This window comes from Lottiidibacillus patelloidae (genome assembly GCF_002262935.1).
Lineage (GTDB): Bacteria > Bacillota > Bacilli > Bacillales > SA5d-4 > Lottiidibacillus > Lottiidibacillus patelloidae.
The window spans coordinates 1-57,671 of the sequence record NZ_NPIA01000005.1 but is presented as its reverse complement, the minus strand read 5'-3'; the positions used below and the strand labels follow the sequence as shown (position 1 = coordinate 57,671).

53 protein-coding genes, 3 tRNA genes and 1 rRNA gene are annotated in these 57,671 nt (G+C 34.3%); 12 read left to right on the top strand and 45 right to left on the bottom strand.

What is annotated here, in order from left to right:
• Positions 1-65 precede the first annotated feature (65 nt).
• From CIB95_RS10300 to CIB95_RS10280, 5 genes are all read right to left on the bottom strand, one after another.
• Positions 66-947 (bottom strand): DegV family protein, encoded by an 882-nt coding sequence (locus CIB95_RS10300; protein WP_094924867.1) that lies wholly within the window; start codon positions 945-947, stop codon positions 66-68.
• 290 nt (positions 948-1,237) lie between these two features.
• A complete protein-coding gene (locus tag CIB95_RS10295) occupies positions 1,238-2,800 on the bottom strand; it encodes a malate:quinone oxidoreductase (protein WP_094924865.1) in 1,563 nt (520 codons plus the stop codon).
• Positions 2,801-3,330: 530 nt separating this feature from the next.
• Complete coding sequence (locus CIB95_RS10290) at positions 3,331-5,271, bottom strand: cell wall-binding repeat-containing protein (protein ID WP_094924863.1); 1,941 nt, start codon at positions 5,269-5,271, stop codon at positions 3,331-3,333.
• A gap of 138 nt (positions 5,272-5,409) precedes the next feature.
• On the bottom strand, positions 5,410-6,171 hold the full coding sequence (locus CIB95_RS10285; RefSeq protein ID WP_094924861.1) for an NAD-dependent epimerase/dehydratase family protein: 762 nt from the start codon (positions 6,169-6,171) through the stop codon (positions 5,410-5,412).
• 90 nt (positions 6,172-6,261) lie between these two features.
• Positions 6,262-7,197 (bottom strand): aldo/keto reductase, encoded by a 936-nt coding sequence (locus tag CIB95_RS10280; protein ID WP_094924859.1) that lies wholly within the window; start codon positions 7,195-7,197, stop codon positions 6,262-6,264.
• Positions 7,198-7,396: 199 nt separating this feature from the next.
• Between CIB95_RS10280 and CIB95_RS10275 the strand changes: the two genes are divergently transcribed.
• A complete protein-coding gene (locus tag CIB95_RS10275) occupies positions 7,397-8,341 on the top strand; it encodes a DMT family transporter (RefSeq protein ID WP_094924857.1) in 945 nt (314 codons plus the stop codon).
• Positions 8,342-8,500: 159 nt separating this feature from the next.
• A complete protein-coding gene (locus CIB95_RS10270; protein WP_094924855.1) occupies positions 8,501-10,639 on the top strand; it encodes a sensor domain-containing protein in 2,139 nt (712 codons plus the stop codon).
• Between the two features lie 122 nt (positions 10,640-10,761).
• Here the strand turns inward: CIB95_RS10270 and CIB95_RS10265 are convergent, their stop codons facing one another.
• Positions 10,762-11,550 carry a GNAT family N-acetyltransferase gene (locus tag CIB95_RS10265; protein WP_094924853.1) on the bottom strand — a complete coding sequence of 263 codons (789 nt, stop codon included), beginning with the start codon at positions 11,548-11,550 and terminating at the stop codon, positions 10,762-10,764.
• Between the two features lie 116 nt (positions 11,551-11,666).
• Between CIB95_RS10265 and CIB95_RS10260 the strand changes: the two genes are divergently transcribed.
• Entirely contained in the window at positions 11,667-12,971 is a 1,305-nt protein-coding gene (locus CIB95_RS10260) for a chloride channel protein (RefSeq protein ID WP_094925233.1), read from the top strand.
• A 177-nt stretch (positions 12,972-13,148) separates the two neighbouring features.
• Here CIB95_RS10260 and CIB95_RS10255 read toward each other — a convergent pair whose 3' ends face one another.
• The 26 genes from CIB95_RS10255 to CIB95_RS10125 form a co-directional block, all read right to left on the bottom strand.
• Complete coding sequence (locus CIB95_RS10255) at positions 13,149-14,036, bottom strand: EamA family transporter (RefSeq protein ID WP_094924851.1); 888 nt, start codon at positions 14,034-14,036, stop codon at positions 13,149-13,151.
• Between the two features lie 208 nt (positions 14,037-14,244).
• Positions 14,245-14,724 (bottom strand): 23S rRNA (pseudouridine(1915)-N(3))-methyltransferase RlmH, encoded by a 480-nt coding sequence (gene rlmH / locus CIB95_RS10245; RefSeq protein ID WP_094924849.1) that lies wholly within the window; start codon positions 14,722-14,724, stop codon positions 14,245-14,247.
• Between the two features lie 72 nt (positions 14,725-14,796).
• On the bottom strand, positions 14,797-14,964 hold the full coding sequence (locus CIB95_RS10240) for a CxxH/CxxC protein (RefSeq protein WP_094924847.1): 168 nt from the start codon (positions 14,962-14,964) through the stop codon (positions 14,797-14,799).
• 45 nt (positions 14,965-15,009) lie between these two features.
• The gene (locus CIB95_RS10235) at positions 15,010-16,218 is read right to left on the bottom strand and encodes a S1C family serine protease (protein WP_094924846.1); all 1,209 of its coding nucleotides are present in this window, start codon (positions 16,216-16,218) and stop codon (positions 15,010-15,012) included.
• Positions 16,219-16,278: 60 nt separating this feature from the next.
• Positions 16,279-17,073 carry an MBL fold metallo-hydrolase gene (locus tag CIB95_RS10230; protein ID WP_094924845.1) on the bottom strand — a complete coding sequence of 265 codons (795 nt, stop codon included), beginning with the start codon at positions 17,071-17,073 and terminating at the stop codon, positions 16,279-16,281.
• Positions 17,057-17,860 carry a two-component system regulatory protein YycI gene (locus CIB95_RS10225; protein WP_094924844.1) on the bottom strand — a complete coding sequence of 268 codons (804 nt, stop codon included), beginning with the start codon at positions 17,858-17,860 and terminating at the stop codon, positions 17,057-17,059. Before CIB95_RS10225 ends, CIB95_RS10230 begins: the two co-directional genes overlap by 17 nt.
• A complete protein-coding gene (locus CIB95_RS10220) occupies positions 17,847-19,217 on the bottom strand; it encodes a YycH family regulatory protein (RefSeq protein WP_094924842.1) in 1,371 nt (456 codons plus the stop codon). Before CIB95_RS10220 ends, CIB95_RS10225 begins: the two co-directional genes overlap by 14 nt.
• Positions 19,214-21,046 carry a cell wall metabolism sensor histidine kinase WalK gene (gene walK, locus CIB95_RS10215; protein WP_094924840.1) on the bottom strand — a complete coding sequence of 611 codons (1,833 nt, stop codon included), beginning with the start codon at positions 21,044-21,046 and terminating at the stop codon, positions 19,214-19,216. The genes CIB95_RS10220 and walK overlap by 4 nt, the downstream gene beginning before the upstream one ends.
• 11 nt (positions 21,047-21,057) lie before the next feature.
• On the bottom strand, positions 21,058-21,762 hold the full coding sequence (gene yycF / locus CIB95_RS10210; RefSeq protein ID WP_094924838.1) for a response regulator YycF: 705 nt from the start codon (positions 21,760-21,762) through the stop codon (positions 21,058-21,060).
• A gap of 185 nt (positions 21,763-21,947) precedes the next feature.
• The gene (locus CIB95_RS10205; RefSeq protein ID WP_094924836.1) at positions 21,948-23,387 is read right to left on the bottom strand and encodes a peptidoglycan DD-metalloendopeptidase family protein; all 1,440 of its coding nucleotides are present in this window, start codon (positions 23,385-23,387) and stop codon (positions 21,948-21,950) included.
• A 272-nt stretch (positions 23,388-23,659) separates the two neighbouring features.
• Positions 23,660-23,732 (bottom strand) — tRNA-Phe (locus CIB95_RS10200).
• A gap of 13 nt (positions 23,733-23,745) precedes the next feature.
• Positions 23,746-23,821, bottom strand: a tRNA-Asp gene (locus tag CIB95_RS10195).
• 28 nt (positions 23,822-23,849) lie between these two features.
• Positions 23,850-23,924 (bottom strand) — tRNA-Glu (locus tag CIB95_RS10190).
• Between the two features lie 134 nt (positions 23,925-24,058).
• Positions 24,059-25,339 (bottom strand): adenylosuccinate synthase, encoded by a 1,281-nt coding sequence (locus CIB95_RS10185; RefSeq protein ID WP_094924834.1) that lies wholly within the window; start codon positions 25,337-25,339, stop codon positions 24,059-24,061.
• 173 nt (positions 25,340-25,512) lie between these two features.
• Complete coding sequence (gene dnaB, locus CIB95_RS10180; RefSeq protein ID WP_094924832.1) at positions 25,513-26,871, bottom strand: replicative DNA helicase; 1,359 nt, start codon at positions 26,869-26,871, stop codon at positions 25,513-25,515.
• A 33-nt stretch (positions 26,872-26,904) separates the two neighbouring features.
• Positions 26,905-27,348 (bottom strand): 50S ribosomal protein L9, encoded by a 444-nt coding sequence (gene rplI, locus CIB95_RS10175; RefSeq protein WP_094924830.1) that lies wholly within the window; start codon positions 27,346-27,348, stop codon positions 26,905-26,907.
• Positions 27,345-29,318: a DHH family phosphoesterase gene (locus tag CIB95_RS10170; RefSeq protein WP_094924828.1), complete on the bottom strand. Its 1,974-nt coding sequence runs from the start codon at positions 29,316-29,318 to the stop codon at positions 27,345-27,347. Before CIB95_RS10170 ends, rplI begins: the two co-directional genes overlap by 4 nt.
• Before the next feature lie 16 nt (positions 29,319-29,334).
• Complete coding sequence (locus tag CIB95_RS10165; protein ID WP_094924826.1) at positions 29,335-30,279, bottom strand: YybS family protein; 945 nt, start codon at positions 30,277-30,279, stop codon at positions 29,335-29,337.
• Positions 30,280-30,745: 466 nt separating this feature from the next.
• Positions 30,746-30,982 carry a 30S ribosomal protein S18 gene (rpsR, locus tag CIB95_RS10160; protein WP_094924824.1) on the bottom strand — a complete coding sequence of 79 codons (237 nt, stop codon included), beginning with the start codon at positions 30,980-30,982 and terminating at the stop codon, positions 30,746-30,748.
• A 43-nt stretch (positions 30,983-31,025) separates the two neighbouring features.
• A complete protein-coding gene (gene ssb, locus CIB95_RS10155; RefSeq protein ID WP_094924822.1) occupies positions 31,026-31,508 on the bottom strand; it encodes a single-stranded DNA-binding protein in 483 nt (160 codons plus the stop codon).
• Between the two features lie 21 nt (positions 31,509-31,529).
• Positions 31,530-31,817 carry a 30S ribosomal protein S6 gene (gene rpsF / locus CIB95_RS10150; protein ID WP_094924820.1) on the bottom strand — a complete coding sequence of 96 codons (288 nt, stop codon included), beginning with the start codon at positions 31,815-31,817 and terminating at the stop codon, positions 31,530-31,532.
• A gap of 120 nt (positions 31,818-31,937) precedes the next feature.
• Positions 31,938-33,038, bottom strand: a complete 1,101-nt coding sequence (gene ychF / locus CIB95_RS10145) for a redox-regulated ATPase YchF (RefSeq protein WP_094924818.1) — start codon at positions 33,036-33,038, stop codon at positions 31,938-31,940.
• A 32-nt stretch (positions 33,039-33,070) separates the two neighbouring features.
• Positions 33,071-33,670, bottom strand: coding sequence for a DedA family protein (locus CIB95_RS10140; RefSeq protein ID WP_094924816.1), 600 nt, complete (start codon positions 33,668-33,670; stop codon positions 33,071-33,073).
• A gap of 84 nt (positions 33,671-33,754) precedes the next feature.
• The gene (locus CIB95_RS10135; RefSeq protein WP_094924814.1) at positions 33,755-33,958 is read right to left on the bottom strand and encodes a DUF951 domain-containing protein; all 204 of its coding nucleotides are present in this window, start codon (positions 33,956-33,958) and stop codon (positions 33,755-33,757) included.
• Positions 33,959-33,963: 5 nt separating this feature from the next.
• Entirely contained in the window at positions 33,964-34,854 is an 891-nt protein-coding gene (locus CIB95_RS10130; RefSeq protein ID WP_233144112.1) for a mechanosensitive ion channel family protein, read from the bottom strand.
• 11 nt (positions 34,855-34,865) lie between these two features.
• Positions 34,866-35,846: a YkvI family membrane protein gene (locus CIB95_RS10125; protein WP_332893232.1), complete on the bottom strand. Its 981-nt coding sequence runs from the start codon at positions 35,844-35,846 to the stop codon at positions 34,866-34,868.
• A gap of 123 nt (positions 35,847-35,969) precedes the next feature.
• On the opposite strand from CIB95_RS10125, the gene yyaC reads away from it, so the two are divergent.
• A complete protein-coding gene (yyaC, locus tag CIB95_RS10120; protein WP_094924810.1) occupies positions 35,970-36,599 on the top strand; it encodes a spore protease YyaC in 630 nt (209 codons plus the stop codon).
• Here the strand turns inward: yyaC and CIB95_RS10115 are convergent.
• From CIB95_RS10115 to rpmH, 13 genes are all read right to left on the bottom strand, one after another.
• Positions 36,588-37,304: a DUF554 domain-containing protein gene (locus CIB95_RS10115; RefSeq protein ID WP_094924808.1), complete on the bottom strand. Its 717-nt coding sequence runs from the start codon at positions 37,302-37,304 to the stop codon at positions 36,588-36,590. The genes yyaC and CIB95_RS10115 overlap by 12 nt on opposite strands.
• A gap of 15 nt (positions 37,305-37,319) precedes the next feature.
• Positions 37,320-38,474 (bottom strand): aminotransferase class V-fold PLP-dependent enzyme, encoded by a 1,155-nt coding sequence (locus CIB95_RS10110; protein ID WP_094924806.1) that lies wholly within the window; start codon positions 38,472-38,474, stop codon positions 37,320-37,322.
• A 57-nt stretch (positions 38,475-38,531) separates the two neighbouring features.
• A complete protein-coding gene (locus CIB95_RS10105; RefSeq protein WP_094924804.1) occupies positions 38,532-39,380 on the bottom strand; it encodes a ParB/RepB/Spo0J family partition protein in 849 nt (282 codons plus the stop codon).
• Positions 39,373-40,134 carry a ParA family protein gene (locus tag CIB95_RS10100; RefSeq protein ID WP_094924802.1) on the bottom strand — a complete coding sequence of 254 codons (762 nt, stop codon included), beginning with the start codon at positions 40,132-40,134 and terminating at the stop codon, positions 39,373-39,375. The genes CIB95_RS10105 and CIB95_RS10100 overlap by 8 nt, the downstream gene beginning before the upstream one ends.
• Before the next feature lie 144 nt (positions 40,135-40,278).
• Positions 40,279-41,115 carry a nucleoid occlusion protein gene (gene noc, locus CIB95_RS10095; protein ID WP_094924800.1) on the bottom strand — a complete coding sequence of 279 codons (837 nt, stop codon included), beginning with the start codon at positions 41,113-41,115 and terminating at the stop codon, positions 40,279-40,281.
• 126 nt (positions 41,116-41,241) lie between these two features.
• A complete protein-coding gene (rsmG, locus tag CIB95_RS10090) occupies positions 41,242-41,958 on the bottom strand; it encodes a 16S rRNA (guanine(527)-N(7))-methyltransferase RsmG (protein ID WP_094924798.1) in 717 nt (238 codons plus the stop codon).
• A gap of 14 nt (positions 41,959-41,972) precedes the next feature.
• On the bottom strand, positions 41,973-43,862 hold the full coding sequence (gene mnmG, locus CIB95_RS10085) for a tRNA uridine-5-carboxymethylaminomethyl(34) synthesis enzyme MnmG (protein WP_094924796.1): 1,890 nt from the start codon (positions 43,860-43,862) through the stop codon (positions 41,973-41,975).
• A gap of 15 nt (positions 43,863-43,877) precedes the next feature.
• The gene (gene mnmE / locus CIB95_RS10080; protein WP_094924794.1) at positions 43,878-45,257 is read right to left on the bottom strand and encodes a tRNA uridine-5-carboxymethylaminomethyl(34) synthesis GTPase MnmE; all 1,380 of its coding nucleotides are present in this window, start codon (positions 45,255-45,257) and stop codon (positions 43,878-43,880) included.
• 318 nt (positions 45,258-45,575) lie between these two features.
• Positions 45,576-46,193 carry an RNA-binding cell elongation regulator Jag/EloR gene (gene jag / locus CIB95_RS10075; protein ID WP_094924792.1) on the bottom strand — a complete coding sequence of 206 codons (618 nt, stop codon included), beginning with the start codon at positions 46,191-46,193 and terminating at the stop codon, positions 45,576-45,578.
• Entirely contained in the window at positions 46,190-46,954 is a 765-nt protein-coding gene (gene spoIIIJ, locus CIB95_RS10070; protein WP_094924790.1) for a YidC family membrane integrase SpoIIIJ, read from the bottom strand. Before spoIIIJ ends, jag begins: the two co-directional genes overlap by 4 nt.
• A gap of 32 nt (positions 46,955-46,986) precedes the next feature.
• Positions 46,987-47,211, bottom strand: coding sequence for a membrane protein insertion efficiency factor YidD (gene yidD / locus CIB95_RS10065; protein ID WP_094924788.1), 225 nt, complete (start codon positions 47,209-47,211; stop codon positions 46,987-46,989).
• 2 nt (positions 47,212-47,213) lie between these two features.
• Entirely contained in the window at positions 47,214-47,567 is a 354-nt protein-coding gene (gene rnpA, locus CIB95_RS10060) for a ribonuclease P protein component (protein ID WP_094924786.1), read from the bottom strand.
• Between the two features lie 91 nt (positions 47,568-47,658).
• On the bottom strand, positions 47,659-47,793 hold the full coding sequence (gene rpmH / locus CIB95_RS10055) for a 50S ribosomal protein L34 (RefSeq protein ID WP_094924784.1): 135 nt from the start codon (positions 47,791-47,793) through the stop codon (positions 47,659-47,661).
• Between the two features lie 510 nt (positions 47,794-48,303).
• On the opposite strand from rpmH, the gene dnaA reads away from it, so the two are divergent.
• The 8 genes from dnaA to CIB95_RS10015 form a co-directional block, all read left to right on the top strand.
• Positions 48,304-49,662: a chromosomal replication initiator protein DnaA gene (gene dnaA, locus CIB95_RS10050; RefSeq protein ID WP_094924782.1), complete on the top strand. Its 1,359-nt coding sequence runs from the start codon at positions 48,304-48,306 to the stop codon at positions 49,660-49,662.
• 158 nt (positions 49,663-49,820) lie between these two features.
• A complete protein-coding gene (gene dnaN, locus CIB95_RS10045) occupies positions 49,821-50,963 on the top strand; it encodes a DNA polymerase III subunit beta (RefSeq protein ID WP_094924780.1) in 1,143 nt (380 codons plus the stop codon).
• 107 nt (positions 50,964-51,070) lie between these two features.
• Complete coding sequence (gene yaaA, locus CIB95_RS10040; protein WP_094924778.1) at positions 51,071-51,286, top strand: S4 domain-containing protein YaaA; 216 nt, start codon at positions 51,071-51,073, stop codon at positions 51,284-51,286.
• A 16-nt stretch (positions 51,287-51,302) separates the two neighbouring features.
• Positions 51,303-52,421, top strand: coding sequence for a DNA replication/repair protein RecF (recF, locus tag CIB95_RS10035; protein WP_094924776.1), 1,119 nt, complete (start codon positions 51,303-51,305; stop codon positions 52,419-52,421).
• A gap of 1 nt (position 52,422) precedes the next feature.
• Positions 52,423-52,695 (top strand): extracellular matrix regulator RemB, encoded by a 273-nt coding sequence (remB, locus tag CIB95_RS10030; protein ID WP_332893227.1) that lies wholly within the window; start codon positions 52,423-52,425, stop codon positions 52,693-52,695.
• Positions 52,696-52,729: 34 nt separating this feature from the next.
• Positions 52,730-54,643: a DNA topoisomerase (ATP-hydrolyzing) subunit B gene (gyrB, locus tag CIB95_RS10025; RefSeq protein WP_094924774.1), complete on the top strand. Its 1,914-nt coding sequence runs from the start codon at positions 52,730-52,732 to the stop codon at positions 54,641-54,643.
• Positions 54,644-54,706: 63 nt separating this feature from the next.
• On the top strand, positions 54,707-57,277 hold the full coding sequence (gene gyrA / locus CIB95_RS10020; RefSeq protein WP_094924772.1) for a DNA gyrase subunit A: 2,571 nt from the start codon (positions 54,707-54,709) through the stop codon (positions 57,275-57,277).
• A gap of 328 nt (positions 57,278-57,605) precedes the next feature.
• Positions 57,606-57,671: ribosomal RNA gene (locus CIB95_RS10015) — 16S ribosomal RNA — on the top strand; the annotation flags it as partial.

Here is a 57,671-nt window from a genome sequence, read left to right as displayed (position 1 = left end):
CTAGTAATTTCAAAAGGATTTAGTTCATTTATCATTATTCCAAAAACACCTTTTAAATCTCTAAATTATTTGCGATTGGTATCTTCCTTTTCTATAAAAAACATAGAAATAGCACCTAATCCAACATGGGTCCCAACCGAAACGCCCATCTGCATAATATATATGTCCCCAACAAAATCTGTTTCTAATTGAAGTTTTTCTTTTAGGCTTTCCGCGACTTTTTTATCTGAAGTATATCCGATAATTATAAAATCTGTTATTTCTTTGTCATTTCTGCTAATAAACTCTTGAACGTAATAGTTAAGTACTTTTTTACGTCCTCTCTCCTTTGCTACTATTGCTCCTTTTCCGTTCTTCATAGTCATTATTGGTTTAAGTAATAAAATTTTACCAATGAATGCACTTGTATTTGATATTCTTCCACTTTTTATTAAATGATTTAAGTCATCAACAGAAAGAAAATGCTTTACATTAACCTTATATTTTTCAACGAATTGGATTATTTCTTCAAATGATGCACCTTTTTCTCTCATTAAAGCGCTTTTTAATAATAACCAACCGCTTCCATGGCTCATACACTTTGAATCTACTACATGTATTTTAACAGTTGAATCAGGCACTTCCTCAAAGAAATAATCTTTAGCTATTACGGCAGATTGATACGACCCACTTGTGCCACTAGACATACAGATACATACTACTTCCTTGTACCCATCCTTTACTGCTTTTTTTATAATTTCTAAATATTCTGTTGGACTAGGCATCCCTGTTGAGGGAAACTCTGATAAATCTTCCATCATTTCATAAAAATCATCAGGTTTAATATCTATCCTATCCTTATAGATCTTTCCTTCAATATTAATTGTAAGTGGTGCTAAACTTATATCGTATAATTCAAGTATTTCTTTAGATAAATCACAAGTTGAATCGGCCATTATTTTTATCATTGAATACGTCCTCCCAAGTAACAATACTACTTATCTTAACCACAATATACCCATATAAATATTATCTCATGTTATAAACTGAATATATGATGTTATTTTTATTATCTCCATCTTTTAAAAACTTCAATGTAATATAAACTATAAAATAGTGATAAGAGCATATTTTACTCTCATTAACTGCAAATAAAAAAACCTTCAATCCAAATATAGATCAAAGGTTTTAGATTTAATTTATATAATATTCTTTTATCCACTAAACTTTTAAGTGAATTTTTGGTGATAAATATTTCTTATACTTTTTCTAATTCTATTGGTTCTTCAGGAGAAGGATCAACTTCTTCTTCAACTTCTTCTACCTCTACTTCAGGCATTTGTTCAGTTAGTCTTAGTGCTTGTGCTGTAGACATGTGAATCTCTTCAAAGAATTCTGGATTTTCCACTAAGGATACCCCATATGAAGGGACCATTTCAATTATTTTTTCTTCCCATTCTTTCATTCTTTCTGGGAAGCATTTATTTAACACTTCAAGCATGACATGAACAGCTGTCGAAGCACCAGGTGACGCGCCAAGTAATGCAGCAATTGAACCATCAGCGCTACTTACAACTTCCGTACCGAATTGAAGTGTTCCTCTACCACTTGGTGTATCTTTAATAACTTGCACACGTTGACCTGCTACCACTAAATCCCAATCTTCTAATTTAGCATTAGGAACAAACTCTCGTAGTTCTTCCATACGCTCTTCTTTTGATAACATAAGTTGTTCAATCAAGTATTTAGTCAGTGGAATGTTCTTAGCCCCTGACGCTAACATAGTAACGAGGTTATCCGGTTTTACCGACGTTACTAAATCAAACATTGAACCATTCTTTAAAAACTTTGGTGAGAAACCAGCAAATGGTCCAAATAATAAAGATTTTTTGTTATTAATATATCTTGTATCAAGGTGCGGCACAGACATTGGTGGAGCACCTACAGAAGCTTTTCCGTAAACTTTCGCATGATGCTGTTCAACTATTTCTGGATTTTTACACTCTAGGAATAGCCCACTTACAGGGAATCCTCCGATATTTTTTCCTTCAGGTATTCCGGACTTTTGTAATAAATGCAAGCTTCCTCCACCTGCGCCAATAAAGACGAATTTTGCAGTGTGCTTTTCCGTAACACCGCTTTCGAGGTTCTTAACTTTTAGTTCCCATAAGCCGTCGCTAGTTCGTTTCAAATTATTGACACTATGATTATAGTTGATTTGAACATTTTTAGTTTTAAGGTGGTCAAATAACATACGTGTTAACGCACCAAAGTTAACATCTGTTCCAGAGTCTATTTTCGTTGCTGCGATTGGTTCATCAAAAGAACGACCGTTAAACATAAGCGGTAGCCATTCCATTAATTGTTCTGGATCATCAGAAAATTCCATTCCTGCGAACAATGGGTTATTTGATAGAGCTTCAAAACGCTTCTTCAAAAATTCCACGTTTTGTTCTCCTCTAACATAGCTCATATGCGGCAATGGTTTAATGAAGTCTTCAGGGTTTCGCAGTAGATTGCTTTTTACAAGATAAGACCAGAACTGTCTAGAAAGTTGAAACTGTTCGTTAATTCTTACAGCTTTAGTAATATCTACTGACCCATCAGGCTGCTCAACGGTATAGTTAAGTTCACACAATGCAGCATGCCCTGTTCCAGCATTATTCCACTCGTTAGAGCTTTCCGCTCCTGCTTCTGCTAGTTTTTCAAACACTTTAATTTCCCATTCAGGTGCTAGCTCTTTCAATATTGTTCCTAGAGTCGCACTCATGACTCCCGCACCGATTAAAATAACGTCTGTTTTGTTTTCTCTGTTACTCATATTAATCAATCCTTATGCCTTAATATTTGTAAAAAGTTATAGGCGCACCTAATCAAGCGCCAATAATAACTACGACGCAACTTAGGAAAACACCATTTCTGAATCTTTTATATTATAAGTTTAGTATATCACTATGATTATTTTAGTATATCACTTTTATTTACATATTAAAATATGTTCATTTAAAGATTAAATTATGTTCATTATCTGATAATTGTAATATTTAAACTTGTGTAAAAGAGTTAACTATTAACAAGATTAAAGACGACATTTAAGCTTAATTAAAAAAGTGGAATTGATTACTTAGCTCATGAGGAAGGACATAGCCTTTAACTTATTATATGAAAAATTTATTTAGTGGTGAAAATCATAAGTAACATGCAATATTACACAATGAATGAAAATGGTTAAGGGATAGTCACCCTACATGGACGAAACGTAGTTTTTCTTAATAAACCCCATAAGTATTAACGATATAGAAAAGGAAACTACATAAATAAAAGTAGTTTCCTTTCAGCAATCCTATATTATTACTCATACCCCTCTAACTCAAATAACTCAAATAACTCAATTGTGTATGTTATTGTAGCAGGCGAGCCATCTTTATACTTGATTCCTGTAATTTCTACTTCAAATTTTTCATTATTACTAATATCATTCTGCGTTCCTGGGCGGAATATAATACAGTTCGGTAAGCCATAGCCTTGATTATTAACGTTAAAGTATTCCCCACCTTCATTTATTGTATTATCAGCTGCATCTAAAAACCATTTTTGATTATCTGATAAACGTGTCACAGTTACAGTTACAGATTGAAGATCCGGTGTACTATATTTACTGCCATTTAATGTTACTGACCAAGGTTCACCATATGTGAAAAGCTGTGTCGGAAAAGCTCCTTGGTTTGGCCATGCAGTATAGTCAAAATTGAACTGCCTTGATCTGCTTCTGTCAATAATTTTCATAGCAGAGAAATGTCCACTTATTCCAAATCCTATTTTTTGCATAGGTGGATTTAAAATCCAACGACGATGCCCAACTGCCTCTACGTTATTTAAACCAAAGTCATCCATGTATGCAATAACTGTTGGAGAAATATCATTAAATCCTTGTGCTATATTGCTTGAAGTAGTTGCACTATAACCAATGTCATAAAATTCTTGGCTCATATCAGCCGGTTTTTGTGGATAATGAGTTAATTTATTAATTGCATCTAATAGAACTGCACCGTGTTGTGCCTCTTCACTCATAGCAGCATCGTGATAAACATCATCTGGTAAATCTGCTAAGAAGCGAATAAAGTTAGTTAATTTTACTGCATCTGTTAAGTATTTTTCATGAAGTTTCCCAGCTTTATATGGTGCTGAAACTTGTGGTAACTCAACATATTTATTTCCTGAAAATGTTGGTTTAAATTTTGCCCAGCGCGCTTCAATTTCTTCTATTGTTTTATAGTCGGATACATAAAAACCTGCATCTCTTAAAACTTGATTAGCAATAGCAACTTTACCACCAAGTACAAAGGTAGATTGGCCTTGCCAATAATATTCATTAATAAAATCTTTTGTTACACCTGGAGTGTAGTTCGGGTGTGTTAAGATAACCATTGCATTCTTTTTATTCGCTAGTCCCGATGCTGCTACTGCGTCAGGGTAATCTTCTTTTTCTGTATTTACAGAAGTACCACGTACAATAATCATGTTATCAATCGTTACTTTATTTAACTTGTTTAGAGCTGCGATATTTGTCTCATACCGGCTTTTTCCAGAAACACGATTTACTGAAATGCCCTCTGCCTCTAACTGCTTTACTACCTCTTCAGAAATAACGCCTGTTCCACCATAAATATCTACTGATCGAATATTTACAGGTAGTTTAATAGGTAAATTATTTTTCCTTGTTAAGTAGATAGGAATTTCATTTATAGCAGCATCAGTTGAAGCTGAAATAGCATCTGCAACAGTAAACCCATTTGCAATAATCGCTCGCGTTTTTAACGAAGAGCCTGCCGCTTCATTTATTAATGCAGCAGTTTCAAAACGATTTGCTCCATTTATTCTTACAACATTAAGCCCTTCATTAATTAGCGCAGTTTCAACAGCTTCTTTAATTGCTCCTGTACCACCTAATAGGTAAACTTTATCAGCTTTTAATCTCTTAATTTCTGCTAGAACTTCTGGACTTAAATAGTTAGGGTAGGTTAATAGAATAGGTGCATCTTTAGCACCAGCTAAACTTGCTGAGGATAATGCATCAGCTGGGTTATCGGCTCGAGCTAATATTACAGCCCTTTCTGCAGTTATAAGACCATCCGGCCATCCATACTGTGATATTTGAATTGCTGTATCTAATCGATTATTACCTGCTAATCTCGTATAATCATCAGAAGCTGATATATCTAAAGTAAAAACAAAGAAAGCTGTTAATAGCGTTACAATAGATAATATGTTTTTTATTATATTCTTAGCCATCTATATTCCTCCTACTATATTATACTTAATTTCAATTATACTACCTTTTTCATGAACCTTTTATTAAAATACTCTTTCATTTATTCAGTAAATAAAAAAAGACACTTACAAAGTGTCTAAATGTCCAATATTATCATTTTAATAATTTTCAAAAGTATTATCGAACTTCATATCTAGTACTTCTTCAGTTCTACTAATATCAAATTGTTTTTTTGCTTGATAAGAACCTATCAAATGGAATGTATTATATGTAGTCGGGCTTTCCATTTTTAAAGCACTTATACAAGCCTTTGCTATATCATACCTACACACCCATCCTCCTTTACAATACTTTAAGTCTTCTAGACTATTACCAAGCGGATCTATGTGTTCTTTTCCATCAACAATATGTCCTGGTCGCAAAACAATTATATTCATACCAAAAGTTTCACTAAAATCTTTAGCAATACTTTCTTGTAATCGCTTCGTTAAGTCATATAAATGATCTTCTCCAGAAGAGCTCTGCCAATCTGTTTGTGAGAAAATTTTATCTTCTTTAAAGTTAATGTGGACTGGTGCTTCGCTCATAATTATTGTCTTTTTTACATTTAGTTCTCTAGCAATCTCTAAAATATTGTACGTTCCCTTTACATTTACATCGAAAGGAACGTCAGGTTGCTTATAGTCATTCTCCCCAATTGCAACAGCTAAATGAATAACATAATCACAACCTGTCATTGCCCTTTTTACATCTTCTAAAGTAGAAATATTTCCAGTAATAATGTTACTTGTTATTTCATTTAAATAGGATGGAATTTTTGATGAAATATCAAATACTACAATTTCAAAATTATTTATATGTAAGGCTTCAATAATTGATCTTGCCGTCCAGCCGAATCCACCAGTTACTAATACCTTCACTTGGCACCAACCTTTCTAGGGAATAAATATGAATTAATAACGGATTTGATTTAGGCTTTTTTTATGTATTAGTAATAAAGTTTCAACATATTACCACGATAGTTTGCTATTTTTAATTTCTTTATCCCAAAGTTCTTTTAACTCTTTTAAAACTTCTTTTGACAAACAAAACTCTGATGCAGATATATTCTCGGCTAATTGTTTAACATTTCTTGCTCCAGGAATTACTGTGGATACTTCTTTATAAGAAAGAATAAAATGCAGAGCTGCTTTAACCATAGACGTTTTTCTCCCTACAATTTGGCGAACTTGATCAACTAGTTCTCCTCTTTTTTTAATTTCTTCTTCACTCCATCTACTTCTAATTCCCGAAAATGTACTGTTTGCACTATACTTACCTGTTAGCCATCCAGAGTCTAATGGTATTTTAGCAATAATTCCAACACCTTGATTTTGAGCTGTTTGAATTGCAGATACTGGCTCTTGATATAAGATATTAAACATTACTTCAATAATTTGACTATCAGTATTCGCTACTAATTGGTTTATCTCACTACTATTATCTACTGAAGCGCCGTACAGTCTAATTTTCCCTTGCTTTTTAAGCTTTTCTAACACTTCAAATTGTTGAGAATTACTGTCTAAGGTTGAAAATGGTGGATTGTGTAACAGGAGACTATCAAGATATTCTGTCTTTAATCTACGCAAACTATTTTCTACTGATAAAATCAGTTTGTCAGGGGCGAAATTCTCCTCACCATTTGAATGATGTCCACATTTACTGCTGATAACCACTTGATTCCGTTTTCCTTTAAAAGCTTTTCCAAGTAGTTCTTCACTTTTACCAGCCCCATAGTTAGGTGCTGTATCAAAGAAATTACAGCCAAGGTCTATAGCTTTATCCACCAAATAAACCGCTTCACTTTCTGTCATTTTTCCCCAATCTTTTTCGTTACCTAATTGCCATGCGCCAAAACCGATCTCAGACACTTCAATTCCTGTGTTTCCTAATAATCGTTTCTTCAATTTTTCTCACCTTCCATATTGATTCCTAAAAATATGCTGTTGCTTTTTCTCTCTGTATATTTTTAAAAACAAAACTTTGTATAGTAGTATTTCCATATTTTTCTTTTAACTTTACTGAGATAAAAATGTAGTAAAACCAAAATATGTATAATAAAATGAATTTTACATTAAATACATTATACATTCAGGTGGCGATCTAATGAAGGATATTGTTATCGGTATTTTAGCTTCGATGTTTTTTGCTGTAACTTTTATATTAAACCGCTCTATGGACCTTGCAGGAGGTAGCTGGATTTGGAGTTCTTCTTTACGCTTTTTCTTTATGTTACCTTTTTTATTTCTTATTGTTTTATATAGAAAAAATGTAAAACAGTTATTTACCGAAATGCGAAGTAATCCTTACCAGTGGATTTTGTGGAGTTTAATTGGCTTTGTGCTCTTCTATGCTCCTTTAACTTTTGCAGCAGCTTATGGACCTGGATGGCTAGTAGCTGGTTCATGGCAGTTTACTATAGTAGCTGGAATTTTATTATCCCCACTCTTTTTCCAGACACAACAATCTGATGCTGGACCGCTTAGAACAAGAAATAAAGTTCAAATAAAAGCTTTGGCTATTTCATTATTAATCTTCCTCGGTGTTGTAATCATTCAAATTCAACAAGTTAGTCAAGTTTCATTGGCAAGTGTTGCATTTGGTACATTCCCTGTCATTATTGCTGCATTTGCTTACCCTCTAGGAAATCGTAAAATGATGGAGATTTGTAAAGGAAATTTAGATACCTTTCAACGAGTCTTAGGTATGACAATTGCAAGTATGCCATTTTGGTTTCTTCTTAGCATATATGGAATTGTTACTGTCGGCCCACCTTCTTCTGACCAAATTACCCAAACATTTATCGTAGCGGTAAGCTCGGGAGTTATAGCAACGACGTTATTTTTTATTGCAACTGATAATGTAAATGGAGATCAACAAAAGTTAGCTGCTGTTGAAGCTACCCAATCAACACAAGTTTTATTTGTCATTATTGGCGAAGTAATCTTTCTTTCTGCTGCATATCCGAATGGGACTTCTATCATTGGCCTTTGTATTATCGTTATAGGAATGATTTTATATAGTTTTTCCACTTCCAGACGCAGCAATTAGACTATTAATGCAAAATCATTCGCTAAATTATAATATTATTCAGATAAATTTGTTTTCAAAACTTTTATATTATAATATGAAAATAACTAAGTTCAAAAAATTGGTATTTTTAATAAATCTTTACTGTTATTTATGTTTTGGAGAGGGATAGAGAATATAATGTGTAAATCTAAAATTAATAAGATTGCTAGTCTTGATTTAAAGGTTGAACCAATAGAAGATAACTATGATAATTTTACTGACGATAATATAGGTGAACAAGAAAACTTAGTCTTTTATAAAATGATGTTTGAAACTATGGTACAACATGCACCTGTAAGTATGTATATACTTCAAGAGGGGACGTACTCATATGTAAACAAACACTTCTGTGATATGGTAGGTTATACCCAAGAGGAGTTGCATTCTGGTACGGTAACATTTGAACAACTTGTTCACCCTGAAGATTTACATTTAGTACAAAAAAGTATTACTAGTAGAATGGAAAATAAAGAAACTACTGCACGGTATCGGATTAGAGCGTTTAAAAAAGAAGGTAGTCTCATTTATGTCGAGATTCATGCTACTAAAACTTTCATTAATGATAAATATGCTTCGGTCGGTACAGTTTTTGATGTAACAGAAGAAGTAACTACACAAATGAGACTTAAGGAGAACAGAGAACGCTTTAATTCTCTCTTTTATAATAATCCTGATGCAATTTTCACATTTGATTTAGAAGGTAATTTCACAGATGCAAATCCTAGTTGTGAAGATGTTTCTGGATATTCTCTTAATGAATTGCTTGAAATGTCGTTTACTCCACTTATACTCTCTGAAGATTTACCTAGCGCAATTAAATATTTTGAGGAAGCGACAAAAGGAATTACTAACACCTATGACCTTTCTATTACAAGAAAAGACGGTATTCTAGCACGCCTAAACGTTACTAGTTTTCCTATGAGGATAGATGGGAAAATTGTGGGGGCGTATGGTATTGCAAAAGACATTACAAAAAAATTTGAATTTGAAAAAACTATGAATGAGCTTGCTTTCTATGACCAATTGACCAAATTACCAAATCGAAAATTATTTGAAGATCGATTACAGCAGTTGATTGAGCAATCTAGAGAGAAAGAATCCTGCTATGCTGTTCTATTTTTGGACTTAGATCGTTTCAAATTTATAAATGATTCTTTAGGACACCAACTTGGAGATGAATTCTTAAAAATTGTCTCTGATCGAATTAGTAATACTCTACGCCAAAAGGATACGGTAGGAAGATTTGCAGGAGATGAATTTTGTATATTAATACCAGATACAAATGAAAAAGAAGTTGTCTTACTAGCAGAACGTATTAATCAACTACTTGCAGAACCATTTACTATTATGGGAAATTCTATATCTGTTTCAGCAAGTATTGGAATAGCATTTAACAATAAACATAATGACAATAATGCTGATGAACTAATTAGAAACGCTGATACTGCCATGTACTACACCAAGAAATATGGAAAAAATAATTATACGGTCTATTCAAGAGAACTAGACACTAATACTGCCTATAAGCTTTCTATTGAAAGAGATTTGAAAACGGCTATTCACCAGGAGCAATTCACATTACATTATCAGCCAATAAAAAGTATTAAAACTGGTGAGTTAAGTGCTATGGAAGCTTTAATTAGATGGAATCATCCAGTACACGGCCTAATACCTCCAGACCATTTCATCCCGGTTTCTGAAGAAAGTGGACAAATTGTATCTATTGGCAAATGGGTCCTTCGTGAATCGTGCAAACAAAATAAATTATGGCAGGACTTAGGTCATCGCCCTTTTAAAATTGCAGTAAATATATCTACTATTCAATTAAAACACCAAAATTTTGTATTTATAGTAAAAGAAATTTTAAATGAAACCGGTCTAGACCCCAAATGGTTAGAACTTGAAGTAACAGAAAGCATTCTTATGGAAGATAATGAAATTCTAAAAGGTGTACTAATAGAATTAAAGGATATTGGCGTTTCCATTTCAATTGATGATTTTGGAACTGGATATACTTCCCTTAGTTACTTAAGACAATTTTCATTTGATCGAGTTAAAATTGATCGTAGTTTTATTAAAGATATTAGTCACGACCTAAATGGAAAAGCTATAACTTCAACTATTATTTCATTAGCCCATAAATTAAAGATGGGGGTTATAGCTGAGGGAATAGAGGACGAGATCCAATTAGCATTCTTAAAAGAAGAAGATTGTGATGAAGGACAAGGATATTACTTTAGTCGTCCTTTACCTGCTGAAATGCATAAAATTCCTTAACCACATGATTAAGAAACCATAAATGTAAAAGTCGTAGCTCTTTTTTACTACTCAGAGAAGTGACATGTACCAACTTTTAAGGCACAACAAATTAATCTAGTTGTGCCTTTTACTTTTGTACTTTAGCGATCCTGTATCTCTTTAATACCTTTTCCTCGTAAATAAGCATGTCCTGTCTTTAAGGTAAGTACCGTAGTGAACCCATTGCGACTATATACCTTCTCAACCCGTTCGCTGATCGGGTGAACCCATAGTTTTTCTAACTGAAGGGTTTGCGCTTCTCTTTGTATCTGTTGTAACAACAAACCAATTAATCCCTTTCCTCTAAATTCTTCAACTGTAGCAACACTTTCTATTCTCCCTTGATTACCATGAACAAATAAGCAAGCAGTGGAACATGGTCTTCCATTATATTTTAGTAGAAAATGAGTATAACGATTATCATTAAATTCAGATTCAAACGCTTTTTCACGAACTGATTTTCCTCCAAATTCTTTAATATGACACTCGACCCATAAAGCTTCATCATAATTTTTTCTAGTAACCTTCTCTATGGTGACATCTTTTTGTAATGGTAACTTTATTACTTCATTGTTCCAAAGCTGAATTGGCTGCAAGAAGTCTTCATAATGAAAGCCTTCCTCTTTTAATTTTGCAATAAAAGCTGGCATATTCTCGAGGTTATATAAATAAAACCTTGGAATAATATGCAAACCTTCATAAAATTTTATGACTTCAGTAATAACTTTTTCCGGATGGGCTGGTTGCTTGCTCAAATGCGCATGATTTGCATCATAATAATCTGGTTGAGTTTTATTCGAAAACAAAGCACCCCAAGGTTTATCTTGTTTATTCGTAAAAGATTGTAATAGTGCAAAGTTTAACTCTTCTATCTCTTTTATTACATCCATTTGATTACTCCCTTTCAATATTGGGTTTCTATTCTTATCTTAATAATTTTTTATCTATTGAGCAAAAATAACATCGATGATAGTCATATATGGTTAGAAATGAGGTAAATAGGTTGATGCCCTTAAAATATAAAATCTTTCTTTCAACGCTCGGGCAATGGATATTCTTTGGAAGCATTATCGGCTTAGTTGTCGGTACGACTACAAACTTTCTTTTAGAAATAAATGATTTTCTAGGAGATGATATAAGAGCAAAAAGAGATTGGCTAATCTTTCTTCTACCGTTTGGTGGAATTGCTATAGGGTACATCTATATGAAATATGGAAAGGTCTATTCGAATAATACGTTAAATGACACTGCTGAACTGAATAACCTCGTCATAGACGCTGTTCATGGCAAGAAAGAAGTTCCGAAAAGGATGGGTCCTATTATCTATTTGGGGACATTTATCACAGTCCTTTTTGGTGGTTCAACAGGAAGAGAAGGTGCAGCTATCCAAATGGGAAGCAGTGTATCTGCAACGGTCAATAAATTTTTTAAAGTAAACAACAATGATAAGAAACTTCTAATAATGAGTGGTATTAGTGCCGGGTTTGGAGCTGCATTTGGAGCACCTATTGCTGGTACTGTGTTTGGCATGGAAATGGCTGCATTAGGGAAGTTACGATTTGAAGCACTTGTGCCTTGTTTTGTAGCAAGCTTTGTTGCTTACTATATAACCACAGCAGCTTGGGGACATGAACATGAAAATTTTATAATTAAACTAGTACCTGAATTTACTATCGTTTCATTTCTAAAAGTAATCTTTGTTTCTGTTATTTTCGCTTTAATAAGTGTTTTATATAGTCAGTTAAGACATGGGGTACAGAAATATTCTGAGAAACTTTCTAAGAAAAACCATATGAAGAGAGCTTTTTGGGGTGGAGTTATTATTGTGGTACTAACATTAATTGTTGGTTCACAAGATTATAATGGCCGGGGGTTAGAGATGCTCGAACAATCATTTGAAGAAAAAGTTCCTCCCTTTGCCTTCCTCGCCAAACTTGTTTTTACAGTAATTACTCTCGGAAGCGGATTTGTTGGCGGAGAAGCAATTCCTCTATTTTTTATTGGAGCGACATTAGGTAACACCTTACACACATTTATAGATTTACCGATGTCCTTTCTTGTTGCAATTGGATTAATCGCTACTTTTTGTGGTGGTGCTAATACCCCTTTAGCAGCATTCCTCTTAGCAATGGAAATGTTTAATGGAAAAGGATTAGAGTACTTCTTTGTTGCTTGTATCGTCAGCTACCTTTTCTCCGGGCATCATGGACTTTGGCCATCTCAAAAAATATTTGAACCGAAGAGTAGATTGTACAATGTACCACGTGGAGAAACGATAGAGAATGTTGAAAAGAAGAAAACAGGGGGCTAAGTAAAAAGTTTTACAAAATTACTTGCCCCTTGTGTGAAAAGAAATCTCACTGCTTGGATCTTCACCAATTATTTATTAATATCTACTCTTGCAAAGTATTTTCTATTAAATATACGGTAATAAATTCAATAAAAAGTTTTGTATCTAATTATGGTCAACTCATCATAACTAATAACCTTACTTTGCTTCCATTACTATTGGTCTATTAGAACTTTTTGACGACCAGATTAATAATCCGATTCCAAATAGTAATAGAAAAATGCCAAGCCATGAAGTTTTGCTCAAATATTCTCCTAGCATGATTACACCTAATAACGCTGCTGTTAATGGTTCTGCCAATGCAAGTGTCACAGCTGTTGATGAAGACACATGTGCAAGGCCTCTTGCAAAAAGAAAATATGCTACCCCTGTAGCCATAATACCCAGTTGCAAGCTAACACCTACTCCTCGAAAACTCGCAATCCAAGACATATCAAAAATGAATAAAAATGGAGATAAACAAATTGCACTAAGTGTGAAGATAACCGCAACTACTGATAAAGGTGAGTAGTTTGTAACCAAATCTCTGCTTAAAAGCGTATAACTAGCAAAAGCTAAGCCTGCTCCTATAGCCAATAAAATTCCGACTGGATCTACATATAATGATTGTTTATTCATAAACAACATCAAACAACCTAAAATAGATAAAATTGTTGAATACCACCAAACTATCGGCGGACGATTTTTTAAGTAAATCCATTCTAAGAGCCCTGCCAAAATAGGGGCACTACCAATCGCTACTACGGTTCCAATAGCCACACCGGTAATCGTTACTGCAGAGAAAAATAAAGGCTGGTATAAAGCCATACTTAAGGAGGCCAAAACGGTTGCCTTAATTGGCCAATTTTTAATAGTTAATTTTCCTGTTACGAGTACAAGAAAAAGGAGAAATAACCCTCCTACCGCTAAGCGAGTAGCTCCAATTGCAATCGGATGGGTATTTTCTGGTGCTAGTGCCTGCGTAGTTCCTGTTGTTCCCCAAAGCATTGCTGCTAGTAATATAAAAAAAGGAGCTAGTTTTGTCATGTTACTCCCCCCTAAAGTCTTATTTTTAGATATAATATCATCCTTACATAAGGATGTATAAAAATTGAATAAAGCGCTGAGGAGCAAAAGGATTTACTTCATACTATCGTTAATAAAATTACCGTTAATGAAGGAGATTCACCAGATGAAAGAAGCGTCAAGGACATTGAATTGTCCTTAGACGCTTCCATTAAGAATGACTTAGTGCTTACTTATGATACGGTTCACCGCGATTAATTCGAAACGCTCGATAAATCTGTTCCACTAAAACTAATTTCATCAACTGATGTGGAAAAGTCATTTTTGAAAATGATAGTTTATCATTTGCTCGTTTTAAGACATTTGTACTCAAGCCTAACGATCCACCGATAACAAAAGCTACCTTACTTTTCCCGTATATCGCTAGGTTATCAAGATCCTTCGCAAGTTCTTCCGATGACTTTAGCTTCCCTTCAATTGCTAAGGCAATGACATATGTATCAGGGGATATTTTTGCTAAAATACGTTCCCCTTCTTTATCTTTTACTTGCTCCATTTCATTTTCACTTAATATTTCTGGTGCTTTTTCATCAGCAACTTCGATAACTTCTACTTTTGCATATGCTGTTAGCCTTTTCAAGTATTCAGCTATCCCTTGTTTTAAATATTTCTCTTTCAATTTCCCCACTGAAACGATTGTAATGTGCATAACTTCTCCTTTACAAACAACTTATCAACAACACTTATCCACATATCAACAACCAAATCTACATATTGATATTTAATATTCGGATGAAACTAAATATGTTGCTTCCTTTCCACACATAAAGCAGCCTGTGGACAAATTGTTAGTATCTTCAATTTTCTCCATAATAGGAGCTAGTTCATCTTTATCCACCACTTCATCTAATGCTTCATCAATATGTTCCATGCAACTATATATTCTCATGTTGTTTCCTCCTTTGTTGTAAAAAAGCAGGAGATGCACTCCTGCTTAATATGATTGTTTCTCTAAACGTAATACAGTTGTTTTCTTTTTGCCGTCTCTATAAAATGTTACTTCTAACTCATCGCCAACTTCTTTCTTCATATATAAATACTTTCTTAAGTCTATATCATCTTTGACTACCGTATCGTCCATTTTCACAATTACATCAAGTTCTTGTAATCCAGCTTTATCTGCTGGTGAAAGTGTAGACACAGAACGAATCATTATTCCTGCTTTAACATCTTCCGGTAACTTTAATGTTTCTTCACGATGGTAATTAGATATTTGTGACAATGAGACTAAACTAATACCCATTTGAGGGCGTTGAACTTCACCAAATAGCTCCAGATCTTCAATAATAGGTTCTGCTAAATTAATTGGAATAGCAAAGCCAATTCCTTCCACGGATTCTCGAGCAATTTTCATGGAGTTTATTCCAATTAATTGACCTCCGATATTAATTAAGGCTCCACCACTATTCCCAGGGTTTATTGCAGCATCTGTTTGAATAACATCTGCGTTCCAGTCAATTGAACCATCTTTATTAATGTCGACTGGAATTGTTCGCTCAGTTGCTGAGATAATCCCCTGTGTGACTGAGCTTGAAAATTGTCCTAATGGGTTTCCAATGGCAATTGCTGGCTCACCAGGTTTAAGTGTGTCCGAATTACCAAACTCTGCTATTGATTTTACTGAAGTTGCGTCAATTTCTAATACTGCTAAGTCGGTCCAAACGTCTGAGCCGAGTAATGTTGCCGGGACTCTCGTTCCATCTGTCAAACTTACTTCAATTTGACTTGCACCTTCAACAACATGATGGTTTGTAACAATAAATGCTTTCCCATTTGCTTTTTTGTAAATAACTCCAGAACCCGCTCCCGCTTCACTTGCAGTTTCTGACCAAAAGCTTGTTTTTTGAATGTTAATGACACTTACGACAGCGTCAGCTATTTTCTCAACAGCTTCCGTTACATTAGTCGTGATGGAAAGATTTACTGTACGATTTACATTATTATCAACATTTACTTCTTCTTCATCACCAGTTGCAGGTGTTGCAAATTCATAAGGCAACAATCCTATATTTGATAAGGCTGGCATAGAAAAAAGTACGATAAATCCTCCGAGTACAGCAGCGAAAATTAATGCTAACCAAGTCCCTTTACGATTCCCTTTTTGCTTTTGGATATTGTCGTAATCTTGATCGTAATACCCCACGAGAAACACCTTCCTTCTTCCTTTTTACATAGAAAATTATATAATATCTACTATTTTTTGTTAAACAAAATACATTGGCGTTGGGGTTTTCGGATCAGTATCGTATAAATCAAACGTTTCACCAATTTTAAACCCTTGCTCTTCTAATGTTTGCGCTACAGTCAATCGTGCTAAGTCTTTCATATTATTATCTTTACTTAAATGTGCTAAATAAATACGCTTCGTTTTATCGCCAATAATATCTGCTAAAGCTAAACCTGCATCCTCATTACACACATGTCCGACATCACTTAAGATTCTTCTTTTTATACTCCATGGGTAATGCCCCATTTGTAGCATTGATACATCATGATTAGCCTCAAATACTAGCGCGTCTGCACCTTTTACTGTTCCTTTAATACGATCACTAACATATCCCAAATCTGTTACTAATGCTACTTTCTTACCGTCATGATGAAAAACATAAAACATTGGCTCAGCAGCATCATGTGATACGCCAAATGATTCAACGTCTAAATTCCCAAATGATCTTACTGTACCCATATCAAAGGTGAATTTTTGTTCCGTTGGAATCTTACCTATTAATCCATCCATTGCTTTCCACGTTTTTTCATTTGCATATATAGGCAAATTATATCTGCGAGCAAACACACCAATACCTTTGATGTGATCACTATGCTCATGCGTAACTAATATTCCGTCTAAGTTTTTAGGATTCACATCGACACCTTGAAATAGTTGTTCAAGTTGTTTCCCACTCATCCCTGCATCAACTAAAAGCTTTTTTTTATCTGTTCCGACATAAAATGCGTTGCCAGTGCTCCCACTTGCAAGCACACTAAAATGTAGTGCCAATTTCTCCACCCCAATTTTGTCCTATTTTAAGTAATTCCCCATCGATAGCATCAACAAAATAGTGGTTGTTGCCTATAACTACATGCCATGTAGGCGCAAGTACTTGGATGTTCCCTGCAATTTCAGGTAAATTGAAGTAACCTAGCTCTATTTTGCTTATGATTCCTTCATACTGTAAATACTGTTTATCAAGTAATACTTCTATCACCTTTAATGGTGGAAGTATGTTTTGTTCCGCTTCTTTCATTTGTACTGTTAGAAAATTTTGCTCATAGCCAATTATTTGTTTCTCTTCATTCAAATGAATGATAAGCATTGCTTTTTTATTAAAATAAATAGGTTTTCCATCAAATGTTTGGAAAAAATAAACCTTTTTTGCATCTTCACCTGTTTTCCAGTAACTATATTTCGTTCCGTTTACTAAGTTTTCACTAATAAACTTTGCTACTTCTTCTTCAGGTTGCAATGGATTAGTTAATGTAATTGGTGATTCAAATATTCCAATCAGCGTTCCATCTTCATTTAAAGTATATTGTTGTTGCTTTAGTTTACTTAACTCTTCAGTATTAAAAGGTATATTAAGTGCACTAATATGTGTTTCTGTTTTTTTAATTTGTGGAAGTTTAGGGTACTTTATTTCCATTTCTTTCAATAGATCTTCAATAGTTGATTTCGTTATTACTTCTAATTGGCTTTCGTTTTTTCGTTCTATCAGTTTAAAGCTTAAAAAGATATTTAAAATGAAAAAAGTAAGGATGAAAATCGTTTTTGTTTTATTCCAGTCCATCTTGCTCTTCCCCCTCTTCAATTTGGGGCTCGTAGTTCAACGCTTGCCAATTTCCATTATAATGAATGAACCATGAAGGTTTTAAAAAAATTAAATTAGTATTGATATGATACATTTGATAACCAACCGTAATATCTTTTAATAACGTAGGGTTAAATTCCTTTATTTCTTGTAAGTAGTAAAGGTAATTAATGACTTTACTACCACGAGCTAACTGGATTTCACCATTTTCAACTAATTCTCGTTCAATATCTATCAATGACCTAATATACTCATGAACTTGTCCTTCACGCCAGGAAACATAAATTGTTGCTAAGTCACTTTGTTTATTAGCTAAGTTTGTTGAAAAGATAGGGAAATTATTTATATACTGCCTAAATGTTACGGATTCTTTCTCTTCATCCCTCATGTAGTATAGAAAACGATCCGTCCAGCCACTATGGTCATTTATAAACTGATAGCTTTGTAATAGCATCTTTTCATCAAATTCATTGTTTTTATGTTGCTGTAAAGGATTAATATATTTCATCATATTTAGTTCATGTAAGAATTCTAATGCGCGCTTGCCATCTGTATATGTTTCCTCTTCCGATCCTGATTGCGTTTTACGAACATACTTAGGATCGCTAAATAAAACATCTTTCAACTGATCTTCTGCTTTTAATTTTGATGCGGTATAAGTTAATGCTTTTAATGTTTGAACCTTATCTGCTAAATAAATGATATTAGAGTATCCTTTATTATCAGAAATAACGTATTTATAATATGGCGTTTGCACATGTGCATCAAGTAGATAGTTTTCAATGATTGCCGAGAATGGGATGTTATTTATTTCGGCTTCTAACACTTTACGTTCAGAAGTAGAAATAAAATGGGCAATTGTTTCATCTTTTCCTGTATTTATATTTGCTGATAATACAATTCTCTCCACACCATCAAGTGCATATTGTTCTTCTGATAACTTAAATATAAACCTAATTATATCTGCCGATAATGGGGCAGGAAAGATGATTTCTACACTTTCATCCATTGATGTTAGCTCATTAATATTCGTAAACCGTTCTGGAAGCAAATAAAAAGATTGTAAATTCCAGTTTTGCATATCGCGATAAATCGATGCTATTTTGCTCGTTTTTTCTGTACCATAGTTTTTATTTTCTAAATGAAAGATTAACTTTGTTGGTTGAAATACATCAATAAGATCCAGTTTTTTTCCTATGGAAATATCTTTTAAATACTGAGGTTCTTCAGCAATTAAGCCATAATTAGGCTGATATGTCCACAACTTCCAAGTAAGCAAAATACTAAGGAGCACTAAAAGTGTAAGTAATGATGTTTTTAACCGCTCATAGATCATTTCATAGCTCCCCCTTTATACCTCGCTATAGGAAGTTTAATATGAATAGTTGTTCCTTTGCCTTCCTTACTTGTTGCCCAAATCTCTCCTTGATGTTCGCGAATTATTTCCTTGGCAATTGCTAGTCCTAATCCTGTTCCACCTAACTTGCGCGATCTTGCTTTGTCTACTCGATAGAACCGATCAAATATTTTCTCAACACTATCTGCAGGAATTCCTACACCTTTATCGCTTATTTCAATGATTAATCCTTCATTTTGCAATGCCATGTTTATTAAAATTTCTCCGCCCTCAGGCGAATATTTAATAGCATTTGATAAAATGTTATCAAAAACTTGTGTCATTTTATCACTGTCGATGATCATGTTAAGTTCATGTTTTGGAAAGACTTTTGTGAAAACAAACTGATGGCCTTTTGTCATCTCAAACCTGTCTACGATTAACGTCATATATTCTAGCATTTCTACTGTCGACTCGTTAATTTTAAACTCTTGACTGTCTATCTTGGACAGCTGTAATAAATCTTTTACGAGTCTAATCATTCGTTCTGTCTCATCTTGTGTTACTTTTATAAATTGCGGAGCTAAGTTTTCATCTTCTAGTGCTCCGTCTGATAAAGCCTCTAAATAACTTCTCATCGTAGTTAATGGGGTGCGCAATTCGTGTGATACTGTAGCAACAAATTCTCTTCTTTCTTGTTCAATTTGTTCTTGCTCAGTAACATCATGCAAAACAACAATTATTCCACTAAAATCTTTTTCTTCAGTTTTAATCAGAGATATGTTGGCTTTAAGATAGTACTTTTTATAATCTGTACTTAAGTCTATAAGAAACTCACCATAATAGCCATAAAGATCACGTAATGTCATAATGCCTTCAAGCTTTAGAAGGTGTAGCACAGATTTACCTTGTGCTTTCTCATATGGGATCCCCAACATTTTCTCAGCGCGCGTATTCATTAATATTATTTCACCTTTTTGATTGGCAGCTATTACACCATCTGTCATATGTGTTAAAACTGAGATTAATTTTCTTCTTTCATCTTCAGTATTTTCACGCGCTTCTTTTAAATTACTTGTTAAGTCATTAAAGGCAATTGCTAGATGGCCAATTTCATCTTCACCGTATACTTTTACTTGCTTAGTGAAATCTCCTTTTGCCATCGTTAATGCATGTTTTCGCATTTCTGACATCGGTTTTGTTATAGTTCGTGCTAAAAACACACCTAATAGGGCAGTTATTGCCAAGGCAATAATAGTACTAGTTGCTAAAATATTATTAATTTCTTGCATTTGTTCATATATGTCTTCCATTGAGGCTTCAACATATATCGCCCCAACCGTTTGACCATTCTTATTATTTATTGGGACTGCTAGTACTTGAATTCTGTGCCCAAGTTTGGGATGCCGTAAAACATCAGAAAAGGTACCACCACTTACAAGTGCTTTTTTCACTCGAACTTCTGTACTAATTCTACCTACTATATGTTGATTAGCAGGGTTTGTAGTACCTATAACAAATTTATTACTATTTATTACTTGAGCTTCTATTAAGTCATCTGAGAATAAATCATTTTTTCGAAGCAATTGATAAATATCATCTTCGAGAGTTTGAGTAGTATCATTTCTTGGCTGGTCTAGTACTTGATCTACGTTATATGCAAGGAGACTAATTCTTTCTCTTAAAGATTTTGAAAAATTGGTCACGAACTGCTCTTCCAATTTATCTACGAAATAAACACCAATTACTTGCATAGCTACTGTTATTAATAAGACGTATATTAAGATAAATTTAAAATGAATGGAACGAAAAAAGCTTACTTTCTGCATAGTAGTTACTCCTATTTAGGTTCCTGTAGATAGTAGCCAACCCCGCGTCTTGTGATGATCCAAGCAGGATTGCTAGGGTTATCTTCAATTTTCTCACGTAGTCTGCGAACTGTAACGTCAACAGTCCGAACATCACCAAAATAATCATAACCCCAAACCGTTTGTAATAAGTTTTCTCTTGTCATCACTTGTCCAATATGTTTCGCTAAATAGTGAAATAGTTCAAATTCACGATGAGTCAATTCAATAGTCAACTCTCTCTTCTTTACTACGTATTGATCAGGTTTTATTGTTATTGGTCCTATATGTATATCTTTAGACATTTCGTTATTTGACCCTTCATCTTCTGACTGAGAGTGACGGCGCAGATTAGCCTTCACTCGGGCAATTAACTCTCTTGTACTAAAAGGTTTCGTAACATAATCATCTGCACCAAACTCAAGACCTAATACTTTATCAATTTCAGAGTCTTTTGCAGTGAGCATGATAATTGGTATATCAGAAGTTTTTCGTATTTCCTTACATACTTCCATGCCATCTTTATGTGGTAACATAATATCTAGTAATACTAAGGAAGGTTTTACTTCTTCCATTTTTTCAATCGCTTCTAACCCGTCATAAGCACATGTAACAACATAACCTTCTTTTTCTAAATTGAATTTCAATATATCAGCAATTGGTTTTTCATCGTCAACAACTAATACCCGTTTTTCCATTTATTTTCACTCCTATTTAAATTTCGTTTCAAATTTGTTCGTTATTATATATCATTCCATACAATAAGCCATGTATCCTTTATAAGTGTTTAAAAAGCTTTACTGACGTATGACATTCTGTAAAATATTAGCCACCATAATTATGTATAAAGAAAACCTCTAGCACAGAGCCAGAGGTTTTCATTTTATCTTCTTAAATAATCTAATGGATTTAATAAACTTCCATATTTGTATAATTCAATGTGTAAATGGACGCCAGTCGATCTTCCAGTAGTCCCCATTTTCCCAATAGCTTGCCCTTTCATAACAACTTGACCAGGAGTTACATATAGTTGGCTAAAGTGGAAGTAGTGAGATTTAAAACCATTGTTATGGTTGATAACAATATAATTTCCACGCCCATTATTCCATCCGTAAGCTGCAACACTTACTGTTCCATTATCTATAGCTTTAATATTCCTGTTACTAACACCAGCAATATCTATACCTTTATGATATTTCCCCCAGCGCATTCCTTGGTAACTAGTAATTACTCCACCGTATGTTGGCCAAATGAAATCACCTGTTCCACGTGATGGAATTACTTTCGTACCTTGTAGAACAATCTTAGTAACCGGTTCTTTAATTATTACTTCATTAACAATTTCTTTTTCTACCACTACGCCGTTTTCAGTAGTAATAACATAGTCAATTCTCTTTTTACCAAGTTGACCATATTGCTTAACTTTTTCAGTGTTTTTAAACATCGTACTATCATTTTCATACTTTGTTGTGAAGTTAATATCCTCATCTCTTGTAACAGCTTCTGTAACCGTAACTTTAACGTATGGCTCATAATCTGTTACAATCAATTCTTGTCCAATTTGTATAATTGAATTTGTCTTTAAGCCAGGGTTTAGCTCTAGTACTTCACCAACAGTTAAGTTGTAATTTGAAGCTATAACACTAAGTACTTCCCCAGATTCTACAGTATGGATTGTATCTGTTAACGTTCCTTTTTTCAGTAGCTCAATCGCCTGTTCTACCGTTAATATCTCTTCAGGCATTGTACGATCTTCAATTAATGAAACTTTTTCTGACAATGTTACGTCTATTATAGTAGGATCATTTAATTTTGAAGTAATATCATTTGTATTTTTATATTCAAGGTTTTTTAGTTGATCGACAACAGCCTTTGGAGCAAACTCTAGTAACATATTGCGAATAACCGCTTGTCCAGCCGATTCGTTTTCAACGTAACCAATTATCTCTTCATTCACTACTAATGCTGTTGCTTTTACAGCCAAAGAAATTTTATGATTTAATTTAGCAAGAACCTGCTCATTATTAAAATCTAATGAGAATACTTTTTCTGGAACTAGGACTAAATCTTCTTTCACAACAATCTCATAGTTGGGGTATTCATCTTGAATTTGAAGTGACTTATTTTTAACTAGTTCATCTACTAAACTAGTATCATTAACAGTCCCAATTTTTTCACCATCAACATATACATGGTAAACTGTCTTTAATTCCTCATTATATCCCGCTAAAACATTACCTGCTGCTAATGCAGTTAGAAGAAACACGGAAAGTAATAATAAGTTTATTGGTTTTTTTATTATAATCTCTTTAAAAGCATTCACTTATTTTCCCCCTATACGTCCGTTAAGTATCCCCTTTTTATTATCTCTTAACCTGCTATTATTTTCGCACAAACATATCTAATCTCTACTATACATGAAATTGCAACATATGTCTGTTACAAATGTATGACAAAAGCAATATTTCATATTATTACTAACTATATTAGTATTTTAATATATTATACATAACTTAGTATATTATTATTATTTTAATTTTCAGATAAATATTTTTTAATAAAAAAGCAAATCGTAAATGATTTACTTTTCAGAAGTGGCTCGGGACGGAATCGAACCGCCGACACGAGGATTTTCAGTCCTCTGCTCTACCGACTGAGCTACCGAGCCATATATAATTTAATGGCGGTCCCGACCGGGATCGAACCGGCGATCTCCTGCGTGACAGGCAGGCATGTTAACCGCTACACCACGGGACCTAATAGAATCTACTAATGTTAATAAAAATGGTGACCCGTACGGGATTCGAACCCGTGTTACCGCCGTGAAAGGGCGGTGTCTTAACCGCTTGACCAACGGGCCAAATTTATTAACCTTTGTAATAATATCATATTATTTGTCGAATAACAATATTTAATTTTATATTATTATCTACTATTTTTAGAGAGAAATTAAGAGGTAATGAATAGTTACTAATCACTACCTCTTTTTTATTGTTACAATTCTTTTAGAACTATTGTTTGCTCTCTATCAGGACCAACTGAAAAAATTGTTAATGGTATTCCTGTACATTCACTTATTTTCTTTAAGTAGTTTTGTGCATTTGTTGGTAATTCGGAAAAAGTTTTTACATTTGTAATATCTTCTTCCCAACCAGGCATTGTTTCATAAACGGGTTCACATGCATCTAATTCTTTATTACTTGCTGGATAATGGTTAATTGTTTCTCCATTACATTGATATGCTACACAAATTTTTAATTCTTTTAAACCTGTAAGTACATCTATAGAGTTTAATGATAAGTCAGTAATTCCACTTACTCTTTTTGAGTGTCTAACAACTACACTGTCAAACCAACCTACACGACGAGGTCGTCCGGTAGTAGTACCATACTCTCTACCAATATTTCTTATTTGCTCACCAATCTCATTATCTAATTCTGTAGGAAATGGCCCATCGCCGACACGTGTTGTATAAGCTTTAGAAACTCCAACTACATTATTAATCTTTGTAGGTCCTACTCCAGTTCCAATGCTAACGCCACCAGCACTTGGATTTGATGAGGTAACAAATGGATATGTACCATGATCGATATCTAGCATTACCCCTTGTGCACCTTCAAATAATACTTTTTCACCGGCATCTAATGCATCATTTATTAATACTGACGTATCACAGACATATTTTTCAATCTCTTTCCCATAAGCAAGATATTCTTCCAACATATCCTCTTTTTGAAAACCAGGAACCTCATAAACTTTTTCGAAAAGGAGATTTTTAATTTTTAAGTTCTTTTCTATTTTTAATGCAAATTCTTCCTGATCTAGAAGGTCAGCAATTCTAATACCTACTCGAGAAACTTTATCCATATATGCTGGACCTATTCCCTTTTTCGTAGTACCAATCTTATCTTTGCCTTTGCTTAACTCTTCTACTTCATCAAGTTTTAAATGATATGGCATGATGACATGCGCCCGATTACTTATGCGCAAGTTTTCTGTGCTAACACCATTATCATGTAAATATTTTATTTCTTGTAATAAGTCTTTGGGATTTACAACAACACCGTTTCCAATAACGCAAATTTTATCTTTATTAAATATCCCTGAAGGAATTAAGTGCAATTTATAACGTTTATTATTAAAGACTATTGTGTGGCCTGCATTGTTTCCACCTTGGTAACGGGAAATTACATTACATTTTTTTGAAAGAAAATCAGTGATTTTACCTTTTCCTTCATCGCCCCACTGTGTACCAACTACTACTATCCCTGACATACTACCACCTCTTTAATTTTCTTAACCTTTAATAATGTATCATTCCACTAATGCACTGTCAATTATTAAACACGAATATTCACTTATATTCAGTAATTATAGTTCGCCTTTGGTAAAGATGGTTGTATGAAAAAAGGAACTTGAAAAGTTTCAAGTTCCTTTTTACTACTGTATTACGCTGGTGCACCTTGTTCATCACGTTGGTAGTCAATGTTTACGAATTTATTGTATTCTTTCACAAACGCAAGTTCACAAGTCCCGACAGGACCATTACGTTGCTTTGCTATAATTATTTCAATAATATTTTTATTCTCAGACTCTTTATCATAGTAATCATCGCGGTATAAGAAGGCTACGATATCAGCATCTTGCTCAATACTTCCTGATTCACGAATATCAGACATCATAGGGCGCTTATCTTGTCTTTGTTCCACTCCACGTGATAGCTGTGATAATGCAATTACGGGAACTTGAAGTTCTCTGGCAAGTGCTTTTAATGATCGAGATATCTCTGATACTTCTTGTTGACGGTTTTCGCCTGTTTTACCAGAACCGACAATTAACTGTAAGTAATCAATTAATACCATTCCTAAGCCATGCTCTTGCTTTAGGCGTCGGCATTTAGCAATTAGCTCATTGATTCGAATTCCAGGCGTATCGTCAATGTATATACCAGCGTTTGATAAGCTACCCATTGCCATCGTTAGTTTTTGCCAATCTTCTGGTTGCAATTTACCCGTACGAAGTCGTTGTGCATCGATGTTTCCTTCCGCACATAACATACGCATGACAAGTTGTTCTGCACCCATCTCTAAACTAAAGATAGCAACATTTTCCCCAGCTTTTGTCGCTACATTTTGTGAAATATTTAAAGCAAAAGCTGTTTTACCTACTGATGGACGGGCTGCAACGATAATTAAATCATTTCGTTGGAAACCTGCAGTCATTCGATCAAGGTGATTAAACCCAGTTGGTATTCCGGTTATTTCACCTTCACGATTATTTAATAACTCAATATTATCGTAAGCCTCAACTAAAACATCTTTTATTACTTTAAATGTTCCAGTTCTTTTTCGTCGTGATACTTCCAAGATGCTACGTTCCGCTTCATTTAAAATAGCATCTACGCCGTCCTCTGTTGTATAGCCGTTTTTTGTAATCTCAGTTGCCGTACGTATTAAATGACGGAGCAACGATTTTTCTTCAACAATTTGACTATAATATTCAATGTTAGCTGCTGTCGGCACAGAATTTGCTAAATCACTTAAATATGAAACGCCGCCCACTTCTTCTAGAAGCTTTCGATCTTGTAATTCAGAAGTAACCGTGACTAGATCAATAGGCTCACTTCTTTCCGAAAGGGTAATAATGACCTCATATATCTTTTGATGTGCAGCTCTGTAGAAGTCATTTGGTGATAATAATTCGGAAGCAGTCGTTATTGCTTGTGGATCTAAAAATATTGCACCAATAACAGCTTGTTCAGCTTCTATATTATGAGGCGGTGTACGATCTGCAAATAAGTCACTCATTAATTCCCCTCCTTCGGATAATCTCGTTATTTATTACTGCTCTACCACTTGCACTTTTACAGTTGCTGTAACTTTCGAATGAATCTTGATTGGTACATTAGTAAAGCCTAATGCACGAATTGGTTCAGGTAAATCTATTTTTCGTTTATCTATTTTATAACCTAACTGTTTTAGTTCATCTGCAATTTGTTTGCTCGTAATTGAACCGAATAAACGTCCACCATCACCAGCTTTTGTTGCTAATGTAACAGTTAGTTCTTCCATTTTCTCTTTTAGTTTTTCTGCATCAGCTAATTGCTGTGCAGCAATTTCTTCTTCTTTTTTCTTTTGAGCTTCTAAAGTATTTATGTTACCCGAAGTTGCAACTTTAGCAAAACCACGTGGAATTAAAAAGTTTTGTGCATAACCTTCAGCAACGTTTTTTACTTCCCCTTTTTTCCCTTTACCTTTTACATCTTTTAAAAAGATTACTTTCATGACTCTTCTCCTCCTTCAAAAAATTCCTCTATAATCGTTAGCAATTGTTCCGTTGCTCCATCAATTGAAACTTCTTCAAGTTGTGTCGCTGCATTTGTTAAATGTCCGCCACCATTCATTTTCTCCATAATAACTTGAACATTAATCTCACCTAATGATCTCGCACTAATACTGACTGAGTTTTCTTTTGTTTTAGAAATTACAAACGAAGCACTAACACCACTTAAAGTTAGCAGCGTATCAGCTGCTTGCGCCAAGATAACTTTGTTGTAAACTTCCGATTCAAGCCCTTTAGCAATAGCCACTCCATTATTATGGATCGTAGCTCTTTCTACTAATTTTGAACGTTGAACATATTGTGTTTGATCTTCACTTAAGAACTTTTGAACTAAAGCTGTATCTGCATTACCAGCTCTCAAGTATGAAGCTGCATCAAATGTTCTCGCGCCAGTTCTTAATGTGAAATTTTTCGTATCGACGATAATACCAGCCAATAGAGCTGATGATTCAAGCATGTTCATTTTCACACCATTCGGTTGATATTCTAATAGTTCAGTAATTAGTTCGGCCGTTGAGGATGCGTAAGGTTCCATATAAACTAGTACAGGATCTTTAATGAACTCTTCTCCTCTTCGATGGTGATCAATGACAACAACGTGATCTATTTCTTTTAACAATCTTGGTTCAATAACCATAGAAGGTTTATGTGTATCAACGACAACTAATAGTGTATCTTCTGTAGACTCTTCATATGCCTCATCTTTCGTAATGAAGTGAGCCCAAAGTTTTTTATCTTTCTTTAACTCATCAATTAGTTTCTTAATACCAACATGAATATCCTCATCATCCAAGACAATATAAGCTTCTTTTTCATTAGCTTCTGCAACCTTAAGAATACCAATAGCTGCTCCTATAGCATCCATATCAGGATGTATATGTCCCATAACTATTACTTTGTCACTTTGCAGGATTAGTTCTCTTATTGCATGGGAAATAACTCGAGCACGTACTTTTGTTCTCTTCTCAACTGGATTTGTTTTTCCTCCGAAGAAGTTAACTTTGCCTTGATAACTTTTAATAGCTACTTGGTCTCCACCACGACCTAAAGCTAAGTCTAAACTTGACTGTGCTAAATTCCCTAATTCTGGGTATGATCTAACTCCTGTACCTACCCCAATACTTAAAGTTATTGGGACATTCTTTTTATGAGTAGTTTCGCGCACCTCATCTAAGATGGAAAACTTATTTGCCTCAAATGCGCTTAATGTTTTTTGATTAAAAACTGCAAGAAAACGTTCTGATGAAACACGCTTTAAAAATACGTTATGTTCTGTAGCCCAGTTTTTTAATAATGAAGTAACTACACTATTAATGTTAATTCTAGCTTGATCTTCCATTCCTTGAGTAACGTCCTCAAAGTTATCTAAAAAGATTGTTGCAATAACTGGTTGTTCTTCTGCAAATAATTTTTCAATGTTAATTTGTTCATTAATATCAAAAAAGTACAGTAACCGTTCTTCCCGTTTTAAATGAATACGGAAATTTTGTTTTTGTATTTTAATTTGACTATATGACTCCGTACCTTTAATTAACGTATTAATTTCACTTGTTACAACATCTACATTATGTCCAATTAAACTTTCTTCACCAATAAGTTCTGTCATGTATGGATTAGCCCATTCAATATTAAAGTCTTCATCATATAAAATAATTCCGATTGGCATCTCAAGCAATGCCTCTTCCCCAACTTTACGTACCCTATATGAAAGGGTAGATATATAATCTCCTAATTCTTCACGAAAATATGCCTCACTTTTCAAGGCAAACGTAAATAAGAGAACAAGGAATGCTAATCCAATCACTGCTATTATCCAATTATGATAGGCAATAATGGCAACAAAAATAATTGCCAAAATAAAGAGTGCAACTACATGTGAACCATGCCATCTCTTATTAAAAAAGTCAGGCATATTTTCATCTCCTAATTTAACTAACTTTATTTGCGTTAGCGATTTTTGCTTTTAATTCGAAACCTAAATCAATTATACCTAAGATTCTAATGATTGAAAGTAACGGTGCGAATAAAATTGCAAATACAGTAATTGCAATTGGTATTCCCTTGCCACTTCCTTTTGCATGGAAATAAAAATAAATTAAAGTAAAACCTTGAATCATTAAAACAAGCTCAAGTAATACTTGTAAATTAATTACTACAAGATAAAGCGATGAACCTACTTCTAATTGCATAAATGATAATAAAATCACTATTATATAATACCATATGATACTTTTAGGGAAATTCCATTCTCTAAATGGTTTTGCGTCTGGTAATTCACTATAAAATCGCTTTACAATAGGTTTTGCAACCAAGATTGTAATAATTGAAAATAAAATACCCGTCATTATTATTAAACTAGGTATTATGTAAATAGCAACTTCCATTGCATTCTCATAAGCAATAATAACATCTTTATTTTCCTGACCTATAGCTACCATAATTTCTTCAGCAGTTTTTATTGAATCACTCGACATTTTTTCGATAGAGTCAACAATATTAAGGTCGAATATTACAATGCTTATGACATAAATAAGCAAAATGTTTGTAATGTACGTTAATGTAGATCCTACTAATACAACGAAAGATGATAACTTTCTTTTCAATAAGTAGCCGATAACAAGTCCACTACTTGCAAACATAATAGCTAATGGCATAGACATAATAAGCCCTACTGCTAAAGTTAACAATAAAGTACCTACTAGTAAGAAAATACCTGCCTTTAAGCCATGACGTACAGTATATAAGATGAATGGAATTGGTAACGCCCATATCGATAACATACCTAATAAAGGTACAAAAATAGTAAATAATAAAAGCACTATAAATATCGATAATAAAAGTGCGCCTTCTGTTATAATTCGTTGGTTTTTCACTTAATCACCTCATCTAATCTCTACCCACTATTTTAAACCTTGGAATACCTGATAGCAATTAATAAAGAAAAGCTGAGACGACTGGTTAGCGACGTATGAACTGGAATACTTCGATTGAGATAAAGGAAACACAAAGTGTATGCACTTTGATGTTGACTTATCGCAAAAGAGAAGTATGAAGTTAACTAGTCGCTAGGAGTCGAAGCTGGATCAAATAAAGAAAAGCGAGGCGAACGCTCAGCGACGTATAAGCTGGAGCACTTTGTTTGAGATAAAGGAAACACAACAAGTGGAACGAGTTGATGTTGACTTATCGTAAATAAAAAGTGTGAAGATTGCTAGTCGCTGTGAGCCGCAGCTGGATCAGATAAGAAAAGCTGAAGCAATCGCTTAACGGCTTTAATGCCTTCGTATTTAAAGAAAAAAGACCTTTTACCTCGGTGGTAAAAGATCTTTTTTTCATTACTTATTCAGATACATATGGTAATAAAGCCATTTGACGAGAGCGTTTAATAGCTCTAGTTAATTGACGTTGGTATTTAGCTGAAGTACCTGTTACACGACGTGGTAAAATCTTACCACGCTCAGAAATGAATCGTTTTAGTAAATCAACATCTTTATAGTCGATTTTTTCGATTTTGTTTACTTTGAAAAAGCAAACTTTACGACGCTTAGCGCGTCCACCTCTACGTCCGAATGCCATAGTGTTAGCCTCCCTTACTTTTTATTTATATTCCGTTCTAATATTAAAATGGTAAGTCGTCATCTGAGATATCTATCGGTTGACTTCCGCCAGCGAATGGATCATCATCTTGACGATTATTATTTTGGTTATTGTTAGGCTTACGATTCTGATTGTAGTTGTTTTCTTCACCGTATGAAGAACCACCACTTTGCTGCCCACCACTATTTCTTGGCTCTAAAAACTGCACACTATCTGCAACAACTTCTGTTACATATACTCTGCGACCTTCTTGGTTTTCATAATTACGTGTGTTGATACGACCTTCAACTCCAGCCAAACTACCTTTTCGAAGGAAGTTAGCTACGTTTTCAGCAGGCTTTCTCCAAATAACACAATTAATGAAATCAGCTTCCCTATTTCCATCTTGACTAGAAAATGGGCGGTTAACAGCTAATGTAAAATTAGCTACTGCTACACCAGTAGGCGTGTACTTTAGTTCAGGATCTTTAGTAAGACGACCAACAAGAACTACGCGGTTAATCATCAGAATCTCCCCCTTAGAAGATTACTCTTCTTCTTTAATGATCATATGACGGATGATATCTTCATTGATCTTCGCCAAACGATCGAACTCATTGATAGCATCTGCTTTAGCTGCAGTGTTGATTAGCATGTAGAAACCTTCACGTAAGTCATTGATTTCGTAAGCTAAACGACGCTTACCCATCTCTTTCACGTTTGCGATTTCAGCACCGTTATCAGTTAAGATTCCGTTAAAGCGTTCAACTAATGCTTTTTGAGCTTCATCTTCCATGTTTGGACGAATGATATACATAATTTCGTATTTATTCATTATCGTCACCTCCCTTTGGTCTAAGCGGCCCCATAATGGAGCAAGGAGTAATTATTAGTTACTCACATCTAGACATTATAGCAAAGTTATAAAATGAAAACAACTTTATTTTTGACAAGCTTATACATTGAAACGGAAATGGATAACATCTCCATCTTTAACGATGTATTCTTTCCCTTCAAGACGAAGCTTTCCTTGTTCTTTTGCAGCACCCTCTGAACCTGCAGCAATTAAATCATCATAAGACACTACTTCCGCACGAATAAATCCACGCTCGAAATCTGTATGAATGATACCTGCAGCTTGAGGGGCTTTAATACCTTTTCTAAATGTCCAAGCACGTACTTCTTGTACACCTGCAGTAAAATATGTTGCTAGTCCTAAAAGTTGGTATGCTGCTCGAATTAACTTGTTTAATCCTGGTTCAGCTATTCCTAAATCTTCAAGAAATTCTTGCTTTTCATCACCATCTAGCTCTGATAATTCTGATTCAATACGAGCACAAACAGTAATAACTTCTGCACCTTCTTTTGCTGCATATGCTTTAACTTTTTTCACGTATTCATTATCTTCACCTGCAAGCAAATCTTCTTCACTTACATTCGCAACATAAAGTACAGGTTTAATAGTAAGTAAGTGCATACCGTGAATAACTTTCTTTTCGTCATCCGTTAATTCTACACTTCTTGCCGACATTTCATTTTCAAAAGCTGCTTGAAGCTTTTCTAAAACTGCCGCTTCAGCCATCGCTTCTTTGTCTTTTTGTTTTGCCATCTTGCTTACTCTTGTTAATCTTTTTTCTACCGATTCTAAGTCAGCTAATATTAATTCTAAGTTGATAGTTTCGATATCAGAAATTGGGTCGACTTGTCCTGAAACATGTGTAATATTTTCATCATCAAAACAACGCACTACATGTGAAATTGCATCTACCTGCCTAATGTGTGATAAAAACTTGTTTCCTAATCCCTCCCCCTTACTTGCTCCTTTTACTATACCCGCGATATCAGTAAATTCAAACGCAGTTGGAATAGTTTTTTTAGGGACGATTAACTCCGTAAGCTTGTCTAGTCGCTCATCTGGTACTTCAACAATTCCTACGTTTGGATCAATTGTACAGAATGGATAGTTTGCAGATTCAGCACCCGCTTGTGTAATAGCATTAAATAATGTAGATTTCCCTACGTTAGGTAAACCGACAATTCCTGTTGTTAAAGCCATAAATGACACTCTCCTTATTTTAAATAATCAAATTAATAATTACTTTTTTTTATTTTTATTATCATAAATAGAATAATGGTTATAAATGTTACTATTGAAATAACTACTCCATATCGATGGATAAGCTTAATCATTTCTTCCCAATATTCTTCAAACCACATACCTAGAAATATAAAGGTAAGTGACCAAAGCGCTGCACCTAACACAGCGTAAGCAATAAATGTACGATATGACCAATTACTTACACCAGCAATATAAGCACTAAAATGTCTTATTCCAGGCAAGAAATACCCGAAAATGACAGCAACCTTACCAAACCGAGTAAACCATTGATTCAATCTCTTTATTCTTAGCGGCGTTATTCTAGTAAAGCGTTTATACTTAAATAAAAACGGAATACCTAGTTTTCTGCCTATAAAAAAACTTATAGACATTCCGGTAACACTTCCTAGGAAGCAAACAATCAATGTTTGTGTAAATTGGAAATCACCTTGTGCTATTAAGTATCCAGCAAAAGCTAATAATACTTCATCAGGTACAGGTAATCCAATTAATCCGAGAATGAGTGCTATAAATAATGCGATGTAGCCATAATGTGCAATCACATGCATCGCACTTTCTTCTATAGTCAATATCTCACCCTCTTTTCAAACTCACTCTTTTTATCATATAAAAAAACGCTAACTAAAGATAGTAGCGTTCCTCATTTTTTCATATTATTTTTCTTCTTCATGTCTTTTTAGTACTTTTTTCAGCTTTTTTGTAAACTCTTTTCGTGGAATCATTACACTATGTTGACATCCTACACATTTTATTCGGATATCCATCCCCATTCGAATAATCTTCCATTCATTTATTCCACAAGGGTGTGGCTTTTTCATTTCTACAATATCTTTTAAATTATATTGTTTTTCTTCCATATCAGTTACCCCTCTAATGCGTTTCCTTCTTGTTCTTCTTTGCGATTATACATAACAATACGCGGGAACGGAATTTCGATATTTCTTTCATCCAGACGGTTTTTAATCTCTTTTCGCAGTGCACGAGCCGTTTTCCAATGCTCCATAGGTTTTACTTCTGCAATTACGCGAAAGACTACATCCGAAGCACCTAAATTTTGTACTCCTAACAATTCAGGTGGTTTCTGCATCGACTCATATTTGTCTGGTAACTCTTTTAATAAATCATTTATAACGTTTTCTGCTTCATGAATATCTTCTTCATATGCAACTCCAACGTCGACGACTGCAATACTATTATGAATAGAGAAGTTTGTTACTTCAACAATACTTCCATTAGGAATGATATGTAATTCACCAGTCCAACTTTTTATTTTAGTCGTACGAAACCCTATTTCTTCAACAAATCCTTCAAATTTACTAGTTCTAATATAATCTCCAACAGCAAATTGGTTTTCTAAAATAATGAAAAACCCTGTAATAATATCTTTTACTAAATTTTGAGCACCAAAACCTACTGCTAAACCGATTATTCCTGCACCTGCTATCAGTGACTTAATAGGAATATCGAACAACTCTAAAATCATTAATATAGAAATAAAGTAAACCGTATATGTAAGTATGTTCTCAAGTAATTTTACTAAGGTAACTTCCCGTTTTTCTGATAGCTCTAGTACGCCTTTTTTCTTTATTTTAAACATATTTCTAATTGCTGTTTTACCTATTCGAATAACGATAATACTTACTATTATTATTCCTAAAATTTTCAGTAGTAGAATACCTATTTCCGACCATAGTTGGTAGCTGGTCAAGCTTGTTAAAAATTCCTCAGTTGTTGTCTTAATTGTCGCTAACACAATGATCCTCCTTAACTTTTTGCATTCATTGCAATTGGATAAATAATAATCGCTGCTAATATATACAAGTTTAACATGCCGTAAATCGGATATAAAAATGATACTAATGTAGAGAATCCGAAAGTTGTAAATGGCAGCATAAATAAGATAGTTATCCCTGCGACGATCCAAGTCGAAAGTTTTGTCTTCCCTCTAAATCTTGAAGTAAGACCAAAAACTCCGGAAACTGCAGTTGTATAGATTGCTGCCCATAATAGTACTGACATAAATATGATCATAATATAAGGGTATTGCTTCAAAATTGCAAATAATGGAATTTCATAAAACATAATATCATTAGCTACTTTTACTAATGACTCATTATATAGTAGTGATATTCCCCCAAGTATTACGCCACTACCTAAGCTAGCAATCCATATTTCACCTTCTGTTTTTATTTCGCTTCCAACTGCCCCTAATATAGCTACAAGTGGAAGAATATTTAAAGCTGTAAAAGTAAATGCAGCTGGCCAATTTGCTAATTCAACACTTAATGTTAGTTCACTTGCAGGTGTCGTGCTATAAAAAAAGCCTAAGATTGCAATTAAAGAAATACTTAATAACGGTATGAGTATTGCATTTATAGATAAAATTCCTTTTGTATCCCAAAAAAAGATACAAATTACTAGAAGGCTTATTATAGCAATTCCTATAACATAAGGAACATTAACTATCTCTAGCGTTGCACCGCCACCAGCCAGCATTACTGCTGTAGTTGTAAATAAGTATACCATAATCATATAGTCATATATCTTTGTTAATTTTCTACCGACAAGTTGCTCTAATAAAGGAATGTAATGCGTTGTATTTAGTTTTTTACTTATTTTCATAATAATAGTACAACAAATGCTAAAACAAACTGCAAAGATAGTAATAGCGAGTCCACTTTCAGGGCCAAAAAATTGCCAAAGTTCCCTTCCAGAAGCATATCCTGCTCCTATTATTGTCCCCATAATTAGGAACATCCATTTTAATCCTGACAACCACATATAAATCTCCTCTTTTCTTTTTCATAGACGTATAGTTTTCTTCCTTCGTCCGTATACTGTTACTACTATTAAAAAGGGGTGAACCATATGAATTTTAAAGATAAATTCATACGTAGAAAACCGGACACTCAGAAGGTTCACTACGAAGAAAACAAATCGAGTATTGCCGTTGCAAATGCCCTATTTTCTTTAATTTCAAGCAAACATAAGAAAAACATTGTTTTTGTTTGTATTGGAACAGATCGATCAACTGGGGATTCTTTAGGTCCTTTAGTTGGAACCAAATTAAAACAAAAGTCAGTTATTCCTTATCATGTATATGGGACATTGGAACAACCTATTCATGCAGTTAATTTGGAAGAAAGCTATAAAAAAATAAAAGAAAAGCATCCAACAGCTATAATAATAGCTATCGATGCTTGTTTAGGTAGATTTAAAAGTGTTGGATATATAACTATTGGTAAAGGCGCGATTAAACCTGGTGCTGGCGTTCATAAAACATTACCAAGTGTTGGCGACATTTATATTAACGGCATTGTCAATATTAGTGGAATGATGGAGTATTTTGTCTTACAAAACACTAGATTACACCTTGTTATGTCGATGGCTGACGTAATATCTGAAGGCATCCAGCAAGCTTGGTTAATGCATGAACAACAAATTCAGCAAAATGAAATTCCTTCTTTATCAGCTATTAATAAAAGATTAAAAGAATAGTCCTTCCATATAGTAAAGTCCAGTAACTATTAAAGCTACAACGATGATTGCTGGAAGTAAGTTTGCTACTTTAATCTTTGTAATTCCTAGTAAATTAAGCCCTATAGCCATAATCATAATCCCGCCAGTTGCAGTCATTTCTTTAATGAATGAGTTCATGATGGCTTCTGGAACTATTTTCTCAATTTGAACAGCGAATAGGGCGATAAATCCTTGGTATAAAACGACTGGAATAGCAGAAAAGATTACACCAATACCTAATGTGGTAGTTAAAAACAAGCTAGTAAATCCATCAATTAAAGACTTTGTGTAAAGAAGTGTGTGATCCCCTCGAAGCCCACTATCAAGGCTCCCTAATATTGCAAGAGCTCCAACGACAAAAATAAGCGTTGCCGTGACGAATCCTTTAGCAACAGAACCTTCCTCTTTTGCACCTATCTTTCTTTCGAGCCATAAGCCTGCATCATTTAATTTTCCATCTAACCGCCAAAGCTCTCCTAATATAGCACCTACAACTAAACTTCCAATTACAATTAAAAATTCTTCACTCTTGAAAGCCATTTGCATACCAAGAACGATTACAGCAAGTGATATACCTTGCATTACTAACTTTTTAATGTCCTCAGGGATTTTCGTTAGAACTTTTCCAAGCATTGTACCTGCAATAATAGCTAATCCATTTACAATTGTACCTAATAGTACCACTCGTGTTACCCCTCTCTATGTCAATAAACCATCTCTTATTTCTATTATTGCTTCAATAAATGTATCGATTTCTTCTATAGTGTTAGATATACCAAAGCTTACCCTAACTACACCTGAAGATGCTGTTCCAATTGCTTCATGTGTTAATGGAGCACATTGTTTTCCTGCGCGAACAGCAATATTGTAATGTTGATCTAATATTATAGCAATTTCTTGGCTATCTACCCCATTTAATGTAAAGGGAATTACTGCAAGCCTTATTTCCTCTATTGGTGGACCATATATTTCGATATCTTTTATATTCGAAAGTTTTTTCAGACAATACTCCGTCAAATTCCACTCATGTTCAAAGATATTTACGAGCCCTTTCTCGTCTACATAACGGATGCCCGCACTCAAACCTGCTATTCCTGCGCTATTTAACGTTCCACTTTCATATCTTTTCGGTAAAATACTCGGTTGATCATCCAATTCAGCAAAATTACCCGTTCCACCATGGATAAGAGGTGTTAATGATATATCGCTATTAATTAATAACCCACCAGTCCCTTGTGGTCCAAGCAACCCTTTATGGCCTGTGAACGCTAAAAAATCAATTTTCATTTCATTCACATCTATCGGTAAAACTCCAGCAGTTTGCGAGGCGTCAACAATTAAAACTAAATTATTTCTTTTAGCCAATTCACTTATTTTCTTTAAAGGTGTAATAGCGCCGGTAACATTAGATCCATGTGTTACAACAATGCACTTTGTCCGGTGATTAATAGCTTTTTTTATTTCTTTTTCACTTATTAGACCACTTTCATTAGGTGATACATATGTAATCGTAATTCCATTTTCTTTCTTCATATATTCTAAAGGTCTTCTCACTGCATTATGTTCATAACTTGTTGCAACTACGTGATCACCTTGTTGAAACGGAAACCCTTTGATTGCCTGGTTCAGTGCCATTGTTGCATTCGCATAAAAAATAACCTTTTCTACTTCTTTCATCCCGAAAAAGTTTGCTACTTTTTTTCGCGCTTCATCAATGACAGCAGCTGTTTGACGGGCATATTTATGGTTCCCTCTGCCTGGGTTTGCACTATAATTCGTTAATGTATGAGTAATAGCTTCAATTACCGACTTTGGTTTAGGAAAAGTTGAGGCTGCTTGGTCAAAGTAAATCACTATGAAACACTCTCCCTCTCTTTAACAAATAAAGGATAAACCTCCGATAAGGATGGTTTATCCACGTTGCAATAGTTCTATAATTCTTTCTAAATCATCTTCAGAATAAAATTCTATTTCAATCTTACCTTTTTTCTTCGATTTACTAATTAAAACAGGTGTGCCAAATTGCTCGCGAAGGTAGCTTTCCGTTTCTTTAATGAAGATACTTTTATCTTCCTTCGTTTTCTTCTTTGTTTCACGTGAAACATTTTCATTAATTTTTTTTACTAATTCCTCTAGTTGTCGGACATTTAAACGTTCTTTAATCGCCTTTTCTGTTACCGGAACGATTTTTTTACGGTCTTTTAAGCCTAGTAATGCACGTCCGTGTCCCATTGATAACGTTTTATCTGATAAAAGCGCTTTTACTGCAGCTGGTAGATTGATAAGTCGTAAATGGTTTGCAATATATGGCCGGCTTTTCCCTAAGCGCTTAGCTAGTTCCTCTTGTGTTAACCCGCTAGCATCCATAATTGCTTGATATGCTTCTGCTTCTTCAATTGCATTTAAGTTTTCACGTTGTAAGTTTTCAATAAGCGCAATTTCGCGCATTTCGTCTTCTGTAAACTCTTTTATAACAACTGGAACCGTTTGTAAACCAGCTTCCTTTGAAGCACGAAAACGTCGTTCACCAGCTACAATCTCGTAGCCTCTAATACTTTTACGAACGATTAATGGTTGAATGATTCCATGCTGTAGAATAGATTCTTTAAGTTCTTGAATAGCTTCTTGATCAAACTGCTTTCGTGGTTGGTACGGATTCGGCCGTAGTTCACTTAAGCTAACTTCAATAACTTTGTCATCATCTTTAATATCAGCATCTGCAAAAAATGCACCTAACCCTTTACCAAGTCCTCTAGACACTCACCATCACTTCCTTTGCTAAATCAAGGTAGACTTCTGCTCCTCTAGACTTTGGATCATATACAACAATTGGTTTGCCGTGACTTGGCGCTTCACTTAAGCGGACATTTCTCGGGATAACCGCATTATATACTTTATCTTGGAAGTATTTTTTCACTTCATCAATAACTTGAATACCTAGGTTTGTTCTTGCATCTAACATTGTAAGTAATACACCTTCAATTTGAAGATCCTTATTTAAATGCTTTTGTACTAAACGAACGGTATTTAGTAACTGACTTAAACCTTCTAGCGCATAATATTCACATTGTACTGGAATTAAAACTGAATGTGATGCTGTCAAAGAGTTAATTGTTAATAACCCTAATGAAGGTGGGCAATCGATAAAAATGAAATCATATTTATTTGCTATTGAATCTATTGCTCTCTTAAGTCGAACTTCACGTGAAATGGTAGGAACTAACTCGATTTCTGCTCCAGATAGCTGGATTGTCGCAGGAACGATATCAAGTGTATCGATTTCTGTCTTCAAAATAGCTTTTTCCATTTCAAGGTCTTCTACTAATACGTCATATATGCAATGTTGTACATCAGCCTTATTAATTCCGACACCACTTGTGGCGTTACCTTGTGGATCAATATCTATTAAAAGTACTTTCTTTCCTAAAGTTGCAATTCCCGCTCCTAAGTTAACCGAAGTTGTTGTTTTTCCAACTCCACCTTTTTGGTTTGCAATTGAAATAATTTTCGCCACAATTACACCTACTTTCCTAAATAAACGCTTCTTTTTATCATGTGTAAATCTATTATAATATGAGAATACGTTATTTTGTTAACGAAAGGTAAAAAAAACTAAAAAAAATATTCTATCTAAACAAATTAGATAGAATATTTATAATTATTTTGGTATTTTTATAGTAAATTGATAAAAATCTTCAAACTCTTCTTCATCTGTGTTGATGGATAAACCTGTTTGCTTAACCATTCCTATTGATTGACGCACAGTATTGATCGCTAATCTAGTATCTCTACTAAATGCTCTTCTTTTTTGCTTCGGTTTTTCCTTTTTCTCTGTGAGCTGCTTAACACGGTCTTCTGTTTGCTTTACATTTAGATGTTTTTCAAGGATTTCTCCTAAAACTTTCTCTTGTAGTTCAGTTTCTTTTAGCGGAATTAATGCTCTAGCATGACGTTCTGATATTTTCTTAGAAAGAATTGCATCTTGGATAAGTTGAGGCAATTTTAATAATCGTAATTTATTAGCAATTGTTGATTGGCCTTTACCTAACCGTTGTGCAAGTGCTTCTTGGGTCAGACCGTGAAGCTTTAATAACTTATCATAAGCTAAAGCTTCTTCAAAAGCTGATAATTCTTCACGTTGAATATTCTCAATTAGTGCTACAGATGCAGTTTGCTTATCATCAAAATCTTTAATGATTGCAGGTATTTTCTCCCACCCGAGCTTAGTTACTGCACGGAAGCGACGTTCACCAGCGATAATCTCAAATTTATCATCTATCTTACGAACAACGATTGGCTGGATAATACCGTGGGTTTTAATTGTTTGAGACAGGTCTTCAATTTTATCATCGTCAAAAACAGTTCTTGGTTGATAGCGGTTAGGAACAATTTCACTAATGAGAAGTTCCTTTACTTCTTCATTTCCTATCTTTTCCTCTGATTTATCAATTTGTTGTTGTCCTTGTTGAAACAAATTAGAAAAACGTTGCTTCATGCAACCACACCACCTTTATAAAACTCCTATGTATACAATTCTAGGAATAGGTGTGACATTCCTTCTTTGTAACATAGCATTACAAAAAATATGAGAGAAAATGTTTCACATGAAACATTCCCTTCTCTATGTTATTGGATTTTTGTTCGGAGTTCCAGCTTTTCGCGGATATTTCTTTGGCGATTGCTTAATTTTTTTTATTTTAGCAATGTTTCTTTCACTTTTCTCGATAGGAAGCTCAAAAGTAAATACTTCTTCTACTTCCCCACCTAATACGGAAATAGCGCGCTTTGCATCTTCCACTTCTGTTAAGAACTGCGCACCTTTCATTGCAACGAACACTCCACCTACCTTAACTAATGGCAGGCATAATTCACTCAACACTGACAATCTAGCCACCGCTCTTGCCATAACTAAATCAAATGACTCTCGGAAATCTTTATTTTTAGCAAACTCTTCAGCTCGTGCATGATAAAAGAAAACATCGCTTAAGTTTAATTGCTGAGCAAGTTCATTTAAAAATGTAATTCGCTTATTTAATGAATCGACAATTGTGACTTTTAAATGCGGAAAACATATTTTAAGTGGAATACTTGGAAAACCAGCTCCTGCGCCTACGTCACATATAGACATCTCTTTCGTATAGTCCACATAAAAAGCTGCAGAAATAGAGTCATAAAAATGTTTTAAATAAACTTCTTCTTCTTCTGTGATAGCCGTTAAATTCATTTTTTCATTCCACTCTACAAGCAATCGATAGTAAGTTTGAAATTGGTTCATTTGCTCGTCTGTGAGATTAATCCCTAATTCAGCGAGCTTATCTTTAAATGTTTGTTTATTCATAATGCCTCCATTGCCTAATCATTGCTTACTTTTGCAATTTTCCCTTGCTCTAAATAGATAAGTAAAATAGAAATGTCTGCAGGATTTACTCCTGATACCCGAGATGCTTGACCGACAGATAAAGGTTTTACTTCTTTTAGCTTCTGTTTCGCCTCTGTAGCTAGACCATTAATTGCATCATAATCAATGTTTACAGGTATCTTTTTGTTATCCATTTTTTTCATTTTTTCTACTTGAGCAAGTTGCTTCACAATATATCCTTCATATTTTAATTGGATTTCAACTTGTTCAGCTACGACAGCATCAACTAATTCTTCAGATGGTACGATTTGATGAATGTGGTCATAAGTCATTTCAGGACGGCGCAATAAGTCTGCTGCTAAAATACCATCTTTTAATTCTGCACCACCAGCATTTTTAATGATTTCTTGCACTTCTGCTGTAGGTTTTATACGTACCGAAGCTAGTCTTTCCATCTCTTTTGCAATCATTTCTTTTTTTGCTTGGAAATTATCATATTTATCTTGCTTAACAAGACCAATATCATAGCCAAGCTCAGTTAAACGCAAATCTGCATTATCATGACGCAATAATAAACGATATTCGGCACGAGATGTTAGTAAACGATAAGGTTCATTCGTTCCTTTTGTTACTAAATCATCGATCATTACACCGATATAAGCTTCAGAACGATCTAATATTACTGGGTCTTTTCCTTGAATTTTTCGAGCAGCATTAATTCCTGCCATGATCCCTTGACCAGCCGCTTCTTCATATCCAGATGTTCCATTTAATTGACCAGCAGTAAATAAGTTAGGTACCGCTTTAGTCTCCAATGATGGCCACAATTGTGTTGGAACAATTGCATCATACTCAATAGCATAGCCGACACGCATCATTTGCGTATTTTCTAAACCAGGTATTGTTTTTAACATTTTTTCTTGAACATCTTCTGGCAAACTCGTCGATAAGCCTTGCACATATACCTCTCTAGTATCTCTTCCTTCTGGTTCTAGGAAAATTTGATGACGAGGTTTATCGTTGAAACGGACAACTTTATCCTCAATTGATGGACAATATCGCGGTCCAGTGCCAGCAATCATTCCTGAAAACATTGGCGAACGATGTAAGTTTTCGTCGATTAATTGATGCGTTTCTGGGCTTGTATACGTTAACCAACATGGAATTTGATCCATAATGAATGTTTTCGTATCAAACGAGAACGCTCGTTCAACGTTATCGCCTGGCTGAATTTCCGTTTTTGAGTAATCAATTGTTTTACTATCTACACGTGGAGGCGTTCCTGTTTTAAAACGCTCTAACTGAAAACCTAATTCTTGCAAATGCTCAGAAAGCTTAATAGATGGCTGTTGGTTGTTAGGTCCGCTTTCATACGCTAAGTCACCGACGATAATTTTACCACGAAGAAATGTACCAGTAGTTACTACGACAGCTTTGGCATCATAACGAGCACCAGTTTGCATAATAACACCTTTACATTCTCCATCTTCAATAATTAAACGTTCAACCATCCCTTGACGAAGTGTTAAATTCTCTTCCTCTTCTAACGTCTTTTTCATTTCATGTTGATATTTAAATTTATCAGCTTGTGCTCTTAAAGCACGAACTGCAGGACCTTTACCTGTGTTCAACATTTTCATTTGAATATGAGTCTTATCAATAACACGACCCATTTCTCCACCTAAAGCGTCAATTTCTCGAACTACAATTCCTTTTGCTGGTCCACCTACAGATGGATTACAAGGCATAAAAGCAACCATATCAAGATTAATTGTTAATACAAGTGTTTTTGCACCCATTCTTGCAGATGCTAAGCCTGCTTCACAGCCAGCATGACCTGCACCAACAACGATGACATCATAATATCCACCGCTATATTCCATTATTTATACCTCCTATTACTTACCTAAACAAAATTGTGAAAATAATTGGTCAAGTAAGCTCTCGTGAACCGTGTCACCCGTAATTTCACCTAATGTTTCCCAAGCTCTCGTTAAATCAATTTGGACCATATCTACAGGAATTCCACTTTCAATTCCGTTTATTGCTTCTTCTACTGCAATTTTTGCTTGATTCAGCAAACCTACATGACGAGTATTTGAGACATATGTTGCGTCTTTAGCATCAATACCTGTCGTGAAAAATAATGAAGCAATTGCATTTTCTAATTCATCTATTCCTTGCTCTTGCAATAAAGAAGTCGTAACAACAGGGTGTTCTCCTGCTAATTGCTTTACTTTTTCCATATCTATTTTTTGTTCTAAATCCATTTTATTGACCATGACAATAACATTCATGTCTTTGACCACTTCAAATAATTTCTCATCATCTTCTGTTAAAGAATCACCGTAATTTAATACTAAAAGAATTAATTCCGCTTCCTTAAGCACTTGACGGGATCTTTCAACCCCAATTTTTTCTACGACATCTTCTGTTTCTCGTATCCCTGCCGTATCAAGTAATCGTAAAGGAACTCCGCGAACATTAACGTACTCTTCAATAACATCACGCGTTGTTCCCGGAATATCAGTAACAATCGCTTTATTTTCTTGCGCTAAACTATTTAATAACGATGATTTTCCAACATTCGGGCGTCCGACAATGACAGTTGAAAGACCTTCTCTAAGTATTTTCCCTTGTTTTGCCGTTATTAACAGTTTTTCTATTTCATCTCGAACAAAACCAGCACGATCCAATAATAGATGATGCGTCATTTCTTCCACGTCATCATACTCTGGATAATCAATGTTTACTTCAACATGTGCTAAAGTTTCGAGTAAAGCTTGGCGTAGTTTACTAACTAGCTTAGATAACTTTCCTTCCATTTGCCCAATTGCAACATTCATTGCTTTATCCGTTTTTGCTCGAATTAAATCCATGACTGCTTCAGCTTGTGATAAATCGATGCGACCATTTAAGAAAGCACGCTTTGTGAATTCCCCTGGTTCAGCTAATCTAACTCCTAATGAAAGAATAGTTTCTAATACACGATTTACAGATACTAGTCCCCCATGACAATTTATTTCAATGATATCTTCTCTCGTAAAAGTTCTCGGACCTTTTAAGACTGATACCATTACTTCCTCAATCATTTGCCCATTACTTGGATCAATGATTTTCCCGTAATGAATTGTATGTGTATCTACTTCTGTTAAGTGATGTTTCCCTTTAAAAATGACATTTGCTTTTTCAATTGCTTCATCACCAGAAATTCTTATAATCGCAATTGCTCCTTCACCCATTGGAGTGGAAATAGCTGCAATTGTATCTGTATTCAAAACGTTCACCTCCAACATACCTTTTGTAAAACTTCATTTACAATGAAAAATTCTATATAAATTCACTTCTATAAATTTTCTAAATTAAAGTTATACACAGTTCTTCTAAGATAATAGAATACCACATTATTAACATCTACAAAAGCTATCGATTCTATGTTTATCCACAGTGGAAAACTTATTATTATTTTCTGAACAACCAATATTTTATCCACATAATATTTATCCACACCCTAATAACAAAAGTTATTGATTTTCCACTTCTTTTGCAATAAAAAAAGACTGGTCCGAGGACCAGTCTGACTATTTCTTATTTTATTAACGATTAGGAATAATGACAACGCGACGATTAGGTTCGACACCTTCTGATGTTGTTTCTACATCGTGACGATTTTGCAAAGCTGTATGAATTACTTTACGTTCAATCGATGGCATCGGCTCTAAATGAACTTTCTTTTTAAAACGAACAGCATTCTTAGCCAGTTTATCAGCTAATAACTCCAATGATTGCTTACGCTTTTCACGATAGTTTTCTGCGTCTAAAATTACTCTAACATACTGTTTTGAATAACGATTAGCTACTAAGTTAGTTAAGTTTTGCAACGCATTTAACGTTGCACCACGTTTCCCAATTAATAAAGCAATTTTTTCACCTGATAAATTAAAAGTAATATATTGCTGTTTCATTGATGTTGTGATTGTAACAGGCGCTCCCATTTTTTCCGTAACTTCTTGGAGAAATTTAGTTGCCTCTTCAATTGGATCTTTGATCAGCGTAGCCTTAATGACAGCTTCTTTTGAACCGAAACCTAAAAAACCTTTTTTTCCTTCTTCAATTACATCAATAGTCAAACGGTCTTCTGTCGTTTCTAGCTGCTCAAGCGCTAACCGAATGGCATCCTCTACTGTTTTGCCTGCTACAGTTACTTCACTCACTTTTTCTTGCCCCCTACTTTATCTTCGGACTTTGCAATGTTTGGCCCTTTAATAAAATACGTTTGTACAATCATAAAGATGTTACCTACTACCCAGTATAATGCTAATGCTGCTGGGAACATAAATGCGAACACGATAATCATAATTGGCATAATCCATAGCATCATCGCCATTTGTGGATTTGCATCTGTTTGGCCACTCATCATAATTTTTTGCTGGATGAAAGTCGTAATACCAGCTAAAAACGGTAAAATATAATCTACTTCTGTTAAAGAAAACCATAGGAATGTTCCTTGAATTTCTTGAGATCGCATAATTGCATGATAGAAAGCGATTAATATTGGCATTTGAATAATAATTGGGAAACACCCTGCTAGTGGGTTAACACCATGCTTTTGGAATAGTGCCATTGTTTCTTGTTGTAGTTTTTGTTGTGTTTTTTGATCTTTTGAACTGTATTTTTCTTTTAGTGCTTTAATTTCTGGTTGTAATGCTTGCATTGCCTTCGAACTTTGCGTTTGCTTAATCATTAGTGGAAGTAAAGCAAATCGAATGATTAATGTTACCATAATGATTGCTAATCCATAGCTACCTGCAAAAAGGTCTGCAAACCATAAAATTAACATGTGTAATGGGTATACAAAATAACTATTCCAAATTCCTTCACTGTTTTCATCAATTGGCGTTGTAACATCCATGCATCCTGACATTAACGCAACTAAAACAGTTAAGGTAAGTAATAATGTGAGTTTCTTTTTCACACCATTTTCCTCCTCAATAATTCCATTAAATTTTATAGATCCTCTTTTTTAGGAACCGGATCAAAACCTCCTGGATGAAAAGGTTGGCATTTAACAATACGCTTCATTGTTAACCAGCTTCCCTTTAATGCACCATGATATTTAATAGCTTCATACCCGTAATGAGAACAGGTTGGATAAAAACGACAACTTGGTGGTTTTATAGGAGAAATGAATCGTTGATAAAACTTAATAAATCCTAAAAATACCCACTTCATTCCTATAACTCCCTATTCGCTTTTATTAACTTGGCTATTTTCATTACATGTAAGAGACTTTTCTTCACTTCATGAAAATCCATATCCGAAACAGGATGCCTAGCGATCACTAAAAAATCTTTATTTTCGTAAAGATCCTCTTTTAACTCTTTAATCGCTTCTCTTATGTATCGCTTAATACGATTACGAGTAACAGCATTTCCAAGTTTTTTACTTACAGAAAGGCCAACACGGAAATGTTTTTGTTCAGGCTTATCCAATATGTAAATAACAAATTGGCGGTTAGCAACGGATTTTTTTTTACGGAAGATTTCTTGAAAATCTTCATTCTTTTTAATTCGAAATCTTTTCTTCAATATAGAGTCACCTCATACCTTTTAGGCAATTGGATAAACTTAATTATAGACTAATTAATATGTAAAAAAAAGACCACTGACAAGGCAGTGGTTATGCAGATAAAACTTTTCTTCCTTTGCGACGACGTGCAGCAAGAACTTTACGTCCGTTCTTAGTGCTCATACGACTACGGAAGCCATGAACTTTTTTACGTTTACGATTATTTGGTTGAAAAGTACGTTTCATATATGACACCTCCCTGAGGATTTCAATTAAAAGACAGTCCTGTACATTATAAGAAGAGACAGTATAAATGTCAATGGCTACTTAAAATTTACTTTCTTAAAATACATAAGTAATTATACTACAAACAGACTGTGGATAACAATTTTCGTCAAAATTCTTTTTCCACAACATTTATCGACAAGTTTTACACAAAATATAGTGCTGTGGAAAACTAATACCCACAATTTGTAGTAGTTGTGGATAAACTACGAGAAACCATTGCAATAGTGCTTTCTATTTGGTATGATAATTGTGTTTTCACTCTGGAAAATGGTTTGTGCATAAAATGTTAATCCACAGCCTGTGGACAATATTGTGGACAGTTATTTTTGTTTGTGTGTAAGCTTGTCCACAAATGTTTATAACAATGACGTTAAACGTTTTCCTTCTATTATATAACTTACTAACAACTACTGTTGAAAATAATATATGGATGCAGTTAATTTTTTTAGAAAAGGAGGGAGATTCGTAGTGGAAAATATTAATGATCTTTGGAGCAAAGCTTTAACCGAAATTGAAAAGAAGCTTAGCAAACCTAGTTTTGAAACATGGCTTAAGTCTACAAAAGCACATGGATTAACTAATGATACGTTAACAGTTACTGCTCCAAACGAGTTTGCTAGAGACTGGCTAGAATCTCGTTACTCACAACTAATTTCAGATACATTAGAAGCCATTACAGGCACTTATTTAAATGTAAAGTTTATTATTCCGCAAAATAAACAAGATGATGACATTGATTTACAAAATGCTACGAAACAACCACCAATGGTGAACAATGACGGCTCAGAAGAAATTTCAAAAAATATGCTAAACTCAAAATATATTTTTGATACTTTCGTAATAGGTTCAGGAAACCGATTTGCCCATGCTGCTTCATTAGCAGTAGCAGAAGCACCAGCAAAGGCCTATAATCCACTATTTATTTACGGTGGAGTAGGTTTAGGAAAAACACATTTAATGCATGCGATTGGACATTATGTGCTTGACCAAAAACCGAATGCAAAAGTTGTTTATTTATCTTCTGAAAAGTTTACAAATGAATTTATTAACTCTATTCGAGATAATAAAACTGTTGAATTTAGAAATAAATATCGGAATGTCGATGTATTACTTATAGATGATATTCAATTTCTTGCTGGAAAAGAACAAACACAGGAAGAATTTTTCCATACATTTAATGCATTACACGAGGAAAGTAAGCAAATTGTTATTTCTAGTGATCGAGCACCAAAAGAAATTCCAACGTTGGAAGATCGTTTGCGCTCACGCTTTGAATGGGGATTAATTACAGATATTACTCCTCCAGACTTAGAAACTAGGATTGCTATTTTACGAAAAAAAGCAAAAGCTGAAGGATTAGATATTCCTAATGAAGTAATGCTCTACATTGCAAATCAAATAGATACAAATATTCGTGAGCTAGAAGGTGCATTAATTCGCGTAGTTGCCTATTCTTCTTTAATTAATAAGGATATTAATGCAGATTTAGCTGCTGAAGCATTAAAAGATATTATTCCAAGCTCAAAACCTAAAGTAATTACGATTCATAATATCCAAGAAATTGTTGGGGAACAATTTAATGTAAAGTTAGAAGACTTTAAAGCAAAGAAGCGTACGAAATCAGTAGCTTATCCGAGACAAATTGCTATGTATCTTTCACGCGAGCTTACAGATTTTTCATTACCGAAAATCGGTGAGGAATTTGGTGGCCGTGATCATACAACTGTTATCCATGCCCATGAAAAAATCTCAAAACTAATGGCTGAAGATCAGCAATTACAAGAACAAGTAAAAGAAGTTCTAGATAAGCTAAAAAGTGGCTCTTAATAACTTCATAGTTTATTAAAATTATATTAACAGTCTGTCCACATGTGGATAGACTTTGTTTTCTTAAGCGATTGTTAGTTATCCACACCTTCCACACCCCCTACTATTATTACTAAAAAAATTAATTAAATAATTATATATATACAGGAGGATTAATAATGCAGTTTACAATTAATAAAGATCGCTTAGTAGCAAGTGTAGGAGATGTTATGAAAGCTGTATCTTCAAGAACAACAATTCCAATATTAACGGGAATAAAAATTGTAGTTACTAGTGAAGGAGTTACTTTTACTGGTAGTGATTCAGATATATCAATTGAAAGCTTTATTCCTACAGAAGAAGATGGAAATGAAAACATTCATGTAGAAGCAGAAGGAAGCATAGTACTACAAGCGAAGTTCTTTTCAGAAATAGTAAAAAAGCTTCCACAAGAAAAAGTACATATAACAGTTGGAGAACGATTCTCTACTAAAATAAAATCTGGTACGGCCGAGTTTAATTTAAACGGTTTAGATCCTGAAGAGTACCCACAGCTGCCACAAATTAACGAAGAAAAATTATTCCGTTTACCAACTGACTTGTTAAAGCATATGATTCGTCAAACTGTTTTTGCTGTTTCCACTTCAGAAACAAGACCGATATTAACAGGTGTTAGTTGGAAATTAGAAAATAACACGTTAACTTCTGTAGCTACAGATAGTCACCGTTTAGCATTACGAAGCGCACCTATTGATACTGAACAAGGAGATTTAACTTTTTCTAATGTAGTTATCCCTGGAAAAAGCTTAAATGAATTAAATAAAATTTTAGACGAAACAGATGAACTAATTGATATCGTCGTTACTGAAAATCAAGTTTTATTCAAAGCGAAGCATTTATTATTTTTCTCTCGCTTACTGGAAGGAAATTATCCTGACACATCAAAACTTATTCCAGAAGATAAAAAGACGAATATAGTTGTTTCTACTAGAGAATTGCTTCAAGCAATTGAACGTGCCTCATTGTTAGCTAGAGAAGGAAGAAATAATGTTGTTAAATTCTCAACAATTTCTGGTAATGATATTGAAATTTCATCAGATTCTCCTGAAATAGGAAAAGTATTTGAACAAGTAACATGTACATCCATTGAAGGGGAAGATTTAAAGATTTCCTTCAGTGCAAAATATATGATGGATGCTCTAAAAGCAGTTGATAGTACGGAAATATCAGTTAACTTTACTGGTGCGATGCGTCCATTCGTCCTTCGTCCGGAAGGTCATAACTCAATACTTCAACTAATTTTGCCAGTTAGAACTTATTAACAATTAGCGCTACTAGTTCTTTTCAAACTAGTAGCCTTTTTTATGTTTCACGTTAATTTGTTATAATAAGGAGTAGCGTTTAATTATAGGAGAAAGTGAGTGTCATTATGCCACAGACTATTCAAATTGAAACGGAATATATCACGTTAGGCCAAGCCTTAAAAATAGAGAGTATTATTCATTCTGGTGGAATTGCGAAAATGTTTTTAGAAGATGTCGAAGTTCTTGTTAATGGTGAAAGAGAAACTCGTCGCGGTAGAAAACTTTACGATGGAGATACAATTGAAATTGATGAAATAGGTAGTTTTATTGTAAGACGATGAAACGGGGGAATCCCTCTTGTATATAGAGGAACTAACACTTACTAATTACAGAAGTTATGTTAAGACGAAAGTTTCTTTTGAAAATAAAGTTAACGTCATCTTAGGTGAAAATGCCCAAGGGAAGACAAATATAATGGAATCAATCTTCGTTTTAGCGTTAGCAAAGTCTCACCGGACAACAAAAGAAAAGGAACTTATCCGTTGGGACGAAGAATATGCTAAAATAGAAGGTACAGTAAAAAAAAGCAATGGCCTAGCATCCTTACAATTAGTAATTACAACAAAGGGGAAAAAAGCTAAAGTAAATTCTTTGGAGCAAAGAAGATTAAGTGACTATATAGGCTCGCTTAATGTCGTCATGTTTGCCCCAGAAGATCTGAATTTAGTTAAAGGTAGTCCCCAAGTTCGTAGACGCTTTATTGATATGGAAATTGGCCAAGTTAATCCAATATATATGCATGAGTTAAACCAATATCAAAAAATATTGCATCAACGAAATCATTTATTAAAAAATCTACAACGATCCCCGAAGTCAGACTATACGATGTTAGAAATATTAACGGAGCAGCTAAGTGAAATAGCTGCTAAAATTACAAAACGCCGCATAGCTTTTACCCAGCAACTAGAAAAATGGGCTCAGCCTATTCATTCTGGGATTAGCCGTAATCTTGAAACATTAAATATTATTTATAAACCTTCTTTAGAGGTATTAGAGTCTTATGAATTGTCGAAAATGAAAGAAGACTATATTAATAAGTTTACGGAAATTAGAAAACGGGAAATTGATAGAGGTACTACGCTTTTAGGACCACATCGAGATGACTTAGAGTTTTTAGTGAATGAAAAAAATGTCCAAACATATGGATCACAAGGACAACAAAGAACTACTGCACTCTCTTTAAAATTAGCTGAAATCGAGTTAATACATGAAGAAGTAGGAGAATATCCAATTCTTTTATTAGATGATGTTCTTTCTGAGTTGGATGATTTCAGACAATCTCATTTATTAAACACTATTCAAGGTAAGGTGCAAACGTTTGTTACGACAACAAGTGTTGATGGAATAGACCACGAGACTTTAATGCAAGCAGCAACGTATAAAGTGGTTAGTGGTGAAATAAATAGGTTGAAGTGAGGTGCATTACTTGTTTATCCATATAGGAGAAGATGTTGTCGTACAGGCAAAAGATGTAGTTGCTATCATAGATGGACAAGTAATTGAATCATCTACGATAACTAGTGAATTTTTAAGAAAGCAACACGACAATAAACCAATTGTTAAAATAACGAATACGATTGTCAAATCTATTGTTATTACAGATAAAAATATTTATTTCTCACCATTGTCTTCTTCAACATTAAAACGTCGATCACAATTTCAAACTACGTTAGAAAATTTAGAAGAGTGATGGAAAATTTGTCAGATAAGTGTAGGTGGAAAAAATGACAGAACAACATAATTCATATGATGAGAGTCAGATACAAGTATTAGAAGGATTAGAAGCTGTTCGAAAAAGACCTGGAATGTACATAGGTTCTACGAATTCCAAAGGATTGCACCACTTAGTTTGGGAAATTGTCGACAATAGTATCGATGAAGCTTTAGCAGGATTCTGTGATACGATTACTGTTACGATTGAAAAGGATAATAGTATAACTGTTGAAGATAACGGTCGCGGTATTCCAGTTGGTATTCATGAAAAAATGGGAAGACCTGCTGTTGAAGTTATCATGACAGTTCTTCATGCCGGAGGTAAATTCGGTGGTGGCGGCTATAAAGTATCAGGTGGATTACATGGTGTAGGTGCTTCAGTAGTAAATGCTCTTTCTACTTACTTAGAAGTATTTGTACATCGTGATGGAAAAATTCACTACCAAAAGTTCGAAAGAGGCGTACCTGCAGCTGATTTATCAATAATTGGTGAAACAGATAGAACAGGAACAATTGTCCACTTTAGCCCAGATCCAGAAATTTTTACAGAGACATTAGTATATGAATATGAAATTTTACAAAATCGTTTACGCGAATTAGCTTTTTTAAATAAAGGAATTAAAGTTGTCATAAAAGATAAACGCGAGGAAGAAGTTCGTACAAATGACTATCTATTCGAAGGTGGTATTAAATCCTTTGTTGAACATTTAAATCGTTCAAGAGAAGTGTTACATGAATCAATCTTCGTAGAAGGTGAACGAGATGGCATCACTGTTGAAGTTGCGCTTCAATATAATGATAGCTATGCTAGCAATATTTATTCGTATGCAAATAACATTAATACACATGAAGGTGGAACACATGAAGCAGGGTATAAAACAGCTTTAACCCGTGTTATTAATGACTACGCGAGAAAAAATGGATTAATTAAAGAAGCTGATCCTAACTTAACTGGTGATGATGTTCGTGAAGGAATGACAGCTATCATTTCAGTGAAACATCCAGATCCACAATTTGAAGGTCAAACGAAAACAAAATTAGGAAATAGTGAAGTACGTACAATTACGGATAATATCTTTGCAGACCGTTTTGAACAGTTTTTAGGTGAAAACCCTGATGTAGCTAGAAAAATCGTTGAAAAAGGAACGATGGCAGCAAGAGCTAGGATGGCAGCGAAAAAAGCGCGTGAATTAACGAGAAGAAAAAGTGCCCTTGAAGTTTCAAGTTTGCCAGGTAAACTAGCAGACTGTTCTTCAAAAGATGCAAAAATTAGTGAATTGTATGTAGTAGAGGGTGACTCTGCCGGTGGTTCTGCAAAACAAGGAAGAGACCGTCACTTCCAAGCGATTTTACCGCTAAGAGGTAAGATTATAAACGTTGAAAAAGCTAGATTAGATAAAATTTTATCTAATAATGAGATACGAGCAATCATTACAGCTTTAGGTACAGGTGTTGGTGAGGACTTTAATATTGAAAAAGCACGTTATCATAAAATTATTATAATGACTGATGCCGATACGGATGGAGCACATATTCGTACTTTACTTTTAACGTTTTTCTATCGTTATATGCGTCCTATCCTTGAAAAAGGTTATATATATATTGCGCAACCACCTTTATTCAAAGTTCAAGTAGGGAAAAACATTCAATATGCTTATAATGACCGTGAACAAGAAAAAATATTAGCGGAATTATCAGGTAACCAAAAGCCTTCTATTCAGCGTTACAAAGGTTTAGGAGAAATGAATCCTTCTCAGCTTTGGGAAACAACAATGGACCCAGAAACGAGAACATTATTACAAGTTGATTTAAAAGATGCTATTGAAGCAGATGAAACGTTTGAAATTTTAATGGGTGACAAAGTAGAACCACGACGTGATTTCATTCAAGAAAACGCTCATTATGTTAAAAATTTAGATATTTAAATAGTTTGAGGGAGGATTGCTTCTCCCTCTCCTTATGAAGAATAGATATTGGAGGTTTGTCTCATGTCTGATCAAGAGCAAACAAGTGGAGTTAAGGGGATAAATATAAGTCAGGAAATGCGATCATCGTTTTTAGATTATGCGATGAGTGTAATTGTTTCACGTGCTCTTCCTGATGTACGAGATGGATTAAAACCAGTACATCGTCGTATTTTATATGCAATGAATGAACTAGGAATGACGTCAGATAAAGCATATAAAAAATCAGCACGTATCGTCGGGGAAGTTATCGGTAAGTATCACCCACATGGTGACACAGCGGTTTACGATACGATGGTTCGAATGGCGCAAGATTTTAACTACCGTAAAGAATTAATTGATGGTCACGGAAACTTCGGTTCTGTTGATGGTGATGCAGCAGCAGCAATGCGTTACACAGAAGCAAGAATGTCTAAAATAGCAATGGAAGTTGTTCGTGATATTAATAAAGATACGATTGATTACAAAGACAACTATGATGGTTCTGAAAGAGAACCTGTTGTATTGCCTGCTCGTTTTCCAAATATGCTTGTAAATGGAGCTACAGGAATTGCAGTTGGTATGGCAACTAACATTCCTCCACACCAACTTGGTGAAGTAATTGACGGTGTATTAGCTTTAAGTGAAAATCCAGATCTTGATATCTTAGAACTTATGGAATACATACCTGGACCAGACTTCCCAACTGCTGGTGCAATTTTAGGTCGTTCTGGCATTCGTAAAGCATATGAAACTGGTCGCGGATCGATAACGATGCGTGCAAAAGTGGATATTGAAGAACATAAAAACGGTAAGCAAGTTTTAATCGTTACGGAAATTCCTTACCAAGTAAATAAAGCGAAACTTATCGAAAAAATCGCAGAGTTAGTTCGCGAAAAGAGAATCGATGGCATTTCCGATTTACGAGATGAGTCAGATCGTAATGGTATGCGTATCGTTATTGAATTACGTCGCGATGCTAACGCTAATGTTTTACTAAATAACTTATATAAACAAACTGCACTACAAACAAGTTTTGGTATTAACATGCTTGCCCTTGTAGATGGACAACCTAAAGTTTTAAATTTAAAACAATGTCTACATTATTACTTAGAGCACCAAAAAGTAGTCATTAAAAGAAGAACTGCTTTTGAGTTAAGAAAAGCAGAAGCACGTGCACATATTTTAGAAGGTTTACGTATTGCTCTCGATCACATTGATGCTATTATTGCTTTAATTCGTGGTTCAGAAACGACTGAAATTGCTAGAAATGGCTTAATGGAGCAATTCTCTTTATCTGAAAAACAAGCACAAGCAATTTTAGATATGCGTTTACAAAGGTTAACTGGATTAGAGAGAGATAAGATTGAAAACGAATACCAAGAACTTGTTAATTTAATTAATGAGCTAAAAGCTATATTAGCTAATGAAGAGAAAGTTTTAGAAATTATTCGTGAGGAACTTTTACAAGTTAAAGAAAAGTTTAACGATAAAAGAAGAACAGAAATATTAGTAGATACAAATAATTTAGATATAGAAGATGAGGATCTAATCGATCGTCAAAACATAGTAATTACTGTTACACATAATGGCTATGTAAAACGTCTACCAGTATCAACATACCGTAGTCAAAATCGTGGTGGTCGTGGAATTCAAGGAATGGGAACAAATGAGAATGATTTTGTTGAACATTTATTTACAACGACAACACACCATACGATTTTATTCTTTACTAACAAAGGAAAAGTTTATCGCCTAAAAGGTTATGAAATTCCTGAGTTAGGAAGAACAGCAAAAGGAATTCCAATCATAAATATGATTGAGATAGATAAAGATGAAACAGTATCTGCTGTAATTCCAGTTCAAGAGTTCGTAGATGATAATTATTTATTCTTTACTACGAAACAAGGAATATCAAAAAGATCTCCACTTTCTTCTTTTGCAAACATTCGAAAAGGTGGACTAATTGCTGTTGGGTTAAGAGACGAAGACCAACTAATGTCTGTTCGTTTAACTAATGGTAATAATGAAATTATTATTGGAACGAAGAATGGTCTCCTAATTCGCTTTAATGAAAATGACGTACGTTCAATGGGACGAACTGCAGCTGGAGTTAAAGGAATTACACTACGTTCTGGTGATGAAGTAGTTGGAATGGAGATATTAAGAGAAGAGCAAAATATCTTAATCGTTACTGAAAAAGGTTATGGAAAACAAACTCCGATGGAAGAATATCGAATTCAAAGTCGTGGTGGTAAAGGAATACTTACATGTAACGTTACAGAGAAAAACGGTCCAATCATCTCGATTAAAACAGTTGAAGACAATGATGAGTTAATGGTTATTACTGAAAGTGGAATCATTATCCGCATGGAAGTTGCCCAAATCTCTACAACTGGAAGAAACACTCAAGGTGTTCGCTTAATCAAACTAACTGAAGGTGATGTCGTATCAACTGTTGCTAAGTTAGAGATTGATGATGAGTTAGAGCATGATGATTTTATTGATGAGGAAAGTGAACCTGCAGAAAGTGATGCTATTGAAAGTGGAACTGATGTAGGAACAGAACAAGAAGAAACAGTGATTGATAAAGAAACGCCAAATAATGAAGACTAAAAAAGGGGCTTAAACGCCTCTTTTTTTTCATTATATATATGTAATAAAAGTTTTTTTGAAAAAAGATATAAAAACTATTGACCTTTTAAACTATTAAGTGTTATATTTATATGCGTCACTTCAAACGACATTCGTTGTGACGGACAAACATTAATTAGATGTTGACACTAACTTTTATACGTGTTACTATATAAAAGTCGTCAAAATTGTTCTTTGAAAACTAAACGAAACGCCAAGCGAGTCAATCGTAATTCCTAGAGTTTATACTCTAGATAAAAGGTTCCATCAACCTTTAAAAAAAGATGGAAAATGAGCAATCAAACAAACTATTATGGAGAGTTTGATCCTGGCTCAGGACGAACGCTGGCGGCGTGCCTAATACATGCAAGTCGAG

Excerpts from the sequence above, each read along its gene's own strand:
- CIB95_RS10135 (WP_094924814.1), bottom strand. The coding sequence starts at position 33,958 with ATGGAAGAAAAACAATATAATTTAAAAGATATTGTAGAAATGAAAAAG.
- rpsR (WP_094924824.1), bottom strand. The coding sequence starts at position 30,982 with ATGGCATTCGGACGTAGAGGTGGACGCGCTAAGCGTCGTAAAGTTTGC.
- rplI (WP_094924830.1), bottom strand. The coding sequence starts at position 27,348 with ATGAAAGTAATCTTTTTAAAAGATGTAAAAGGTAAAGGGAAAAAAGGG.
- yyaC (WP_094924810.1), top strand. The coding sequence starts at position 35,970 with ATGAATTTTAAAGATAAATTCATACGTAGAAAACCGGACACTCAGAAG.
- CIB95_RS10275 (WP_094924857.1), top strand. The coding sequence starts at position 7,397 with ATGAAGGATATTGTTATCGGTATTTTAGCTTCGATGTTTTTTGCTGTA.
- ssb (WP_094924822.1), bottom strand. The coding sequence starts at position 31,508 with ATGATTAACCGCGTAGTTCTTGTTGGTCGTCTTACTAAAGATCCTGAA.
- CIB95_RS10185 (WP_094924834.1), bottom strand. The coding sequence starts at position 25,339 with ATGTCAGGGATAGTAGTAGTTGGTACACAGTGGGGCGATGAAGGAAAA.
- CIB95_RS10225 (WP_094924844.1), bottom strand. The coding sequence starts at position 17,860 with ATGGACTGGAATAAAACAAAAACGATTTTCATCCTTACTTTTTTCATT.
- walK (WP_094924840.1), bottom strand. The coding sequence starts at position 21,046 with ATGCAGAAAGTAAGCTTTTTTCGTTCCATTCATTTTAAATTTATCTTA.
- CIB95_RS10270 (WP_094924855.1), top strand. The coding sequence starts at position 8,501 with ATGTGTAAATCTAAAATTAATAAGATTGCTAGTCTTGATTTAAAGGTT.
- CIB95_RS10255 (WP_094924851.1), bottom strand. The coding sequence starts at position 14,036 with ATGACAAAACTAGCTCCTTTTTTTATATTACTAGCAGCAATGCTTTGG.
- gyrB (WP_094924774.1), top strand. The coding sequence starts at position 52,730 with ATGACAGAACAACATAATTCATATGATGAGAGTCAGATACAAGTATTA.
- rpmH (WP_094924784.1), bottom strand. The coding sequence starts at position 47,793 with ATGAAACGTACTTTTCAACCAAATAATCGTAAACGTAAAAAAGTTCAT.
- mnmG (WP_094924796.1), bottom strand. The coding sequence starts at position 43,862 with ATGGAATATAGCGGTGGATATTATGATGTCATCGTTGTTGGTGCAGGT.
- CIB95_RS10125 (WP_332893232.1), bottom strand. The coding sequence starts at position 35,846 with ATGGGGACAATAATAGGAGCAGGATATGCTTCTGGAAGGGAACTTTGG.
- dnaN (WP_094924780.1), top strand. The coding sequence starts at position 49,821 with ATGCAGTTTACAATTAATAAAGATCGCTTAGTAGCAAGTGTAGGAGAT.
- CIB95_RS10265 (WP_094924853.1), bottom strand. The coding sequence starts at position 11,550 with ATGGATGTAATAAAAGAGATAGAAGAGTTAAACTTTGCACTATTACAA.
- noc (WP_094924800.1), bottom strand. The coding sequence starts at position 41,115 with ATGAAGCAACGTTTTTCTAATTTGTTTCAACAAGGACAACAACAAATT.
- CIB95_RS10290 (WP_094924863.1), bottom strand. The coding sequence starts at position 5,271 with ATGGCTAAGAATATAATAAAAAACATATTATCTATTGTAACGCTATTA.
- yaaA (WP_094924778.1), top strand. The coding sequence starts at position 51,071 with ATGCCACAGACTATTCAAATTGAAACGGAATATATCACGTTAGGCCAA.
- yidD (WP_094924788.1), bottom strand. The coding sequence starts at position 47,211 with ATGAAGTGGGTATTTTTAGGATTTATTAAGTTTTATCAACGATTCATT.
- rsmG (WP_094924798.1), bottom strand. The coding sequence starts at position 41,958 with ATGAATAAACAAACATTTAAAGATAAGCTCGCTGAATTAGGGATTAAT.
- yycF (WP_094924838.1), bottom strand. The coding sequence starts at position 21,762 with ATGGAAAAACGGGTATTAGTTGTTGACGATGAAAAACCAATTGCTGAT.
- CIB95_RS10260 (WP_094925233.1), top strand. The coding sequence starts at position 11,667 with ATGCCCTTAAAATATAAAATCTTTCTTTCAACGCTCGGGCAATGGATA.
- ychF (WP_094924818.1), bottom strand. The coding sequence starts at position 33,038 with ATGGCTTTAACAACAGGAATTGTCGGTTTACCTAACGTAGGGAAATCT.
- CIB95_RS10220 (WP_094924842.1), bottom strand. The coding sequence starts at position 19,217 with ATGATCTATGAGCGGTTAAAAACATCATTACTTACACTTTTAGTGCTC.
- rlmH (WP_094924849.1), bottom strand. The coding sequence starts at position 14,724 with ATGCACATTACAATCGTTTCAGTGGGGAAATTGAAAGAGAAATATTTA.
- rpsF (WP_094924820.1), bottom strand. The coding sequence starts at position 31,817 with ATGAATAAATACGAAATTATGTATATCATTCGTCCAAACATGGAAGAT.
- gyrA (WP_094924772.1), top strand. The coding sequence starts at position 54,707 with ATGTCTGATCAAGAGCAAACAAGTGGAGTTAAGGGGATAAATATAAGT.
- CIB95_RS10170 (WP_094924828.1), bottom strand. The coding sequence starts at position 29,318 with ATGCCTGACTTTTTTAATAAGAGATGGCATGGTTCACATGTAGTTGCA.
- CIB95_RS10295 (WP_094924865.1), bottom strand. The coding sequence starts at position 2,800 with ATGAGTAACAGAGAAAACAAAACAGACGTTATTTTAATCGGTGCGGGA.
- dnaB (WP_094924832.1), bottom strand. The coding sequence starts at position 26,871 with ATGAGTGACTTATTTGCAGATCGTACACCGCCTCATAATATAGAAGCT.
- CIB95_RS10300 (WP_094924867.1), bottom strand. The coding sequence starts at position 947 with ATGATAAAAATAATGGCCGATTCAACTTGTGATTTATCTAAAGAAATA.
- CIB95_RS10240 (WP_094924847.1), bottom strand. The coding sequence starts at position 14,964 with ATGAGAATATATAGTTGCATGGAACATATTGATGAAGCATTAGATGAA.